The organism is Burkholderia sp. LFS061, assembly GCF_047978125.1.
Classification (GTDB): domain Bacteria; phylum Pseudomonadota; class Gammaproteobacteria; order Burkholderiales; family Burkholderiaceae; genus Burkholderia; species Burkholderia pyrrocinia_C.
Window position 1 is genome coordinate 1 of the sequence record NZ_JBFPFS010000018.1, and the last position, 55613, is coordinate 55613.

Annotated in this window: 55 protein-coding genes and 2 pseudogenes (1 of these 57 running past the window's edge); 22 read left to right on the top strand and 35 right to left on the bottom strand. The window is 64.9% G+C overall.

Annotation, left to right across the window (positions count from 1 at the left end; all coding sequences use genetic code 11):
* The first annotated feature begins 134 nt into the window (after window positions 1–134).
* Window positions 135–2981 carry an ATP-dependent Clp protease ATP-binding subunit gene (locus tag ACNQQL_RS17545; protein WP_347064893.1) on the top strand — a complete coding sequence of 949 codons (2847 nt, stop codon included), beginning with the start codon at window positions 135–137 and terminating at the stop codon, window positions 2979–2981.
* Window positions 2982–3108: 127 nt separating this feature from the next.
* Window positions 3109–5388: an FdhF/YdeP family oxidoreductase gene (locus ACNQQL_RS17550; RefSeq protein ID WP_347064894.1), complete on the top strand. Its 2280-nt coding sequence runs from the start codon at window positions 3109–3111 to the stop codon at window positions 5386–5388.
* Window positions 5389–5520: 132 nt separating this feature from the next.
* Here the strand turns inward: ACNQQL_RS17550 and ACNQQL_RS17555 are convergent, their stop codons facing one another.
* Window positions 5521–6942 (bottom strand): cytosine permease, encoded by a 1422-nt coding sequence (locus tag ACNQQL_RS17555; protein ID WP_347064895.1) that lies wholly within the window; start codon window positions 6940–6942, stop codon window positions 5521–5523.
* 388 nt (window positions 6943–7330) lie between these two features.
* Here ACNQQL_RS17555 and ACNQQL_RS17560 point away from each other — a divergent pair, with 388 nt between their 5' ends.
* Window positions 7331–8254, top strand: a complete 924-nt coding sequence (locus ACNQQL_RS17560) for a LysR substrate-binding domain-containing protein (RefSeq protein ID WP_347064896.1) — start codon at window positions 7331–7333, stop codon at window positions 8252–8254.
* Between the two features lie 56 nt (window positions 8255–8310).
* On the opposite strand, the gene argE is transcribed toward ACNQQL_RS17560, so the two are convergent.
* The 8 genes from argE to ACNQQL_RS17600 form a co-directional block, all read right to left on the bottom strand.
* Window positions 8311–9474 (bottom strand): acetylornithine deacetylase, encoded by a 1164-nt coding sequence (argE, locus tag ACNQQL_RS17565; RefSeq protein WP_347064897.1) that lies wholly within the window; start codon window positions 9472–9474, stop codon window positions 8311–8313.
* Entirely contained in the window at window positions 9467–10144 is a 678-nt protein-coding gene (locus tag ACNQQL_RS17570; RefSeq protein WP_347064898.1) for a DUF1028 domain-containing protein, read from the bottom strand. Before ACNQQL_RS17570 ends, argE begins: the two co-directional genes overlap by 8 nt.
* Window positions 10141–10590, bottom strand: a complete 450-nt coding sequence (locus ACNQQL_RS17575) for a RidA family protein (protein ID WP_204420793.1) — start codon at window positions 10588–10590, stop codon at window positions 10141–10143. The genes ACNQQL_RS17570 and ACNQQL_RS17575 overlap by 4 nt, the downstream gene beginning before the upstream one ends.
* Window positions 10591–10665: 75 nt before the next feature.
* Window positions 10666–11988 (bottom strand): NAD(P)/FAD-dependent oxidoreductase, encoded by a 1323-nt coding sequence (locus tag ACNQQL_RS17580; protein WP_347064899.1) that lies wholly within the window; start codon window positions 11986–11988, stop codon window positions 10666–10668.
* A 183-nt stretch (window positions 11989–12171) separates the two neighbouring features.
* On the bottom strand, window positions 12172–12618 hold the full coding sequence (locus ACNQQL_RS17585) for a hypothetical protein (RefSeq protein WP_034184499.1): 447 nt from the start codon (window positions 12616–12618) through the stop codon (window positions 12172–12174).
* Between the two features lie 159 nt (window positions 12619–12777).
* The gene (locus ACNQQL_RS17590; protein WP_347064900.1) at window positions 12778–13392 is read right to left on the bottom strand and encodes a hypothetical protein; all 615 of its coding nucleotides are present in this window, start codon (window positions 13390–13392) and stop codon (window positions 12778–12780) included.
* 35 nt (window positions 13393–13427) lie between these two features.
* Window positions 13428–13721, bottom strand: a complete 294-nt coding sequence (locus ACNQQL_RS17595) for a RebB family R body protein (RefSeq protein WP_072437812.1) — start codon at window positions 13719–13721, stop codon at window positions 13428–13430.
* A gap of 113 nt (window positions 13722–13834) precedes the next feature.
* Window positions 13835–14392 (bottom strand): sigma-70 family RNA polymerase sigma factor, encoded by a 558-nt coding sequence (locus tag ACNQQL_RS17600; RefSeq protein ID WP_347064901.1) that lies wholly within the window; start codon window positions 14390–14392, stop codon window positions 13835–13837.
* A gap of 191 nt (window positions 14393–14583) precedes the next feature.
* On the opposite strand from ACNQQL_RS17600, the gene ACNQQL_RS17605 reads away from it, so the two are divergent.
* Window positions 14584–15474, top strand: a complete 891-nt coding sequence (locus ACNQQL_RS17605) for a Crp/Fnr family transcriptional regulator (protein WP_347064902.1) — start codon at window positions 14584–14586, stop codon at window positions 15472–15474.
* A 76-nt stretch (window positions 15475–15550) separates the two neighbouring features.
* On the opposite strand, the gene ACNQQL_RS17610 is transcribed toward ACNQQL_RS17605, so the two are convergent.
* The 4 genes from ACNQQL_RS17610 to ACNQQL_RS17625 form a co-directional block, all read right to left on the bottom strand.
* Window positions 15551–15874, bottom strand: a complete 324-nt coding sequence (locus ACNQQL_RS17610; RefSeq protein WP_072437809.1) for a RebB family R body protein — start codon at window positions 15872–15874, stop codon at window positions 15551–15553.
* A gap of 196 nt (window positions 15875–16070) precedes the next feature.
* Window positions 16071–16466, bottom strand: a complete 396-nt coding sequence (locus ACNQQL_RS17615; RefSeq protein WP_347064903.1) for a RebB family R body protein — start codon at window positions 16464–16466, stop codon at window positions 16071–16073.
* A 185-nt stretch (window positions 16467–16651) separates the two neighbouring features.
* The gene (locus tag ACNQQL_RS17620) at window positions 16652–16984 is read right to left on the bottom strand and encodes a RebB family R body protein (RefSeq protein WP_174380819.1); all 333 of its coding nucleotides are present in this window, start codon (window positions 16982–16984) and stop codon (window positions 16652–16654) included.
* Window positions 16985–17064: 80 nt separating this feature from the next.
* A complete protein-coding gene (locus ACNQQL_RS17625) occupies window positions 17065–17715 on the bottom strand; it encodes a hypothetical protein (protein WP_347064904.1) in 651 nt (216 codons plus the stop codon).
* A gap of 233 nt (window positions 17716–17948) precedes the next feature.
* On the opposite strand from ACNQQL_RS17625, the pseudogene ACNQQL_RS17630 reads away from it, so the two are divergent.
* The 3 genes and pseudogenes from ACNQQL_RS17630 to trpS all read left to right on the top strand — a co-directional run.
* Window positions 17949–18360, top strand: a pseudogene (locus ACNQQL_RS17630) (HipA N-terminal domain-containing protein); the annotation flags it as partial.
* Window positions 18361–18622: 262 nt separating this feature from the next.
* Window positions 18623–18778 carry a hypothetical protein gene (locus ACNQQL_RS17635; protein ID WP_175961797.1) on the top strand — a complete coding sequence of 52 codons (156 nt, stop codon included), beginning with the start codon at window positions 18623–18625 and terminating at the stop codon, window positions 18776–18778.
* Between the two features lie 209 nt (window positions 18779–18987).
* Window positions 18988–20001 (top strand): tryptophan--tRNA ligase, encoded by a 1014-nt coding sequence (gene trpS / locus ACNQQL_RS17640; RefSeq protein ID WP_347064905.1) that lies wholly within the window; start codon window positions 18988–18990, stop codon window positions 19999–20001.
* 223 nt (window positions 20002–20224) lie between these two features.
* Here the strand turns inward: trpS and ACNQQL_RS17645 are convergent, their stop codons facing one another.
* From ACNQQL_RS17645 to ACNQQL_RS17660, 4 genes are all read right to left on the bottom strand, one after another.
* Window positions 20225–20611, bottom strand: a complete 387-nt coding sequence (locus ACNQQL_RS17645) for a VOC family protein (protein ID WP_204420800.1) — start codon at window positions 20609–20611, stop codon at window positions 20225–20227.
* 191 nt (window positions 20612–20802) lie between these two features.
* Window positions 20803–21723, bottom strand: a complete 921-nt coding sequence (locus ACNQQL_RS17650) for a bestrophin family protein (protein ID WP_347064906.1) — start codon at window positions 21721–21723, stop codon at window positions 20803–20805.
* 163 nt (window positions 21724–21886) lie between these two features.
* A complete protein-coding gene (cydB, locus tag ACNQQL_RS17655) occupies window positions 21887–22894 on the bottom strand; it encodes a cytochrome d ubiquinol oxidase subunit II (RefSeq protein ID WP_347064907.1) in 1008 nt (335 codons plus the stop codon).
* Window positions 22895–22896: 2 nt separating this feature from the next.
* Window positions 22897–24297: a cytochrome ubiquinol oxidase subunit I gene (locus ACNQQL_RS17660; RefSeq protein ID WP_347064908.1), complete on the bottom strand. Its 1401-nt coding sequence runs from the start codon at window positions 24295–24297 to the stop codon at window positions 22897–22899.
* A 422-nt stretch (window positions 24298–24719) separates the two neighbouring features.
* Between ACNQQL_RS17660 and fdhD the strand changes: the two genes are divergently transcribed.
* The 5 genes from fdhD (at window position 24720) to moaD (ending at window position 29047) form a co-directional block, all read left to right on the top strand.
* A complete protein-coding gene (gene fdhD, locus ACNQQL_RS17665; RefSeq protein WP_347064909.1) occupies window positions 24720–25592 on the top strand; it encodes a formate dehydrogenase accessory sulfurtransferase FdhD in 873 nt (290 codons plus the stop codon).
* Window positions 25589–26803 (top strand): gephyrin-like molybdotransferase Glp, encoded by a 1215-nt coding sequence (gene glp / locus ACNQQL_RS17670; protein WP_347064910.1) that lies wholly within the window; start codon window positions 25589–25591, stop codon window positions 26801–26803. The genes fdhD and glp overlap by 4 nt, the downstream gene beginning before the upstream one ends.
* A gap of 199 nt (window positions 26804–27002) precedes the next feature.
* Entirely contained in the window at window positions 27003–28127 is a 1125-nt protein-coding gene (gene moaA / locus ACNQQL_RS17675) for a GTP 3',8-cyclase MoaA (protein WP_347064911.1), read from the top strand.
* A 46-nt stretch (window positions 28128–28173) separates the two neighbouring features.
* Window positions 28174–28746: a molybdenum cofactor biosynthesis protein MoaE gene (locus ACNQQL_RS17680; protein ID WP_347064912.1), complete on the top strand. Its 573-nt coding sequence runs from the start codon at window positions 28174–28176 to the stop codon at window positions 28744–28746.
* Window positions 28747–28789: 43 nt separating this feature from the next.
* Complete coding sequence (gene moaD / locus ACNQQL_RS17685; protein ID WP_047904135.1) at window positions 28790–29047, top strand: molybdopterin converting factor subunit 1; 258 nt, start codon at window positions 28790–28792, stop codon at window positions 29045–29047.
* Between the two features lie 248 nt (window positions 29048–29295).
* Here moaD and ACNQQL_RS17690 read toward each other — a convergent pair whose 3' ends face one another.
* Genes ACNQQL_RS17690 through ACNQQL_RS17700 form a run of 3 tightly spaced genes read right to left on the bottom strand, consistent with a single transcriptional unit; the run spans window position 29296 to window position 31439 of the window.
* Entirely contained in the window at window positions 29296–29895 is a 600-nt protein-coding gene (locus tag ACNQQL_RS17690) for an NADPH-dependent F420 reductase (protein ID WP_347064913.1), read from the bottom strand.
* A 29-nt stretch (window positions 29896–29924) separates the two neighbouring features.
* On the bottom strand, window positions 29925–30692 hold the full coding sequence (locus tag ACNQQL_RS17695; protein ID WP_072437794.1) for an SDR family NAD(P)-dependent oxidoreductase: 768 nt from the start codon (window positions 30690–30692) through the stop codon (window positions 29925–29927).
* Window positions 30693–30704: 12 nt separating this feature from the next.
* Window positions 30705–31439 (bottom strand): SDR family NAD(P)-dependent oxidoreductase, encoded by a 735-nt coding sequence (locus tag ACNQQL_RS17700; RefSeq protein ID WP_347064914.1) that lies wholly within the window; start codon window positions 31437–31439, stop codon window positions 30705–30707.
* A gap of 105 nt (window positions 31440–31544) precedes the next feature.
* Between ACNQQL_RS17700 and ACNQQL_RS17705 the strand changes: the two genes are divergently transcribed.
* Window positions 31545–32558 (top strand): LysR family transcriptional regulator, encoded by a 1014-nt coding sequence (locus ACNQQL_RS17705; RefSeq protein WP_347064915.1) that lies wholly within the window; start codon window positions 31545–31547, stop codon window positions 32556–32558.
* Between the two features lie 277 nt (window positions 32559–32835).
* On the opposite strand, the gene ACNQQL_RS17710 is transcribed toward ACNQQL_RS17705, so the two are convergent.
* Together ACNQQL_RS17710 and ACNQQL_RS17715 are read right to left on the bottom strand one after the other, a co-directional pair.
* Window positions 32836–33063: a hypothetical protein gene (locus ACNQQL_RS17710; RefSeq protein WP_175961811.1), complete on the bottom strand. Its 228-nt coding sequence runs from the start codon at window positions 33061–33063 to the stop codon at window positions 32836–32838.
* Window positions 33060–33458, bottom strand: coding sequence for a hypothetical protein (locus ACNQQL_RS17715; RefSeq protein WP_143155705.1), 399 nt, complete (start codon window positions 33456–33458; stop codon window positions 33060–33062). Before ACNQQL_RS17715 ends, ACNQQL_RS17710 begins: the two co-directional genes overlap by 4 nt.
* 693 nt (window positions 33459–34151) lie before the next feature.
* Between ACNQQL_RS17715 and ACNQQL_RS17720 the strand changes: the two genes are divergently transcribed.
* Window positions 34152–35174, top strand: coding sequence for a PHB depolymerase family esterase (locus ACNQQL_RS17720; RefSeq protein ID WP_347064916.1), 1023 nt, complete (start codon window positions 34152–34154; stop codon window positions 35172–35174).
* Window positions 35175–35517: 343 nt separating this feature from the next.
* Here the strand turns inward: ACNQQL_RS17720 and ACNQQL_RS17725 are convergent, their stop codons facing one another.
* Window positions 35518–36969, bottom strand: coding sequence for an IS1182 family transposase (locus ACNQQL_RS17725; protein WP_347064917.1), 1452 nt, complete (start codon window positions 36967–36969; stop codon window positions 35518–35520).
* Between the two features lie 106 nt (window positions 36970–37075).
* Here ACNQQL_RS17725 and ACNQQL_RS17730 point away from each other — a divergent pair, with 106 nt between their 5' ends.
* On the top strand, window positions 37076–37330 hold the full coding sequence (locus tag ACNQQL_RS17730) for a hypothetical protein (RefSeq protein WP_347064918.1): 255 nt from the start codon (window positions 37076–37078) through the stop codon (window positions 37328–37330).
* 243 nt (window positions 37331–37573) lie between these two features.
* Here the strand turns inward: ACNQQL_RS17730 and ACNQQL_RS17735 are convergent, their stop codons facing one another.
* The 3 genes from ACNQQL_RS17735 to ACNQQL_RS17745 form a co-directional block, all read right to left on the bottom strand.
* Window positions 37574–38431, bottom strand: a complete 858-nt coding sequence (locus ACNQQL_RS17735; RefSeq protein ID WP_347064919.1) for an SDR family NAD(P)-dependent oxidoreductase — start codon at window positions 38429–38431, stop codon at window positions 37574–37576.
* A gap of 117 nt (window positions 38432–38548) precedes the next feature.
* Window positions 38549–39418 (bottom strand): SDR family NAD(P)-dependent oxidoreductase, encoded by an 870-nt coding sequence (locus ACNQQL_RS17740; RefSeq protein WP_347064920.1) that lies wholly within the window; start codon window positions 39416–39418, stop codon window positions 38549–38551.
* Complete coding sequence (locus ACNQQL_RS17745) at window positions 39405–40325, bottom strand: alpha/beta hydrolase (RefSeq protein ID WP_347064921.1); 921 nt, start codon at window positions 40323–40325, stop codon at window positions 39405–39407. Before ACNQQL_RS17745 ends, ACNQQL_RS17740 begins: the two co-directional genes overlap by 14 nt.
* 95 nt (window positions 40326–40420) lie before the next feature.
* Between ACNQQL_RS17745 and ACNQQL_RS17750 the strand changes: the two genes are divergently transcribed.
* The gene (locus ACNQQL_RS17750; protein WP_072437787.1) at window positions 40421–41032 is read left to right on the top strand and encodes a TetR/AcrR family transcriptional regulator; all 612 of its coding nucleotides are present in this window, start codon (window positions 40421–40423) and stop codon (window positions 41030–41032) included.
* 310 nt (window positions 41033–41342) lie between these two features.
* Here ACNQQL_RS17750 and ACNQQL_RS17755 read toward each other — a convergent pair whose 3' ends face one another.
* The gene (locus ACNQQL_RS17755) at window positions 41343–41720 is read right to left on the bottom strand and encodes a winged helix-turn-helix transcriptional regulator (RefSeq protein WP_226114348.1); all 378 of its coding nucleotides are present in this window, start codon (window positions 41718–41720) and stop codon (window positions 41343–41345) included.
* A 111-nt stretch (window positions 41721–41831) separates the two neighbouring features.
* Between ACNQQL_RS17755 and ACNQQL_RS17760 the strand changes: the two genes are divergently transcribed.
* Window positions 41832–42593 (top strand): NADPH-dependent F420 reductase, encoded by a 762-nt coding sequence (locus ACNQQL_RS17760; RefSeq protein WP_347064922.1) that lies wholly within the window; start codon window positions 41832–41834, stop codon window positions 42591–42593.
* A 691-nt stretch (window positions 42594–43284) separates the two neighbouring features.
* Here the strand turns inward: ACNQQL_RS17760 and ACNQQL_RS17765 are convergent.
* The 3 genes from ACNQQL_RS17765 to ACNQQL_RS17775 form a co-directional block, all read right to left on the bottom strand.
* Window positions 43285–43764: an isoprenylcysteine carboxylmethyltransferase family protein gene (locus ACNQQL_RS17765; RefSeq protein ID WP_347064923.1), complete on the bottom strand. Its 480-nt coding sequence runs from the start codon at window positions 43762–43764 to the stop codon at window positions 43285–43287.
* Between the two features lie 77 nt (window positions 43765–43841).
* On the bottom strand, window positions 43842–44219 hold the full coding sequence (locus ACNQQL_RS17770; protein ID WP_175961815.1) for an antibiotic biosynthesis monooxygenase family protein: 378 nt from the start codon (window positions 44217–44219) through the stop codon (window positions 43842–43844).
* Between the two features lie 50 nt (window positions 44220–44269).
* Window positions 44270–45163 carry an NAD(P)/FAD-dependent oxidoreductase gene (locus tag ACNQQL_RS17775; RefSeq protein ID WP_347064924.1) on the bottom strand — a complete coding sequence of 298 codons (894 nt, stop codon included), beginning with the start codon at window positions 45161–45163 and terminating at the stop codon, window positions 44270–44272.
* A 284-nt stretch (window positions 45164–45447) separates the two neighbouring features.
* Between ACNQQL_RS17775 and ACNQQL_RS17780 the strand changes: the two genes are divergently transcribed.
* Window positions 45448–46080 carry a TetR/AcrR family transcriptional regulator gene (locus ACNQQL_RS17780; protein WP_347064925.1) on the top strand — a complete coding sequence of 211 codons (633 nt, stop codon included), beginning with the start codon at window positions 45448–45450 and terminating at the stop codon, window positions 46078–46080.
* Window positions 46074–46189: pseudogene (locus ACNQQL_RS17785) on the top strand (IS5/IS1182 family transposase); the annotation flags it as partial. The gene ACNQQL_RS17780 and the pseudogene ACNQQL_RS17785, both read left to right, overlap by 7 nt.
* A 393-nt stretch (window positions 46190–46582) precedes the next feature.
* Here the strand turns inward: ACNQQL_RS17785 and ACNQQL_RS17790 are convergent.
* A complete protein-coding gene (locus ACNQQL_RS17790; RefSeq protein WP_034184677.1) occupies window positions 46583–48007 on the bottom strand; it encodes a PLP-dependent aminotransferase family protein in 1425 nt (474 codons plus the stop codon).
* Window positions 48008–48609: 602 nt separating this feature from the next.
* On the opposite strand from ACNQQL_RS17790, the gene ACNQQL_RS17795 reads away from it, so the two are divergent.
* On the top strand, window positions 48610–48807 hold the full coding sequence (locus ACNQQL_RS17795) for a hypothetical protein (protein ID WP_347064926.1): 198 nt from the start codon (window positions 48610–48612) through the stop codon (window positions 48805–48807).
* Window positions 48808–48880: 73 nt separating this feature from the next.
* Here the strand turns inward: ACNQQL_RS17795 and ACNQQL_RS17800 are convergent, their stop codons facing one another.
* Window positions 48881–50293 (bottom strand): PLP-dependent aminotransferase family protein, encoded by a 1413-nt coding sequence (locus tag ACNQQL_RS17800; RefSeq protein WP_347064927.1) that lies wholly within the window; start codon window positions 50291–50293, stop codon window positions 48881–48883.
* 231 nt (window positions 50294–50524) lie between these two features.
* Here ACNQQL_RS17800 and ACNQQL_RS17805 point away from each other — a divergent pair, with 231 nt between their 5' ends.
* The gene (locus ACNQQL_RS17805; RefSeq protein WP_204420814.1) at window positions 50525–51754 is read left to right on the top strand and encodes an NAD(P)/FAD-dependent oxidoreductase; all 1230 of its coding nucleotides are present in this window, start codon (window positions 50525–50527) and stop codon (window positions 51752–51754) included.
* A gap of 40 nt (window positions 51755–51794) precedes the next feature.
* Window positions 51795–52946, top strand: coding sequence for a branched-chain amino acid ABC transporter substrate-binding protein (locus ACNQQL_RS17810; RefSeq protein ID WP_204420815.1), 1152 nt, complete (start codon window positions 51795–51797; stop codon window positions 52944–52946).
* 25 nt (window positions 52947–52971) lie between these two features.
* Here the strand turns inward: ACNQQL_RS17810 and ACNQQL_RS17815 are convergent, their stop codons facing one another.
* The 3 genes from ACNQQL_RS17815 to ACNQQL_RS17825 all read right to left on the bottom strand — a co-directional run.
* On the bottom strand, window positions 52972–53892 hold the full coding sequence (locus ACNQQL_RS17815; RefSeq protein WP_347064928.1) for a hypothetical protein: 921 nt from the start codon (window positions 53890–53892) through the stop codon (window positions 52972–52974).
* A gap of 94 nt (window positions 53893–53986) precedes the next feature.
* Window positions 53987–54310, bottom strand: coding sequence for a TfoX/Sxy family protein (locus ACNQQL_RS17820; protein ID WP_072437778.1), 324 nt, complete (start codon window positions 54308–54310; stop codon window positions 53987–53989).
* A gap of 168 nt (window positions 54311–54478) precedes the next feature.
* Window positions 54479–55613: the 3' portion of a site-specific integrase gene (locus ACNQQL_RS17825; protein ID WP_347064929.1), read on the bottom strand. 587 nt of this gene lie beyond the right edge of the window; only the last 1135 of its 1722 coding nucleotides appear in the window; its start codon lies beyond the right edge, outside the window; its stop codon occupies window positions 54479–54481.

The window sequence follows — 55613 nt, forward strand, 5'->3', positions numbered from 1 at the left end:
CGGCGCGACAGCGTGGGCGCGGCCCGCGCGCCGCCGCGCCGCGCGTCGCGTGTTCGCGGTCGGGACGCGCCAGCGCTGCACCGCATCGTGACTTCACCGTTCGACCCACCTTCACAGACAGGAGCCAAACCACCATGCCCGCACTTTGCGATATCTGCCACGCCCGGCCGGCCGTTGCGCGCGCAACCGTGATGCAGGATGGCGAGCGCAAGACGATCTCGATCTGCGACTACCATTTCCGTCAGTTGATGCGGCATCAGAGCATGCTGAACCCGTTCGATTCGCTGCTGGGCGGCGGTGGCTCGTCGTCGCTGTTCGGTGAGCTCGGCGACGAATCGCCGCTCGCCGCCGAGGTGCCGCGCGAATCGGTCGACCCGACCGACGCGTTCAGCGAACAGACGCTCGAACTGCTGCAGCGCGCGGCCGAGAAGGCGCACGAACTGCGTCGCAGCGAGCTCGACTCCGAACACCTGCTCTACGCGCTCGCGGACACCGACGTATGCGCCGCGCTGCTGAAGGAACTGAAGCTGTCGCCGCAGGACATCAAGTCGTATATCGACGAGCATGCGCACACCGGCACGGCCGCCCCCGATGCGCCGCTCGACAAGCTGTCGATCTCGCCGCGCGTGAAGAAGGCCGTGCAATACGCGTTCCAGGCGTCGCGCGATCTGGGCCACTCGTATATCGGCCCCGAGCACCTGCTGATCGGGCTCGCATCGGTGCCGGACAGCATCGCCGGCACGCTGCTGAAGAAATACGGCGTGACACCCGAGGCGCTGCGCCAGAAAGTCGTGAAGGTGGTCGGCAAGGGCGCCGAGGACGGCCGCGTCGACGCGCCGACCGGCACGCCGAACCTCGACAAGTTCGGCCGCGACCTCACCGCGATCGCGCGCCAGGGCAAGCTCGACCCCGTGCTCGGCCGCGCGCAGGAAATCGAAAGCACGATCGAGGTGCTCGCGCGCCGAAAGAAGAACAACCCGGTGCTGATCGGCGAGCCGGGCGTCGGCAAGACGGCGATCGTCGAAGGGCTCGCGCAGCGGATCGTCAACGGCGACGTGCCCGAGGTGCTGCGCAACAAGCGGCTCGTCGAGGTCAACATCAATTCGATGGTCGCCGGTGCCAAGTATCGCGGCGAGTTCGAGGAGCGCGCGAAGCAGCTGATCGACGAAGTGACTGCGAAGCAGGACGAACTGATCCTGTTCATCGACGAACTGCATACGATCGTCGGCGCGGGCCAGGGCGGCGGCGAAGGCGGCCTCGACATCGCGAACGTGCTGAAGCCCGCGCTCGCGCGCGGCGAGCTGAGCCTGATCGGCGCGACGACGCTCAACGAATACCAGAAGTACATCGAGAAGGACGCGGCGCTCGAACGGCGCTTCCAGCCGGTGTTCGTGCCGGAGCCGAGCGTCGAGCAGACGATCGTGATCCTGCGCGGGCTGCGCGACAGTCTCGAGGCGCACCACCAGGTGACGTTCGCCGACGACGCGTTCGTCGCGGCCGCCGAGTTCGCCGACCGCTATATCACGTCGCGCTTCCTGCCCGACAAGGCGATCGACCTGATCGACCAGGCCGCCGCGCGCGTGCGGATCGGCGCGACGTCGCGCCCCGTCGACATCCAGGAAGGCGAAGCGCAGATCGCGCAACTGAAGCGCGAACAGGACTACGCGACGTCGCGCAAGCGCTTCGACGAAGCGAAGCAGTTCGAGGAGCAGATCAACGCGAAGCAGAAGACGCTCGATGAAAAAATGGAGGCGTGGCAGCGTAAGACCGGCTCGGAAACGCTGGAGGTGACGGTCGAATCGGTCGCCGAGGTCGTGTCGCGGCTGACCGGCATCCCCGTGTCGGAACTCACGCAGGAAGAGCGCCAGAAGCTGCTGAAGATGGAAGAGCAGCTGCGCGAGCGCGTGGTCGGCCAGAGCGACGCGGTGGTGGCCGTCAGCGACGCGGTGCGGCTGTCGCGCGCGGGGCTCGGCCAGACCCACCGGCCGATCGCGACGTTCCTGTTCCTCGGGCCGACGGGCGTCGGCAAGACCGAGCTCGCGAAGGCGCTGGCCGAGACCGTGTTCGGCGACGAGCAGGCGATCATCCGCATCGACATGTCCGAGTACATGGAACGGCATGCGGTCGCGCGGCTGATCGGCGCGCCGCCCGGCTACGTCGGCTACGACGAAGGCGGCCAGCTCACCGAGCGCGTGCGGCGGCGCCCGTACAGCGTGATCCTGCTCGACGAGATCGAGAAGGCGCACCCGGACGTCTACAACGTACTGCTGCAGGTGTTCGACGACGGCCGCCTGACCGACGGCAAGGGCCGCGTGGTCGACTTCAGCAACACGATCATCATCGCGACGAGCAACCTCGGCGCCGCGATCATCATGGACAACCTCACGCAGCCGGAAGCCGCGCGCAAGACCGACAAGGCGATCCGCGACGAACTGATGCAGGTGCTGAAGGGCCATTTCCGCCCCGAGTTCCTGAACCGGATCGACGAGGTGATCGTCTTCCACGCGCTGTCGAAGGAGAACATCCGCGCGATCGTGCAGATCCAGCTCGACCGCGTGGTGCGCACGGCCGCCGCGCAGGACATCACGCTCGTGATGGGCGACTCGCTCGTCGAGCACCTGACCGAAGCCGGCTACCAGCCGGAGTTCGGCGCACGCGAACTGAAGCGCCAGATCCGCCAGACCATCGAGACCAAGCTCGCGAAGGAGATCCTCGCCGACCGGCTGAAGTCGGGCGACCGCGTCGAGGTCGACTACGACAAGGACAGCGACGAAGTGATGTTCAACAAGCTCGCCGCGCCGGAAGCGAAGGATACGAAGGACGCGAAGAAGGACGCCGGCGGCAAGGCGAAACCGAACGGCAAGGCGGCCGCCAACGCATCCGGCGACGCGAGCGCCGGCGATGCGCGTGCCGACGTACCGCCGCCCACCGCAAAGCAGTCCGGCAAGAAGTCGTCCGGCGCGAAGAAGGACGCGCACTGAAACCCCCGCCTGCCCTGCATGCCCGGGGCACGCATGACCGACTCCGTCCGACGGACGGAGCCGCACCACGCCGCGACACGGCGCAACCCGAGCCGCCCGCACCGGGCCCGGCTCATGGAGATTCACAATGACAAATCGACGCGAAGTGCCAGGCATCAGGAAGTACGACGGGCCCGCCGGCGGTTGGGGCGCGCTTCGCGCGACAGCCGAGGCCGTGCGCACGCAGATGGAAACCATCGAGGCGCCGATCGTGCTGATGCGGACCAACCAGCCCGACGGTTTCGACTGCCCCGGCTGCGCATGGCCCGACAAGGAACACAAGTCGACGTTCCAGTTCTGCGAGAACGGCGCGAAGGCCGTCACGTGGGAAGCGACGACCAAGCGCGTGACGCCCGAGTTCTTCGCGGCGAACACCGTATCGTCGCTGCTGCGCATGTCGGACTACGAACTGGAGAACATGGGCCGGCTCACGCATCCGCTCGTCTACGATCGCGCGACCGACACGTTCCGCGCGATCGAATGGGACGACGCGTTCGCGCGCATCGGCGAAGTGCTGCGCGCGCTGCCGCCCGAGCAGGTCGAGTTCTACACGTCGGGCCGCGCGTCGAACGAAGCCGCGTACCTGTACCAGCTGTTCGCGCGCGAGCTCGGCACCAACAACTTCCCCGACTGCTCGAACATGTGCCACGAGCCGACCAGCGTCGGCCTGCCGCAGTCGATCGGCATCGGCAAGGGCACCGTGTCGCTGGAGGATTTCGACCACTGCGAGCTGATCATCTCGATCGGCCACAACCCCGGCACGAACCACCCGCGGATGATGGGCACGCTGCATGAGTGCTCGCGGCGCAACGTGCCGATCATCGTGTTCAATCCGCTGCGCGAGCGCGCGCTCGAACGCTTCGCGGATCCGCAGGACATGATCGAGATGGCGTCGTTCGGCTCGACGCGCATCGCATCGACGTACTACCAGCTCGACGCGGGCGGCGACGCGGCCGCGCTGAAGGGCATCATGAAGGCGCTGCTGCAGCTCGAAGCCGAGCGCGGCGACGTGCTCGACCGCGACTTCATCGCTCAGCACACCAACGGCTTCGACGCGTTCTCGGCCGATCTGCAGGTCACGTCGTGGGACGACATCGAGCGCGCGAGCGGCCTCAGCCAGGCGCAGCTCGAACAGGTCGCACTCGCCTACGCGAAATCGAACGCGACGATCGTCACGTACGGGATGGGCGTCACGCAGCACAACAAGGGCACGGCAACCGTGCGCCTGATCGCCGACCTGCTGCTGATGCGCGGCAACATCGGCAAGCCCGGCGCCGGCATCTGCCCGCTGCGCGGCCATTCGAACGTGCAGGGCAACCGCACGGTCGGCATCACCGAGAAACCGTCGGCCGAGTTCCTGAAGAAGATCGAGGACGTATGCGGCTTCACGCCGCCCGCGCATCACGGGCACGACGCCGTGCAGGCGATGCAGGCGATGGTCGACGGCAGCGCGAAGGCGCTGCTGTGCCTCGGCGGCAACTTCGCGGTCGCGCTGCCCGATCCCGAGCTGTCGTTCCCGGCGATGGCGAAGCTCGACCTGAGCGTGCATCTCGGCACCAAGCTGAACCGCACGCACCTGCTGGTCGGGAAGGAAACCTTCATCCTGCCCGTGCTCGGCCGTACCGAGCTCGACATGCAGGCGAGCGGCCGGCAATCGATCACCGTCGAGGATTCGATGTCGATGGTCCACGCGTCGGCCGGCAAGCTCAAGCCGGCGTCCGACCAGTTGCGCTCGGAGCCCGCGATCGTCGCGGGCATCGCGCATGCGACGCTGCCGAACAGCAAGGTCGCGTGGCTCGACCTGATCGCCGACTACGACCGCATCCGCGACCTGATCGACCGCACGGTGTCCGGCTTCGAGGCATTCAACGAACGCATCCGCACGCCGGGCGGCTTCCGGCTGCCGCTGCCGCCCACCGAGCGCGTATGGCCCACGGCGACCGGCAAGGCGATGTTCTCGGTCTACAAGGGCGTCGCGGAAGACGCGGCGGTGCTCGGCGGAGAGCAGGTGCTGCGGCTGATCACGCTGCGCAGCCACGATCAGTACAACACGACGATCTACGGGCTCGACGATCGCTATCGCGGCGTGTTCGGGCGGCGCGACGTGCTGTTCATGAACCCGGCGGATCTCGCGAAGTACGGGCTCGAACACGGCGACCTCGTCGACATCGAGACGATCACCGCGTCGGGCCGCACGCTGCGTCTCGAGAAGATCACCGCGATCGAGTACGACATCGCGCCGGGCTCGGTCGGCGCGTACTACCCGGAAGCGAACGTGCTCGTGCCGCTCGACTACATCGACAAGGAAAGCGGCACGCCGTCGTACAAGTCGGTGCCGGTGCGCGTCGCGCGCTCCGCGGCCGTCTGATGCACGCGCAGGCTTGCGGCGCGTCACCCGCCGCGGGCCTGCCTTCGTCATGTCGAAACGCTTCCACGGGCCGCCGCATCTCGACCGATGCGGTGGTCCCCTCTTCCTGCTCCGCTGCGAAAGGCGCCCCGCTTACTGCACTGCAGTCGGCGGCAGATGCGCACCGCCCTGCCGGCGCCGGTACGCGCTGTCGCGCGTCGCGAGCCAGTAGTACAGCGGCGACGTCAGCACCAGCCCCACGAGCCACGACAGGTCCGCGCCGCCGAGATGCGCGGGAATCGGGCCCGCATACATCGGCGTGTTCATGAACGGAATCTGCACGAGGATGCCGATCGCATACGCGAGCAGCGCCTGCGGATTGAAGCGGCCGTAGATCCCGCCGTCCGCCATGAAGATCGACTGGATGTCGTACTTGCCCTTGTGGATCACGTAGAAGTCGATCAGGTTGATCGCCGTCCACGGCACGAGCACGACCAGCAGCGCGAGCACGAGATCGACGAGGTTGCCGACGAAGTTCGTCGACGCGCCGATCGCCGCGTAGCAGCATGCAACGAAGATCACGACCGACACGGCCGCGCGGGTTTTTGCGGTCGGAATCCACTTGTACGCGAACGTCTGCACCGACGTGATCACCGCGAGCACCGCGCCGTACAGGTTCAGCGCGTTGTGGCTGATCACGCTCAGCAAGAACAGCACGAGCATCAGCGGGCCGAGCGGGCCGGTCGCCTGCTTGACTGCATCCATCGTGTCCGCGCCGGCCGGCACCGCGAGCACCGCGACCGCGCCGAAGATGAACGCGAGCGTCGAACCGATCGTGCAGCCGAGATAGGTCGCCCAGAACGTCGACGCGACGCCGACATCCTCCGGCAGATAACGCGAATAGTCCGATACGTACGGCGCGAACGCGATCTGCCACAACGCCGACAGCGATACCGTCGCGAGCCAGCCCGCGAAGTCGAAACCGCCGCGCGTCAGGAAATCGTCGGTCGTCACGTGCGTGAGGATCATCCAGAAGCCGACCAGGATCCCGATGCCGAGCACCCACGTGCCGATGCGGTTCAGGATATGGATGAAGCGGTAGCCGACGATGCCGATCAGCCCCGAGCCCACCGCGCCGATCACGATGCCGACGGGCACCGGCACCGACGCCGCGATGCCGTGCACCGACTTGCCGGCAAGCACGATGTTCGATGCGAAGAAGCCGACGTACATGACGGCCGCGATCACCGTGACGAGCAGCGCGCCCCACGAACCGAACTGCGCACGGCTCTGGATCATCTGCGGGATGCCCATCTGCGGCCCCTGCGCGGAATGCAGCGCCATCAGCACGCCGCCGACCGCCTGGCCGACGACGATCGCGACGATGCCCCACATCAGGTTCAGGTGAAAGAGCTGCACGCCGAGCGCGCCGGTCACGATCGGCAGCGGCGCGATGTTGCCGCCGAACCAGAGCGTGAACAGGTCGCGCACCTTGCCGTGGCGCTCCGCGGGCGGCACGTAGCCGATCGTGTGTTTCTCTATCATCGGGGACGCGTTGCGGTCCACGTTCGTCATGGTGAAGTCTCCTGTCCTGCGCGGCGATGCGCGCGTGCCGTTTCAGCCTGCCCACGACGGTGCGCGAGCCTGCAATCGGGTCCGGATACGCGAGCGACGACGCGCCGCGTGCACGCGCGGCGATGTCGGCCGAAGCGGACAATGCGCGGCATGCGGGGACGGACGACATGTCCCGCCGGCACGTGTGCGGCCTCGTTGCGATCCGGATTGGAGACGATGGTGCGCCCCCGATGCCGCGACGGAGAAATACTAAAAATATTTCCGGGACATACGAAAAAGCTCTGTAGCGGAAATTTCGGCTTCAGGCTTCTTCAGGTAAGGTGCTACGCGAAACCATGGACAGAATTCGCCCTCGGCGGCATGCCGGGGCCGGGCATCAGAGGTGCATGTGGCTCACTACACTTTGCGGCAACTGAAATACTTCGTGACGACGGTGGAATCCGGCAGCGTCGCCGAGGCGTCGCGCCAGCTTTTCATCGCGCAGCCGTCGATCTCCAGCGCGATCAAGGGGCTCGAGGAAAGCTTCGGCGTGAAGCTGTTCATCCGCCATCACGCGCAGGGCGTATCGCTGACGCCGAGCGGCACGCGCTTCTACCGGAAAGCGCAGGAGCTGCTGCGCATCGCGCACGAATTCGAACAGAACGCGCTCGCCGACAACGACGTGATTACCGGGCAGATCGACATCGGCTGCTTCGAGACGGTCGCGCCGCTCTATCTTCCTCAGCTCATCGCGGGGTTTCGCGAGCGCTACCCGGGCGTCAACATCCGGCTGCGCGACGGCGACCAGCAGGAACTCGTGCAGGGCCTGACGTCCGGCACGTTCGATCTCGCGCTGATGTACGACCATGATCTCGACGGCACGATCGAAACCGAGCCGTTGATGCCGCCGCAGCAGCCGTACGTGCTGCTGCCGGAGAACCACCGGTTCGCGGGCCAGCCGCACGTGTCGTTGCGCGACCTCTGTGTCGAGCCGATGATCCTGCTCGACGTGCAGCCGAGCCGCACGTATTTCGTCAGCCTGTTTCATGAGCTCGGGCTGACGCCGAACATCGTGTTCGGCTCGCCGTCGATCGAGATGGTGCGCGGGATGGTCGGCCAGGGGTTCGGCTTCTCGCTGCTCGTCACGCGCCCGTATTCGGAATATACGTACGACGGCCGGCGCGTCGTGACGATCGGCCTCAGCGAAACGGTGAGCCCGTCCGGGCTCGTGAGCGCACGACTGAAACGCGGGCAGCTCACCAAGCAGGCGCAGTCGTTCGTCGATTTCTGTCGCGAGCGGCTCGCGCGGATCGTCGCGGAATCGTCGCGATAACGAAGGAGAAAAGACGCATGCGCCGCCGGACGGGCGCGTGCGTGTCGGCTATGGGTTCAGGCGGCCGAAGCAAGATGCGCGGCCAGACGGCTCAGCATCGCGTCGCATCCGTGCAGTTGTTCGAGTGTGACGAACTCGTCGGGCTTGTGCCCCTGGTCCATACTGCCGGGCCCGCACACCACGGTCGGAATGCCCGCCTGCCCGAACAGCCCGCCCTCGGTGCCGAACGCAACCGTGCCGAACGCATCGGACCCGCTCAGCATCGCGAGCAGGCGCGCGGCTTCGCTGTCGGGCGCGGTCGCGAGCCCCGGGTACGCGCCGAGCGGCTGCAGTTGGATATCGGTATCAGGCTGCACCGCGCGCATCTTCGGCAACAGTTCGGATTCCGCATAGTCCTGCAGCTTTCTCGGCACGTCGTGCGCATCGAAATCCGGCAGCGCACGCACCTCGAAATCGAACGCGCATTCGGCCGGCACGATGTTCAGCGCGCGGCCGCCCTTGATCAACCCGGTCTGCACGGTCGAGAACGGCGGATCGAAGCGGCTGTCGTGCCGTTCGGGCCGCGCGAGCGCCGCGCCGATCTCGCCGAGCCGGCCGATCAGCTTCGCCGCATAGTCGATCGCGTTGACGCCCGACGGCACATACGCCGAGTGGCACGCGGCGCCCTTCACGTGGCAGCGCATCGCGAGCTTGCCCTTGTGACCGAGCACCGGCTTCAGTTCGGTCGGCTCGCCGATCACGCACAGGCGCGGCCGGTACTCGCGCGCGGCCAGTGCCTCGAGCATCGGCCGCACGCCGACACAACCGACTTCCTCGTCGTACGAGAACGCGAGATGCACGGGCACGCTCAGCGGCCTCGCGACGAACGCGGGCACCGCCGCGAGCACCGAAGCGATGAAGCCCTTCATGTCGGCCGTGCCGCGACCGTACAAGCGGCCGTCGCGCTCGGTCAGCCGGAACGGCTCGACCGTCCACGCCTGCCCGTCTACCGGCACCACGTCGGTGTGGCCCGACAGCGCGATGCCGCCGCGATCGCTTGGCCCGATCGTCGCATACAGGCTCGCCTTCGTGCGCTCCGCGTTGTAGAACAGTTCGCTCGACACGCCGAAGCCCGCGAGATAGTCGCGGATAAACTCGATCATCTCAAGATTCGAATCGCGGCTGACCGTCGCGAACGCGATCAGCCGTTCGAGCAGCGCGCGGCTCGATGCGTCACTCATCGCCCGGCACTCCGTAGCTCGGCGCGGCGGTCGGGTTCAGCGCGCGGGTCTGGTAATCCTGCATCTGCGGTCGATACGCGCGCCACAGCGCGTCGAGCTGCCCGATCGGGTCGGCATCGGCCCAGTCGACGCGCAGGTCGACGATCGGCCAGGTCACGTCGCCGGCCACCTTCAGCGCGGCCGAATGCACCGGCCCCGCCTCGCCGCCGGCTGCGATCGCCGCATGCATCGCGGCCAGCAGGCGATCGGCGAGCAGGCCGGGCGCCTGTTCGAATGCACTCACCATCGCATCGATCACGGCCGGCGCGGCCAGCAGGTTGCCTGCCGCCACGCATTGCTCGCCCTTCACCGCGTGATGCGTGCCGAGCGCTTCCTTGCCGGTGAAACACGCCGTCTGCCCTTGCCCGTCGATCACCGTGACCTGCCGGTACTGGCTCCAGCCGTTCGCGCTGAGCGCGCGGTCGAGCGCCGCGGCGCTCGCGAGCTGTTCGTGCTCGATCAGGTCGAGAATCTGCGGGCCGAGCGCCGGCAGCGTGATGTTCTGCGTCGCGACCGCGCCCACGCCCGCACGCACCCACGGGCAGCGCGCACCCACCGCGATGCTCGACGAGCTGATCGCGATCCCGAGCTGCCCCGTCTCCGGGCAGCGCCCGACGATGGAGAAAGTCATGTCGCCTCCTGTGCGCGGTTCGGCTGCCAGTTGTCCGGGATCACCGCGATCACGTCGATTTCCATCAGCCACTGCGGCTGGCCGAGCGCGGACACGACGAGCCCCGTCGAGATCGGATAGACGCCCTTCAGCCACTTGCCGACTTCCTGGTACACCGGCTCGCGATAACGCGGGTCGATCAGGTAGGTCGTCGTCTTCACGATATGCGTGATGTCGCTGCCGGCTTCCTCCAGCAACTGCTTGACGTTCTTCATCGCCTGCCCGGCCTGCGCGCGCGCGTCGCCGAGGCCGATCAGGTTGCCGTCGAAATCGGTGCCGACCTGGCCGCGCACGTAGACGGTATTGCCGGCCCGCACGGCCTGGCACAGGTCGTTGTCGAGCGTCTGGTTCGGATAGGTATCCTTCGTGTTGAACATGCGGATACGCATATGGGTAGGTTGGCTCATCGAGGTCCTTCGATCGTCGGTGGAAACACCCGCGCGCCGGCAGCGGACGCAGCGCGGCGGGTTCGTGTCTGCTCGTCAGTTCGTCGCTTCGGCGAGCGGGCGCGCGTCGGCCTGCGCCGCTTGCGCGGCCGCGCGATGTTGCGACGCATCGTGGTAGTCGAGGTACTTGCGCTGCGTCACGATGTGATCGGCGATGTGCTTCGCGTCGTGCCACACGCCCCAGATGAAGCTGGAACCGCGCCGCGACAGCCACGGCAGCCCGAGGAAATAGATGCCCGGCTCCTTCGACACGCCGCGCTGATGCTGCGGCTTGCCGTTCGCCGCGAACGCGTCGACGTTCAGCCAGCCGTAGTCGACCGCATAGCCGGTCGCCCAGACGATCGACGTGACGCCGGCACCGGCGAGGTCGAGGGAAAGGATCGGATGCGCGACGCATTCGGGGTCCGGCAGGATGCGGCGCGCGTCCGGCTCTTCCGGCAGGTCGAGGCCGTTGCGCGCCGCATACGCGTCGGCCGCGTCGAGCAGCGACAGGTAGTTCTCATCGCCGCGTGCGAGATTGATCGCGAGGTCGCGTTCGAATGTGACCACGCCGCCGTCGAACGACTTCGTCAGCCCGACCAGCGTCACGCCCTGGTTCGCAAGCGCGCGGAAATCGACCGTATGGCCGCCGCGTGCGCCGCTCACCGCGATCGTCACGTGTTCGCGACCGGGCGTCGCGACTTCCTTGTCCCATTCGCCGAGCACGCCGAGCCACCAGCAGAAGTCGCGGCCGCGATACGCGCGCGGCGGGCGATCGTGCGGGCCGACCGACAGGTAGACCTGCCGGCCCGAGCGTTGCAGCTCGTCGGCGATCTGCACGCCCGACGAACCCGCGCCGACCACCAGCACCGCGCCTTCCGGAAGCTGGCCCGGGTTGCGATAGTCGGCGGAATGGATCTGCACGAGACGTGCGTCGTCCGGCGCGATCGGCGGAATCACCGGGCGCTGGAACGGCCCCGTCGCGACGACCACGCGGTTCGCCTCGATCGTGCCGTCGGACGTCACGACGACGAAGCCCGGCTTGCCTGCGTTGCGCACGACGTTCTTCACTTCGACGCCGGTGCGGATCGGCGCGTTGAATTTCCGCGCATACGCTTCGAAGTAATCCGCGACCTGGTCTTTCGATGCGAACGCATCGGGATCGAGGCCGTCGAATTCGAGCCCCGGGAAGCGGTCGTGCCACGCGGGGCCGTTCGCGACCAGCGAATCCCAGCGCCCGGTGCGCCAGCGTTCGGCGATGCGGCTGCGCTCCAGCACGAGATGGGGCACGCCCAGCTTGCCCAGGTGTTCGCTCATGGCCACGCCGGCCTGCCCTGCGCCGACGACGAGCGTATCGATTGAGGTTGTTTCGACTGCCACGGCTGTCTCCTTCTGAAGTGCGGCTCGATGCGACGTTCTTGCTGTCGCACGAGCTGGAATGGAGACATTCTGCTGACACACCGCCGGAGGCGAAATGATGATTTTTGTTGGTGTTGACGAGCAAAAAGCTGGGTGTCGCGCGGGCGGCGAGCGGCGCAGGACGACGCGCCCGTACTGCGCCGGCTACGCGTTGGTCCATGGACCGGTGCCCTTCTGATACTGGATCACGCCGCCGTTGATCCGCACCCGCAGGTTGCCGTCCGGCACCTGCACCCAGTTTTGCATGTCGAGGCTCAGCATCAGCGCGGCGAAGAAATCCTGCAGCTGTTGCTGCTGGCTGGCCTGCCAGAGATCGATGCGCCCGAGGCAGGTACGCAGGTCGCCGCTCTGCTGCATGATCGTCTCGACCTGCCCGGCCACGTTCGCCGACGGATCGTAAACCTTCGTGCCGTCGCCGCTGACGATCGACAGATGGATTGCGCGCACCGACGTCGGCTGGCCCGGCGTCTGCTCGACGAGCGCGATGCAGCTCGTCATCGCGCCGAAATCGATTTCCGCCGCATCGCCCCAGATGCGCTCGCCAACCGCCAGCGGCGCGGGACCTTGTACGTTGTGAATGTCGTAGGGCATGGGTTCCTCATTTGACTCGATGGGACTGCCGGTGGCGGGGCCGCGACGTGTCCGGGAAAACGGACGCGCGTCGGTCCCGCCGCTCACATCCCGCATCCGGCCTGATGGCCCGGCGGGTCGTGTCGGTTGATTCCTTGCCACTGCGCGCGCGGTCGCGCTCTACGTGCCCTTCTTGTCCAGCAGCGCCTGATACTTCTGCAGGCTCTCGTCGATCTTGTCGAGCGCGACGCTCGCGGCCTCCCCTTCGATCGCCTCCGCGGCACCCGCGACGATCGCCGCGGTCGCGACAAACAGGTCCGTCAACAGCAGGCCCATCGCATCCATCGCCATCCCGGGCACGTTCTCGTCGATGGTCTTCTGCGCCAGATCCTTCATCAGCACGCTCTTGCCCGCGATCGCCAGCGACGTCGACGCCTCGAAGTAGTTGGCCGCCGCCTGCGCGACCATGCCGCCCGCCTGCGTGATCATCATGTTCGGGCCGACGGCGATCTGCGTCGTCGCGTAGGACGCGGCTTCCGCGTTGATCGCCTGCACGGTCTGCAGCGCCGAACCGCCTGACCCGGCCGTATCGGCGATCTGGTTCGGCGCCTTCAGCGCATCGGTGAGCCTGCGCAGCCGGTTGATCGGCCACGTACGCGCGCCGGCCTTCGACGCCGCGGTGTTCGGCGCGACATCGGCCGGCGTCGTTGCTTCGGCTGCGGCGTCTGCGACATCGCGCGGTGTCTGCGGTGTCTGCGGCGCGCCGTCGCCGCGCCCGCCCAAAATGCCTTTCATGTTCATGGTTCAGGTATCCCGAGAGTCAGCGCGTCCTAATGCGTGGAACCCGTCTGCGGCCCGGCCGTCGGGGCATGCGCCGCGCCGCCCGAGGCCCCCTTCGGCGACGCTTCGACGGACAGGATCATGGCCACCGCCTTCGACACGACGGCGTTCGAAATCTGGTTCAGCGCCGCCTGCTGCTGCGTCATGTTCTGCGCCGAGATGCCGACGGCCTGGCTGAACATCTGGTAAAGCGTGCCCAGCGCCTGGGCCGGCGATCCCGCGACGACGCTGACATTGGTCTGCGTCAGCGCGTCGGTAACCTGCTCATTGACTTTGTCTGCCACGAGGCCTCCTCGGATCTCGGCTCCGGCATGCGATTGAAGGAACGGCGGGCCGGCAGGCCATCGACGCCGCGCATGCCGTTAGGAACGCTGCGTGCCCGCGTTCGTGAACGTGCTCAGGCGAGTTCCTCGCGCAACTTCTTGCGCAGCAGCTCGACACGCTTTCTGGCAAGCGGCTCGTTGATCCCGAGCGTCGCCGCGATGTGCAGATAGGGGCGGTCCTCCTCGAACTTCAGCGTAAACAGCATCTGCTGCTGCGGCGGGAGCGTGGACAGCGCCTGCTCGAGACGCAGCAGCTGCTGCCGGAGCAGCAGTTGCTGCTCCATCGACGGCGCGTGGCCAGCCAGCTCGACGGTGTGATCGTCGTCCCAGTCCGGGTCGAATTCGAGCCTGCCGCTTTCGCGGAGACGGCGGCGCGCGCCATCGAGGAACGCATGGTTCAGCGCCAGAAAGAGAAAGCCGGCCAGGTTCTGAACGCGCTCGGGCGAACGCTGCAGGTAAATGTGGACCTTGAGTGCGGTATCGGAGAGCAGTTCGTCGGCACGGTAGATATCGCCCTTGCACAACAGGCGCGCGCGGCGCCGCAATTTCCCCTGCATTTCCCGCCATGTGCGATCGAGCTGCTGCGCCGGTGACTCAGGCGTCGGAGCAGCGTGCTGGTTCGAGGTTGTCATCCCGTGCCTTCCTTTTTTATGGAAAACACAGAATCGATTCGATGCCGCGAATGGCGCTGTTACCCGCGTAACACCGTTATCAAGATAATCGGTTTCGGTAAATTTTCTTGATTATTATGAACGGAAATTTTAATCCCCCGGCATAGCCCCATCCGTCGTTTCAGGCGCGCCGCCGGGCGTGAATAACGGCATTGCGATGGAAAAGAACGACTGCCGCCGCGACGCGTTCGCGAGCCGGCACGCTGCTATCCGCGTCGATCGACCAAGCGTCCTTGCCGCCGAAGTGCCGCCATATCCGGACTGCTTGCCGATTATCTGGCTATCTTCATTGTTCATTTTTCACGCAGTGCCAAAGGCAGCGTTTTTCGCTAGGTGGCCGCATCGTCAAACAACCTCGCACGGAAAACATGCCTGCCCTTGCTAACGTTCAAACGCTGCGCAATATACCGATACTCACCGATCTACCGGAAAGCCTGCTGGCTCATATCGAGCGGCATGTCACGCCCTGGCCCGAACACGGCAATCGCCTGTTGTTCTTCAAGGGCGATCCGGGAGATTTCGTCGCCTTCGTGCACCGCGGCCGCGTCTACATGACGCTGCACGAACCCGGCGGACGCGAAATCATTCTCGGCCACTCGGTGCCGGGCGAACTCATCGGCGAAAGCACGCTGATTCGCGCACACCGGCGCAGCTTCACAGCGCAGTTGAGCCCCGACTGCCGCATTTCGCTGCTGCATCGCCAGTACTTCGCGCCGCTGCTGGCCAACGCGGATTTCATGGAGCGCATCCACGAGCAGCTGTGCCGGCACATCCATCAGCTGAGCGACTTCGTCGAGTCGGCGTGCCTGTACCGGCTCGAAGCAAGGCTCGCGCGCCATCTGCTGAACCGCATGCAAGGGAACGATCTCGAGGTGCCGCTGCCGGAGAACCAGAGCATCCTGGCAGCGATGCTCAACGTCAGCCGGCCGCGACTGAACAGCAGCCTGCAGAGGATGCAGCGCGACGGCCTGATCCGGCTTCACGAGCACGGTGTGACGATCGAAAAACCGGAGCAGCTCCGCTACATCGCCGACGCCAATTGATGCCCCGGCAAGCTCATGCGTCGTGCCGCGGCGCGGGGAGGTTGCGCGCGCCGGGTTGCACGGCGCGCGGTGAAGGTCAGCCGCGCCAGTGGCTGATGGCGTTCATCAACTGTGCGATGGCGGCCAGCTGCGACGCAAAGTTGTCGTTCGCCGAGCGCGCCGCGGCGGCGGCCGCCACCGGCGAGCCGGCATAGAGCTGCATGATGCCGACGGTCGTGGCGGCGAGGTTGGACGCCGCCTGGTTCGCCTGCATCTGCACCGCGTTGTGAAGCAGGATCGCGGACGCATGGCTGTTCGACTGCATGAGCGTGCCCAAGGCCACGGCCGGGGCTTCGCCCACCACCTTGACGTTGGCTTGCGTGACTGCATCGGTAATCGCGGCGGAAACCTGTTCCGTCATGTCGTTACTCCTGGTTTGCTCGCCGCTACGGCGCAGTCACGGCGAAAGCATGAGTGGGTCGGTCGGCGACGCCGCGCCGCACGGTGCCGTCGATGCGGCGCGCTCGCTCGCCGTCGCGGGCGTCGACACGTCGCCGGGCGCCGGGCGGCAGCCACCTGGATCGAGGCCGCCGCCCGGCGTCGACGCCGGTTACGCGTCAGACAAGCGCCTTGCCGAGCGCGAGCACGTCAGCCAGCACGGAAATCACGCCGTTCGAGCCGATTTCCGTCGCGGCGGCGCCGGCGCTCGCCGGCCCGAGCGTGTAGAGCTGCATCGTGCCCACGTTCGTCGAGGTCGGCAGCTGGACCGCGGCCTGCGACTGCTGCTGCACGGCGTTCTCGAACAGCACGCTGAGCGAATGGCTCTGGGCCTGGTACAGCGAGCCCGTCGCCATCGCGGGCGCTTCGCCCACCACCTTGACGTTGGTCTGCGTGACCGCGTCGGTGATCGCGGCATTGACCGCGCACGTCTTGCAGTTACAGGGGTCCTTCGGATCCTTCAGGTCATTCGGGACCGTCGGGTCGTCGGCGTTCGCGTTTGCGTCATTTGCCATCGTGTTTCTCCTGGTTTGCGAACGGGCGCCGCATCGAATCGGCTCGGCCCGTTCTGTCGGTTGCTCCGGAACACCGCGCGGCACCGCTGTTCAGGCGCCGGCGGCCGTGCTGCGGATCCGCGGCACGGCGGCGGCATGGGCGGCTCGTGCCGCTTGCGCCGCCGCTCGACCACGGCGTTGCCCCCTTAGTGGGTCACCGCCTTGCCGATCGCGATCACGTCGGCCAGCAGGGAGATGATCCCGTTCGAGCCGATTTCCGTGGCGGCCGCACCCGCGCTTTCCGGCCCGATCGTGTAGAGCTGCATCGTCCCCACGTTCGTCGACGTCTGCGACTGGATCGCGGCCTGCGACTGCTGCTGCACCGCGTTCTCGAACAGGATGCTGAGCGAATGGCTCTGGGCCTGGTACAGCGAGCCCATCGCCATTGCCGGCGCCTCGGCGACCACCTTGACGTTGACCTGCGTGACGGCATCGGTAATCGCAGGATTGACCTGGCACACTTGACACTTATCACCCATTTTCTGCTCCTTGATTCACGTAGTTGAGAGATCGCACATCGGGGCCGGCCGGTTTCTCGTTCAGCCACATGACCCGCGTGCTACTCCATGGACGCTGGGCCGGCGGTATCGTGAACGGCGGCGGTGGCGGCAGCACCCGGCGCGGTCGGTTCGGACCGTTCGGTCGGACCGGCGCCGACGCTTTGCAGCCGGCCGTCTATCGCGTCGAGCCGTACGGCGAGCCGGTCGGCGAGCGAATCGACGTATTGCCGGAAGCAGGCGTCGATTTCCTGCCGGATGAGGCCCGTCAGCTGTTCGCCGATCATCGCCAGCGCCTGGCGGGTGCTGTCCTGGATGTCCGCCGCGCCGGATGCCTGCGCGTCGCCCGGCGGCTCGTGCGCGTCGAGTACGCCGGACACTTTCTGTTGCTCTGACGCCAGCATGCCGAGGGTCGTCTCGTTCTGCGCGTCGATCGTCTGCAGGATGCCGCGCATCTTCTCGTACGCTTTCTGCTGGTTGAGCTGCAGAAAATGCTTGACCTGCTCGCGCGCCTCCTGCCGGGTTTTCAACCGCGGCAATGGCGGGTTCGCGGCGCTCGCCTGCTTGGCCGTGCCGGCGGCCGGCGCCGGCTGGTTCCCGTGCCTGCCCGGCAGCCGCTCCAGCAGCGCCTGTTCTTCGCCCGGCTCGAGGGGCCGTCCCAAGCGCTTCTCTGCGAACTGCCTCAGCAGGGGGTCGAGTGCTTCGCTGCTCATGGCTCACACCTCCTCGATGTCCGCCCGCGGCGCCGGTGCGTGCGGTTCGGGTTCGGATGGACGCAGCGCCGACGCGCCTTGGTCGACGTGCTGCAATGGATATCGCATGGTGTTCTCCGGGAAATGGATGCGCGACGGCCTTGCCGGAAATTTCGGCAGGACTGCTGCAGGGACGAACCGTGCGACGGGTCTGTGAAGTCGGTCGCCGGCTCGCGCCGGCTGCGTGTGTCGGGTACCGGATGTCGCCGACGTTCGGGCTGCGCGTGGAAGCGTGCATCGATACGTCGACCGATCGCCCGGTCCAGCGGGTCTTCGACAATCTGCTGCCCGAGGAAGGGGATGCGCCTGTCGCTCGCGCGCGAGGCGAAAGGCGACGCAGGCGACGCCTGGGGCGTGCTCGCATACTTCGGACGCGAATCGGCCGGCGCGCTCACGCTGCTCGCCGAAGGCGAGCGGAAAGCGGCGGCGGCACGCAGCCACTTTCGCTCGACGAGCTTGAACGCCGCATCCAGGCGATGCCCGAGTGCGCGCTGAAGACCGCGCCGAAGAGTGTGTCACTGGCCGACGCACGGCAGAAGCTGCTGTTGATGTTGCGCGGCGACGCCGGGCTACGCGCTTTTCGAGCAAATGGACAGCGAGCCGACGGCCGCGCCCATCCCCGACAATTCTTGACTGTGGCCGGACTGCCGAACTGGTAGGATGCCCGTCGCCTCGGCATGGACGGCAGCCACAGGACGTTCAACCGTCCCTTTTTTAATGCCCCGCGACCGGTCAACCCCGCAGTCGCGCCCAGGCGACTCGGTGCGCCAACCGCGCCCCAGCCCCGTTGAACCCCGCAACACCCCGGCGTCGCCCCGCTCGACCCGTTGCAGTAACCGTTGGAGTGGCGCATCGCGCGCCTGCAAGCATGAAGAAACCGAATCCGCCCATCCCCTCCCCGCGCGACAAAGACCGCACGCCGCTGGTGCGCGCGGGCGCGCTGCTGCTGATGGCCGGCCTGCTGTACCTGCTGTGGCCGTCCGCCGAAACCGCGTACCTCGCGATGGAATCGGTGTTGCGCTGACGCGCATGGCAGTCCCCGCGCTGCGTTATACTTTCGCGATGGAAACCAAACCTGCCCTGCCGAACCTGCATTGCTGGTGGCGCGCCTGACCCAGGCGGCCCGTTTCCTTTTGCATGTCCCAAACGTGATGCCGCCAGCCATGGCGGCATTTGCGTTTCAGCGCCGACATCATGGCTGGCTGCTTCGACAATCCGGAGCCAACGACCACCATGACCCACCCGAACCGCCCGACCATCCTCACCGGCGACCGCACCACCGGCCCGCTGCACCTCGGCCACTACATCGGCTCGCTGCGCGCGCGCGTGCAGATGCAGCACGAAGCGCGGCAATTCCTGCTGCTCGCCGATACGCAGGCGCTGACCGACAACATGGGCCGCCGCCAGCGCGTCACCGAGAACGTGATCGAGGTCGCGCTCGACTATCTCGCCGTCGGCATCGATCCGGCGATCTCGACGATCGTCGTGCAGTCGCAGGTACCCGAGCTCGCCGAGCTGTCGCAATACCTGCTCAACCTCGTCACGGTCGCGCGCCTCGAACGCAATCCGACCATCAAGGAAGAGATCCGCCTGCGCGGCTTCGAGCGCGACATCCCGGCCGGCTTCCTGACCTACCCGGTGAGCCAGGCCGCCGACATCACTGCGTTCAAGGCGACGCACGTACCTGTCGGCGACGATCAGTTGCCGATGATCGAACAGACCAACGAACTCGTGCGCCGCTTCAACGCGACCGTCGAGCAGCCGGTGCTGGTCGAATGCGAGGCCGTACTGTCGTCGGTCACGCGGCTTCCGGGCATCGACGGCAAGGCGAAGATGAGCAAGTCGCTCGGCAATGCGATCACGCTCGGCGCGACGCCGGACGAGATCGCGCAGGCCGTGAAGGACATGTATACAGATCCGAACCACCTGCGCGTGAGCGACCCCGGCCAGGTCGAGGGCAACGTCGTGTTCACGTTCCTCGACGCGTTCGAGCCGGATGTGCAGAAGGTCGACGAGCTGAAGGCGCACTATCGCCGCGGCGGGCTCGGCGACAGCGTCGTCAAGCGCGTGCTGAACGAACGGCTGCAGGCACTGATCGAGCCGATCCGCACGCGCCGCCGCGAGTTCGAGGCCGACAAGGCCGAGGTGATGGCGATCCTGAAGCGCGGCACGTTGCACGCGCGGGAAGTCGCGGGTGCGACGCTCGCGGAAGTGAAGGGCGCGCTGGGGCTCACGTATTTCGATTGAGCGGCGCAGGCGGCAAACGCGGTGCGAGGACGATGCGCGGCGGAAAGCCGGAGCGGCTTGTCAGGCTCCGGACGGCGCAAGGCCGCCCCGCAGGCGGTCAGCCACCGATCGGCGCCGTCATGCCCGTTCGCACCCGCTATCGTTTCCCCGTCAGCCACGCCCGCCCGCGACACCATGAGGCCAGCGGAAACGATCGGCCGGCTGATCAGGCCCGCGCAACGCGTTACTTCATCTGCATCAGTTGAATGAGGTTCCCGCACGTATCGTCGATCACGGCGACGCGCACGGGCCCTGCGTCCATCGGCTCCAGCGTGAACCGCACGCCGTGCGCGGTAAGCCGCGCGAATTCGCCATCGAGATCGTCGACCTGGAACGACGCCGCCGGAATGCCGTCTTCATACAGCGCCTGTTTGTAAGGTCCGACCGCACGATGGTTGCTCGGCTCGAGCAACAACTCGGTGCCGTCCGGCTGGTCCTTCGACACGACGGTCAGCCAGCGGTAGTCGCCCACCGGGATGTTGTTCTTCAGCCTGAAGCCGAGCTTGTCGGTATAGAACGTCAACGCCTTGTCCTGATCGTCGACAAAAATACTCGTCACGTAGATTCGCATTTCAATCCCTCCTGAAGCGGCAACCGCCGTTCGTACGGTCACGCTGCATCATCGATAACAGGCAACGCCCGTGCCGCTATTCTTCGTCGAAATCGATGACAAACGCATAACCACCGTCGATTCGCTTGCGCAGGCAGCCGTCGAAGTCGTCGCCGATCACCGCGAATAACCGACGCGTTGCGCGTGCCCGCTTACGTGATCTGATACGTCGACGCCGGCACGAACTCCTCCGGCATCGGCCGATCGCCCAGCTCGAGCACCGACCGCTCGATCGTGCGCGTCATCGCATCGAGCGCGAGCGCATTCGGCGCGAGGCCGAACGGTTCGGCGACCTCGTTCGCGATCGCTTCGAGTGCGATCAGCGTGTACGAGATGAACACGCAGATCAACGGCGTGAAGAACTCCGTCGAATCGACGAGGCCGAACGGCAGCAGCACGCAGTACGCATACACGGTGCGGTGCAGCAGCACGCTGTACGAGAACGGAATCGGCGTCGACAGGATGCGCTCGCAACCACCCACCGACTTGCCCAGTTCGTCGAGCTGCGTCTCGAACATCCAGCACGTCGCGTCGCTGCCGGGCGCGCGGCCCAGCGCGCGGACAATGCCGCCGCGCAGCTCGTCGAGGATCGCGACCGGCTTGAAGCATTTGCGTGCGAGCGCGCCGGCACGCTCCGCGCCGAGGATGCGCTGCAGGTCTTCGGTCGGATCGGTATGGCGCAGCTGATGCTTCAGCGCATACGTGAACGCGATCAGCAGATCGGCGAGCCCGTTGCGCTCGGCATCGCCGACGCTGTCGGGCAGGTAGCGATTCAGTTGCGACGTCACGTTGCGCGCCGCGATCAGCAGGTTGCCCCACAGATGCCGCGCCTCCTTGAAGCGCTCGAAGCTCGCGTTGTTGCGAAACGCGAGGAAGATCGCGAGCGCGAGCCCGAACAGCGTGAACGGCGCGGTGTTGAGCGGAATCTTCTCGCCGAAGATGCGCCCGTTCGTGAAGACCGCCAGCGTGCTGACGATCGCCATGAACACCAGTTGCGGAATGATCGATTGCAGCACGGAGCCGTTCCAGACGAACAGCATCCTGAGCCAGTTTTGTCGTGGTCTGACGATCATGATTGTTTCTCGACTGACAAAGGAATACGCAACACGGAACGCCCGCACCCGATGTGCAACGGCCCGCGCGTGGCGGGCCGCTTTCGGGCAGGGGACGTGCCGGGGCCGCGTTGCGCGCGATGATACGCCCACGCCCGTCGCGCCCCGTCACATCGCGCGCCGCTCAGTGATAGCCGATGTCGCCCTCGCGCACCTTGCCGCGAAACACGCGGTACTGCATCGCGTTGTACACGAGGATGATCGGCAGCACGATCACCGTGCCGACGAGCGCGAACAGCTGGCTCGAATGGCTCGACGACGCGTCCCAGATCGTCAGCGACGGCGGCACGATGTTCGGCCAGATGCTGATCACGAGCCCCGTATAGCCGAGGAACACGAGTGCGAGCGTCAGCAGGAACGGCGTGGCCTCGTGCTGGCGCTTCACCGTGTGGAAGATGCCCCACACGCACGCGACGACGAGGACCGGCACCGGCAGGAACCAGCCGAGGTTGCCGCTGCCGAACCAGCGGTGCGCGACGGCCGGCAAGCCGATCACGGTCCACAGGCTGACGACGGCCATCACGCCGAGCAGCACGCCCGCGAGCGGCTTCATCAGCAGCCGCATCTTGCGCTGCAGTTCGCCGTCGACCTTCAGGATCAGCCAGCCGCAGCCGAGCGTCGCATACGTGACGAGCACGCCGATCCCGCAGAGCAGGCTGAACGGCGACAGCCAGTCGAACGGCCCACCCGCGAACTGGTTGTTCTCGATCTTGATGCCCTGCAGCAGCGAACCGAGCACGATCCCCTGGCAGAACGCCGCGAGCGCGGAGCCGCCGATGAACGCGAGATCCCACATGTGTTGCGTGCGGGTTGCCTTCGCACGCAGTTCGAACGCCGCGCCGCGGAAGATCAGCCCGACCAGCATCAGCACCAGCGGCAGGTAATTCGCGGGCAGCAGCGTCGAATACACGACCGGGAACGCGCCGTAGAGCCCCGCGCCGCCGAGCACCAGGAACGTCTCGTTGCCGTCCCACACCGGCGCGACGGTGTCGAGCATCACTTGCCGCTCGGACTTCGCATCGAAGAACGGGAACAGCAGGCCGATGCCGAGATCGAAGCCGTCCAGCATCACGTAGATGAACACGCCGAGGCCGATGATCGCGGCCCAGACGACAGGAAGATCGATTTGCATGGTTACTCCGCTTCGGTGACGTTCAGCGGCGTGGACAGCGCGCTCTTGCGCAGCCCCGGATGCCGGTGCAGCTCGATGTACCCGGCCTGGGCGGCCGGCCCGCGCTTCATCAGTTTCATCATGTAATAGATACCCGTTCCGAACACCAGGAAATACACGACCACGAAGATCAGCAGCGACACGCCGACCTGGTGCGCGCTGAGCGGCGCGACCGAATCGACGGTGCGCAGCACGCCGTACACGGTCCACGGCTGCCGCCCGACCTCGGTCGTGATCCAGCCGGCCAGCAGCGCGACGATGCCCGACGGCCCCATGCCCACCACGAACCACTGGAACCAGCGCGTTTCATACAGGCGCCCGCCCTTTCTCAGCAGCAGCCCGAGCAGCGCGGTCAGCAGCATCAGCATCCCGAGGCCCGCCATGATCCGGAACGTCCAGAACACGATCGGCGAATACGGGCGGTCCTGCGGCGGGAACTCCTTCAGCCCGCGGATTTCGCCATCCCAGCTGTGCGTGAGGATCAGGCTGCCGAGGTGCGGCACCTGGATCGCATAGCGTGTGGTTTCGGCCTGCATGTCGGGCAGCCCGACGAGGTTCAGCGCGGTGCCGCCCTTCTCGGTTTCCCACAGCCCCTCGATCGCCGCGATCTTCGCCGGCTGATATTCGCGCGTGTTCAGCCCGTGCGCGTCGCCGACGACGATCTGGATCGGCGCGAGCAGCAGCAGCATCCACAGCGCCATCGAGAAGCTGCGCTTCACCGGCTCGTCGCGGCGCCCCTTCAGCAGGTGCCACGCGCCGCACGCGGCGACGATGAAGCCCGCGACGATGAACGCCGCGATCGTCATGTGCACGAGACGGTACGGGAACGACGGATTGAAGATGATCTTGAACCAGTCGACCGGCACGACGAGGCCGTTCTCGATTTTGTAGCCCTGCGGCGTCTGCATGAAGCTGTTCGACGCGAGAATCCAGAACGTCGAGATCAGCGTGCCGACCGCGACCATCAGCGTCGCGAAGAAGTGTGCGCGCGGGCTCACGCGCTGCCAGCCGAACAGCATCACGCCGAGGAAGCCGGCCTCGAGGAAGAACGCCGTCAGCACTTCATACGTGAGCAGCGGCCCCGTGATGTTGCCCGCGACGCGCGAGAAGCCGGCCCAGTTCGTGCCGAACTCGTATGCCATCACGACGCCTGAGACCACCCCCATCCCGAAGCCGATCGCAAAGATCTTCGACCAGAACTGGAACATGGATTTGTAGGCGGCGTCGCCGGTGACGAGATAACGCCATTCCAGCACCGCCAGGAAGCTCGCCATGCCGATGCTGATCGCGGGAAACACGATGTGGAACGACACCGTGAACGCGAATTGCAATCGTGCGAGATGGAACGCATCGAAGATTTCCATGACCGTAATTTGCTCGTGATTGTGAGAACGTCCGCCCGAAGCAGGAAATCGCGCGACGGCTTGGCGACAACACATGCGAACACAAACGATCGCTCGCATGGCATCGAAGCGTGAACGACGATATCGCGTTTGCCACGATACTCGCAATCGCGCGAACGCGTCCTGAAACTGTGCTTTCCGTCCCGGCAAAGATGTGTGTCCGGAAAAGACACAACCGGCGCCGGGCGTCGCAAGCTGTACTGCTTTCCGCGTTGCGACGCTGTGCCTGCGGCGCGCTGTTCGCCGCCCTTACCATGTGATGCAACGCCTGCCCGCGGCGACGGTGCGCCCCTCGGCGCCCGCCCGGCGGCATCGATTTCCGTCGCTCGGCGTACGCGCCGAGCCCGGCCGGCACGCCGGCCGATCCGCCTGGAGAAAAACGCATGGAGTCCTGCACCCGCCGCGACGATCCGACCGGCAGCACCGCGTGTCATGTGACGCGCCATCGTGCCGGCGAAACGCGCGACACCGTCGATCGCGTCGTCGACGAAACGCCGGTTGCACTCGTGTTCAACGGCATCTCGCACACGGTCATGATGGCGACGCCGATCGACCTCGACGCGTTCGGGCTCGGCTTCGCGTTGAGCGAAGGCATCGTCGAGCGCGCGTCCGACGTGTTCGACATCGAGAGCGAATGCCGGCCCGGCAGCGCCGAAGTGCGGCTCACCGTGTCGCAGCAGGCGTTCATGGCACTGAAGGCGCACCGCCGCGCGCTGGCCGGCCGCACGGGCTGCGGCGTATGCGGGATCGAAAGCATCGCGCAGCTCGATCTGCACCCGCCGCGCATCGATGCCGCCGGCGCGGCCGCAGGCATCGGCGCCGACGCGATCGCACGCGCCGCGCGCGCGTTGCCGGCCCACCAGACGCTGATGCGCGAGACGGGCGGCATCCACGCGGCCGCATGGTGCGACCGCGGCGGCGCCGTGCTCGACGTGTTCGAGGACGTCGGCCGCCACAACGCGCTCGACAAGCTGATCGGCCGGCTCGCGCGGCGCCGCGCCGACCTGCACGCGGGTTTCGTGTTCCTGTCGAGCCGCGCGAGCTACGAACTGGTGCGCAAGGCCGCGCGGGTCGGCATCCCGATGATCGCGACGATCTCGGCGCCGACGTCGCTGGCGATCGACGTCGCCCGCGAAGCCGGCGTGCGGCTGCTCGGCTTCTGCCGCAACGACGGCTTCGTCGAATACGTGTCGCCCGACGCCGCCCATCCCGACCAACCGGCGCTTTCGCAAGCGCATCCGGCTCTCTCGTCATGAAACAACTGATCGATTTCGACACCGCCCAGCAGCATTTCGCCGGCGCGTTCGCGCCGCTGGACGCGGTCGTTTCCGTGCCCGTCGCCGACGCTGCCGGCCACGTGCTGGCCGCACCGCTAACCGCCGTGCTCGACCAGCCGCCGGCCGACCAGAGTGCGATGGACGGCTACGCCGTGCGTCACGCGGATCTCGCGCACGGCGAGCCGCTGCGCGTCGCGCAGCGCTGCTATGCGGGCGACACGCCCGCGCCGCTGGCCGCGCGCACGGCCGCACGCATCTTCACCGGCAGCCTGATTCCGCCCGGCGCCGACACCGTCGTGATGCAGGAGCATGCGCACGAACAGGACGGCTGGGTCGCGTTCGACGCGCCGCAGCGCAGCGGCTCGCACATCCGCCGCCGGGGCGAGGAAGTGCGTGCCGGCGACCTGCTCGTGCCGGCCGGCGTGCGGATGGGCGCGATGCACGTCGGCGTGGCCGCCGCGCAAGGTTTCGCGCGCATCGGCGTGCGCCCGGCGCTGCGCGTCGGCATCCTGACGACCGGCGACGAACTTGTCGCGTACGGCCAGCCGCGTGCGCCGCAGCAGATCTACAACAGCAATGCGCCGATGCTCGCCGCGCTGGTATCGGGAACCGGTGCCGGCGTTGCGATGAGCCTGCATGCGGCCGATACGGCGCCCGCCGTCGATCGTGCGCTGCGCGACCTGCACGCGTGTTGCGACCTGGTGATCTGCGTCGGCGGCGCGTCGGTCGGCGACAAGGACCTGCTGCGCCCCGCGCTGGCCGCGCTCGGCGCATCGTTCGTCGTCGGTGGCGTGCGCATGAAACCCGGCAAACCGGTCGCGCTCGCGCGGCTCGACGCGCGGCCCGTCGTGCTGCTGCCCGGCAATCCGGGCGCCGCGATGACGGCGTTCGCGCTGTTCGTCGCGCCGCTGATCCGCTGCCTGCAGGGGCGCGACGCGTGCGTGCCGATCGTGCCGTCGCTGCCGGTCGATATCGACTTCGAGCCGGATGCGCAGCGCGAGCGCTTCGTGCGCGTGCGCCGCACCATCGGCGCCGACGGCTCGGCCGTGCTCGACACGCTGCGGCAGCAAGGCGCCGGCACGCTGCAATCGCTCGTGCAGGCGAGCGGGCTCGCGCGGCTGCCGGCCGGGAAGCGCATCGCGCGCGGCGACGCGGTGCCGTATTACGAATTCGCGCATTGGCTCGCATGATCGCGACGCCGGATAGCCGCCCGATGCCGCGCATTCGCCGCGCACCCCGTACGGCGAACTGTATTCCTGCAATTCGGGCGCGATTGTGTCCCTGCCGCAAAAGTCCGGCGGACTATGCTCACGATGAGGCTCGCCACGACCTGTGCACCGATACGTCGGCACGCGCGCGGTCGATCGGCGACGCCCCTCCGCTTACTTCATGCAGGCCGACGACCCGATCGTGAATGCCATCGTTTCCGCCGCGCCGGCCGCCGCCGCGTCCTCCGGCGGCGCATCGCCCGGCGCCTTTCCCCGCACGACCGACACGCTCGGCCGCCCGCTGCGCGACCTGCGTCTGTCCGTCATCGACCAATGCAATTTCCGCTGCGGCTACTGCATGCCGCGCGAAAGCTTCGGCGCCGGCTACGCATTCATGCCGTCGTCCGAGCGGCTGTCGTTCGCGCAACTGGAAAAGATCGCACGCGCGTTCACGTCGCTCGGCGTCGAAAAAATCCGCATCACCGGCGGCGAGCCGCTGTTGCGCCGCAATCTCGAGGCGCTGATCGAACGGCTCGCGGCATTGACGACCGTCGACGGCAAGCCCGTCGAAATCGCGCTGACGACCAACGGTTCGCTGCTCGCCGCGAAAGCACGCGCGCTGCGCGACGCCGGGCTGTCGCGCGTGACCGTCAGCCTCGATGCGCTCGACGACGCGGTGTTCCGCCGGATGAGCGACGCCGACGTGCCCGTGTCGCGCGTGCTGGCCGGCATCGAAGCCGCGCATGCGGCCGGGCTCGCGCCGGTCAAGGTCAACGCGGTGATCGAACGCGGCGCGAACGACGACCAGATCCTGCCGCTCGTGCGTCACTTCCGGCATAGCGGCGTGGCCGTGCGCTTCATCGAATACATGGACGTCGGCGGCGCGAGCTTCTGGTCCGGCGACAAGGTCGTGCCGGCCGCGCGAATGCGCGAGCTGATCGACGAGCACTATCCGCTCGTGCTGGTCGGCGAACCGGGGCACGACGCGACCGCGATCCGTTGCGCGCACATCGACGGCGCCGGCGAGGTCGGCTTCATCGCGAGCGTGTCGCATCCGTTCTGCGGCACCTGCTCGCGCGCACGCGTGTCGGCCGACGGCAAGCTTTTTACGTGCCTGTTCGCAACCCAGGGCACCGACCTGCGGCCCTGGCTCGACGACGCGGCGCCGGTCGACACGCTCGCCGCCGCCGTGCGCGATCGCTGGACGCGGCGCGACGACCGCTATTCCGAGCGCCGGGCCGCACGGCCGGCTCGTGCGCCGGGCAAGACCTATCCGACCGTGCGCATGTCGCTCGTCGGCGGCTGACGGGCCGCCGCGCGATACAGGGCGCACCGCCTACAGGAGAACCGTGATGACGAGCTTCACCGAATCCCGCGCCGGGCTGCCCGACGATCCGCTGCGCGCCGCCAGCCATTCCCATTCCGCCGACGCCACCGAGCCGAACACCGAGCCGCCGCCGGCGATTGCCGCCGGCTTCGAAGTGCGCGTGCAGTACGCTGCGATCGACGCGGGTGCCGAGCTAGCACCGATCGTTCGCAATCCGAATGTCGGCGCGGTCGTGAATTTCCTCGGTGTCGTGCGTAACGAAGGCGACGTCGACGACGTCGTCGCGCTCGAGGTCGAGCACTATCCGACGATGACCGAACAGGCCCTGTGGGGCATCGTCGAGGAAGCCAGCGCGCGCTGGCGGCTCGAAGCGGTCAGGATCGTGCACCGCGTCGGGCGCATTCCGCTCGGCCAGGCGGTCGTGCTGGTCGTGGTGGCTGCCGCGCATCGCGGGTCCGCGTTCGATGCATGCGAATTCCTGATGGACTTCCTGAAGACCCACGCACCGTTCTGGAAGAAGGAAATCCGGCATGACGGCGAATCCGGCTGGGTCGAGGCGAAGGCGCACGACGACCAAGCAATGCGGCGCTGGGGCTGACCGCGCCCGCTTCGCGTTTTCCGATTCCATTCAAGACATCGCGATGAAACTGACAATCAAATACTTTGCAAGCATTCGCGAGCAACTCGATACCGACGAGGAAATCGTCGAGATCGATGCGCGCGAACTTACCGTCGATGCGCTGCGCAGCACGTTGGCCGCGCGCGACGCGCGCAGCGCGGAAGCGCTGCGGATGGACCGGCCCGTGCGGGCGGCAGTCAATCTCGAGATGGTGACGGGCGGCTTCGTCGTGCGGGAAGATAGCGAAGTGGCGTTTTTTCCGCCGGTGACGGGCGGGTGACATGATGATGGGCCGCAATTCGTCACGACGTCGACGGCTCCATGCAGCACACGCCCGCGGGTTTCGAGAATTACCGCCGGGCGGTCGGCGTCGCGGCGCGGCCGAAGGATTTCGGCGTGCCCGGCGTGTTCACCGGGATCACGGTGTTCATGCTCCTGGTGGCCGTGATCACGGAGCCGCTGCATCGACGGGTTGAGTCCGCGCCGATAATCGACCATTCGACTCAGCGAAATGGCCGGAAGCCGTTGTCATCGGTCGAACTTGATCAAGTCCTTGAAGATCAGCCGACCCCAGCTTTTCCCGCGCGCATGCACAAGCAGTCCACCTTCCGAAAGCCCGCCAAGTTCGATTGGCGCGAAACCGAGATTTTCCGCAAGCTCGCCAATCTTCGCTGCGGCGCCGTCATCGTCGCTCGCGAGGAACACGACTCTCCTGCCACCGTGGACGGCCGGATCCTGACCAAGGACGGCCGCGACCAGATGGTTGAAGCCTTTCACCAGCCTGGCTCCTGTGAACACCTTCGCGATGAAAGCAGAGGACGGGAGACCGCTCAGTTCCTCAAGCGGGGCCTGCGTGTTCATCGCGTCGACGATGGTCTTCCCCGTCCAGTCGGGCAGTGCTTTTGCGACCTCCGGGTGCGACTCGAAACGAACTGCCAGAAAGATGATGTCCGCCTTGACGGCTTCAGTCAGGGTTTTGGGAACAATCGTGGGTCCGATCGCGGCTGCCTCGGCTGCAAAGCTTTTCGGGTCGCGCGTGGTTGCAACGGCTACTTCGATACCGTTACGGGCGAACGCCCTGGCCAGCGCCTGGCCGATCTTGCCGAAGCCGACGATTGCGTAGCTCATGAGTTTCTCCTTCGGTTTTTTCGGTGCGATCAGAGCTTGTAGCCGCCGCTCGCTTCGATCGTCTGGCCAGTCACCCAATGGCCATCATCGGAAGCCAGGAACGCCACGACGGCGGCGATTTCCGAAGGCTCGCCACAGCGCCCCAGCGCGATTTGGGCCTCGAGCGCCTTGACGAGTTCGGGGTTCTCCCGCAAGGCTGCGTTCGCATCCGTTCGCGTGTAGCCCGGCGCCACGGCGTTCGCGGTGATGCCACGCGGCCCCAGCTCGATTGCGAGCGTATGGGTCAGGGTGTTGATGGCCGCTTTCGCCATCGAGTAGACGGGCGCAGCCGTCACGGGCTTCGTTGCGGCAGCGGAAGAAATGTTGATGATGCGTCCACCATCGGCGAGACGATCGAGAGCGGCCTGAATGATGAAGAAGGGCGCGCGGGCGTAGACCGCCATCAGGGTGTCCCAACTCTCCGGCGTCGCGTCCTTGAAGCCAACCCAGCCGGAATTGCCCGCGTTGTTGACCAGAATGTCGAGGGCCTTGCTTCCGTTCCGCCTGGTGAACTCGTCGTCAAGTCTCTCGAACAAAGCCGGGACGGTCGCCGGGTCGACGAGATCCGCATGGATCGCGAACGCGGTGCCTCCCGCTTTCTCGATGGCCGCGACCGCCTCGTCTGCGCCGGATTTGCTGGCATTGTAGGTCAGCGCGACCATCGCGCCGTCCTTTGCAAGACGTTCGGCGATGGCGCGGCCAATGCCCCGCGATGCCCCGGTAACGAGCGCTGTTTTGCCCTTCAGAGATTGTGTCATTCGTTTATTTCCTCAGAGTTGTGCGAGGCCACCGTCAACGGCGATCTCGCTGGCGGTCATGAAGCTGCTGTCCGACGACGCAAGAAAGGCGGCCACCGCCCCGATCTCCGCCGGATCGGCCATACGCTGGAGCGGATTGAGCGAAGCGAAGACCTTCATGCCTTCCTCGCCTAGCGCTTCCTTCGCGAGTTCGGTCGCGGTCGGCCCAGGGGACAGCACGTTCACCCGGATACCGGTGCCCTTCAGGTCCTCTGCCCAGGTCCGTGCGAGGTTGCGCACGGCCGCCTTGCTCGCGCTGTAGGCGCTGAATGCCGGGGCGCCCGTGGTGCCGGCGCTCGATCCGGTCAGGATGATCGAACCGCCCTGGCCCATCAGAGGCAGCGCCTTCTGGACCGTGAAGATCGAACCCTTCACGTTGGTGTCGAAGATTTCGTCGATGTGCTCGGCGGTGATCTTGCCGAGCGGAAGCTGGCTTCCCGCCCCGGCATTGGCGAAGACGACGTCAAGGGTTCCGCGCTCGGCCTTCACCGCCGCATAGAGCCGGTCGAGGTCGGCCAGATCGGAGACCGAGCCATTCACTGCGCGGGCATTGGGCCCGAGGTCGGCCACGGCGGCGTCGAGCGCTTCCTGCCGGCGGCCGAAGATGAAGACGAAGGCGCCCTCCTCTATGAAGCGCTTTGCCGCGGCGCGGCCGATGCCGGTAGCGCCACCGGTGATCACCGCGGTCTTTCCATTCAGTCTGTTCATGCCCTGCATCCTTCGAAACAAAAGCGACAAACCGATTCTGAGGCCCTTGATTCATAAAGCCAATTGACTGAATATCTATAAATACGATCTACTTTCTAGATAAATATGTTGGACAACGTCACCATCAATCAACTTCGGGCATTCGTCGCCGTGTGTGACCAGGGGAGCTTTTCCGGAGCGGCACGGCAGCTAAGGCGTGCACAGTCCGCGATCAGTCATGCGATCAGCTCACTCGAGAGCGCCTTCGATGTGGTGCTGTTCGAGCGCAACACTCGCAAAGCGACGCTGACGGCTGCGGGCCGCAGCCTTCTGCCTGACGCGCGTGGGGTGATCTCACGCACCGAGGAAATGAAGATGCGTGCGGTTGCGATTGCCGAAGCCGGGGTCCCACAGGTCTCGATTGCCGTGGACACCTATTTCCCGCGTGCGCACCTGATCGAATGCCTGCGCGCCTTGCAGGCGGACTTTCCAACGGTTGCAATCAATCTGCGCATGACAACCATGCAGGGCGGCGAGCGTTTGGTTCTCGAAGGCACGTGCGCATTGGCGGTGACGATCACGGACGTGCCGGAGCTGAGCCCCGGCACCATCGAAAGGCTGCATCTATGTGACTCGCAAATGGTGACCGTCTGTGCACCATCGCATCCGCTGGCCTCGATCGCGGGGCCAATCCCGCGCGAGGAATTTGGCCGGCACATCCAGCTTGTTGTAACGGACAATCAGCCCGATGCGGAAAAGACACAACAGGGGGTCGCCAGTGAACGCCAGTGGTGGGTGAATGACCTCGGCGCGAAGCACGATCTGCTCAGGGGAGGCTTGTGCTGGGGCCACATGCCGCGCCATATGGTCGATGAAGACCTCGCGAAGGGAACACTTGTCGAACTCCAACGGCGCGCATGGCACATGCGTCCTCTCACCTTCATGATCTCGCTGCGGCGCGGGTACTCGATTTCCGAATGCGAGGCACGACTCGTTGAGCGTCTAGGCGATCGCCAGAACTGCCCGAAAGATGCTACCCGGAGCCCGGTCTTGCACAAAACTAAAACAGCCAGAAAGCCCGCCAAGCCTGAGGAGCAACCGGTACGGCCTGTCGCTCCTCGGCGGACGTCCGCAAAGTAGATGGCCGGAAGTCCGCTTTCTGGAAGCTTCGATGGCAGCAATGCTCAGAATCGAGCCAGTCGGCTCCTTGAGAATCAACCGGCGGAAACGGGTGGCGGATTCGGCCGGCTGCATCGGGCAGCGCTCGGCTCCGGATTCAACCCGTCGATTCCGCAGAGCTGTCATTCAGACGGCTGGTTCGCTCTGGAACCTGCCAGATGGGGACGCTTGAATGTCGAAAGGCGCACCGCACAGCTTGACTGTAACGGGTACGCCTTCTCAAGTTGGTCGATAGCAATCACTCAGAACGCTGAGCCAGTTGTTTTTTTGCTTCGAGCTGTTGCCTCGATAGAAGGTCAGCTTTCTGCCCCAACTGCTTCTTCGATTCCAACTGCTGTCTCGATACCAAGTCGGCTTTTTGCGCTAATTGTTTCTTTGCTTCGAGCTGTTGCTTTGATTGGAGGTCAGCTTTCTGCGCCAATTGCTTCTTTGCTTCCAATTGCAACGCAACGATATTTTGGCTCATAATGGCTCCGATTGTTTAAACGTCGGGATCTTCGAAATAACAAACGCTTTCTGCTCGTGCGTAAGGTTTTCGAGTAGTGCCTGTGGCGTCAAGGCTTTGGGGTCAAACGCACAACCTTCGGTAAGGCTTGGGTTCTCTCCTTTTTGCAAGCGCCGGACCTGTTCATCGAATCCCGCCTGACAAAGGTTGGAAAGTGGACATGAAAGGCATGGTGTGCGGTCCCTCGTTGCCGGTAGGTACTTTTGTTCGCTAATGCAATACTCTTCGAACTCGGGCCCGGCATACAGACTGGATGCAGGAAAGCTGAACGTATGTTGTTCTTTCAAAATTTCCTCCAGAGTGGGGCGTCGGCATCCGTCTGCGATAGTCAAACCGATGTACCATTCCCGCAGCATAGATTTCCGTCCGGGAAAGTAATTTCGACTCGGATTACCTTTGCAACAATAGACATTTTTAGCAAGTTCGCACTAAGGAATACCCTAGCAAAATTCGTGAATTTTCCGTGCGTTATTGCACAAACTTAAAATTCACTCATTCTGTCGGATTTTGTTACTGCGATGTATAGCGAAAATTTAACGACTGATTGCGGTATGAAGACGGTCATCGCGATATCGCGAGTTCGACTGTCTGTTCAGGGTCGGGTTGAGCCAGTCGCGGTTTGTCGGAGCGGGCACCGACCGGGTTGAATCCGCAGCCAACAAGAGCCGGTCGAGTTTGCATGCAAAACGGTACAAAACCGTCGATTGCGTTGCGCCGCAATCGAAGACGCCTGGATGCCCCGGATGACAGCAATACGACGACGTTGCAAATCTCACACACAAAAAAGAATACGGGGTTGACGGTTTTTTACGTCGATGATGCTTCATCATACGAATTCGCACCCCACTCAAGCCCTCAAACGCGCCAGATCGGGCGGCGGCTGTTGTCGGTCCGATCGAGGTTGCAGCCCTTCGTGCGGGATGCGTGACCGCGTACGCAACGTACCGGGCCGAGCGCATTGCACAGCCGCGACGAACGGCAAGGTTTCTCGGCAAGTCGTCCTTTCGCTCGACGTCCGTTTCATTCGCTATGCCACAGGAGGTATCACGATGAAATTGCATCCTCGCGTCGCCATTACCGCTCTCGCGCTCGCTGCTGCCCTGACCCATGCCGCGCTGGCCGCTGATGCGCTGCCGTCGTACCACGGTGACCCGTCGCAGACGTCGGTGTCCGGCCTGTCGTCGGGCGCCTTCATGGCGGTCCAGTACCAGGTCGCGTACTCCGGTTCCGTAGTCGGGGCTGGCGTGGTCGCCGGCGGTCCGTACTACTGCGCGGCAGGGAGCTTGTTTAACGCCTCGATCTGCATGGGGCAGGTACCGTTCGTTCCGCCGAACTCGACGCTGATGGTAACCGCCGCCGCAGGCTTTGCTTCGCTGAATCAGATCGACCCACTATCGAACCTTCAGAAGGCGCGGATCTACGTGTTCAGCGGAACGAAAGACACAGTTGTCTACCAACAGGCAGTCGACTCGACAGTGTCGTTCTTCAAGGAGGCCGGCGTCCCTGCGTCGAACCTGAAGTACGTGAATAACGTGCCGGCTGGTCACGCATTCATTACACCGTCGTTCGGCAACGTGTGTGCTGACAATGCGCCTCCATACATCAGCCACTGCGAGGTCGGCAAGCAGAGGTACGACCAGGCCGGCGCGTTGCTGCAGTACATCTACGGTCCATTAAAGCCGCCAGCGAAGAGCCTGACCGGGAGAATCGTGCCGTTCAGTCAGCGCGAATTCGCAGCATCTGCGACCGGCATGGCGGACACGGGGTTCGTCTACGTGCCTAAGTCGTGCGATCAGGGAGCGGCGTGCAAGGTTCACGTCGCATTCCATGGATGCAAGCAGTCGGCAGCTGTGGTTGGCGACGATTTCTATGAGAAGACCAACTACAACTACTGGGCCGACACGAACAACATCCTCGTTCTGTATCCGCAGGTGAATGCGTCCACGATCCCGTTCAATCCGCAAGGTTGCTGGGACTGGTTCGGTTATACGGGTCCCGACTACGCGGTGAAATCGGGTTCCCAGCTTACTGCGGTTAACGCCATGGTCGGCCGACTGCTCTCCAAGCCGTAACGCGCGAGCCCGTGTGTGCACGAATGTGCTCACACGGGGAGTTCAATGCCATACGGAAGAATCCGGACACGGCGAGATTTATACGATTCTCACGAATCCTTCCGCGCCGCGACGACAGCCATCTGTACGACCGCATCGGAGCGGATTGACCGTCGCTTGTGGGTCGGGTTGAGCCAGTCGCGGTTTGTCGGGGCGGCCACCGACCGGGTTCGGCCGAGACCGTGTAAAAAACGCGCAGAACGGCCGGCCGGTGACGCCCAGTTGGGCGAGCAGTTGTTTTCGACCGAGGTGCAGGCAGATGAAGTGATCGTGTTTTGCGGGTAAACAGCGTCGGCTCGCGAGTTCACGCGCCTGCCAGCTTCATCGCTCGCATCGTCTTTGCGAATCCGAGTATCTTGATGACCCGCTTGAGGTTGTAGGCCAGTACATGCAAACTCATTTCGGCCGCAACATGGCCCAAACCGCGAGTCTGGAAGTGGGTTGAGCCCATCCAGTGTTTGAGTGTGCCGAACACGTGTTCGACTGTCCGGCGCCGTATCGTCATGGCGTCAAGCTGGCGGTCCAGTCTTGACTGCATTGCCTCAAGCACCGCCTCGTGTTCCCATCGTCGGATGCGTCTGTAGTCTGCCGGCGTGCAGTGGCTTTTCATCGGGCACTTCGGGCAAGCGCTACTCCAGTACGTTCGCAGCTCCAGCAGATTGGCGCCTTCGAAGGAGGTGTATCGGTATATCGCACGTTGACCTGCTGGGCACAGGTACTGATCATCCTTGGCGACATAGATGAATTCGGCCCGGTCGAACCGTCCATCCGCCTTTGCACCTGATGTCTGTGTTTTCGGTACCAGCGCCGCAATACCCGCGTCGTCGCAAGCCTTGACTTCCGTTGCATTGAAGTATCCACGATCGGCCAGTGCCTTGAGCGTCTTCTTGCCCATCGCTTCGCGCGCGGCTTTGGCCATTGGGCTTAGCTGCACGCGGTCACTACCGACGTTCGTCACTTCGTGTGTCACGATGAGGTGATGCTTCGTATCAACAGCCACCTGAACGTTGTAGCCCACCACGCCTGTGCCTTTTGCCTGCGACATCATCGAGCGCGAGTCGGAATCAATCAGCGAGACCTGTTTTTCCGGTAAATCATTCAACAGTTCTGCGGCTCGATCCAGTTCCCGCATCTGCTCGCGCAGCGTCTGGATCTTTTCTCTTAGCCGTTCGGTTTTGGCTTCCACCTCGACTGGCTGCGTGCGATCCGCCGTCTCCAGAGCATCCAAATAACGCTGAATGCTCTGTTCGATCTGCTCCTGACGCCTAGTGATCTTGTTGGGCGTGAAGTTGTTATCGCGGCTGTTGACGGCCTTGAACTTGCTGCCGTCGATGGCAACGACTGCTTGCGTGAAGAGCTTCAGATCGCGGCATATCACAACGAAGCGCCGACATACATTGCGAATGCCGACGCCGTTGTTGCGTCTGAACTCGGCGATTGTCTTGAAGTCCGGCGCGAGGCGCCCGGTCAACCACATCAGTTCGACATTACGCTGGCACTCGCGCTCCAGACGTCGGCTCGACTGCACGCGGTTGAGATAGCCGTAGATGTAGAGTTTGAGCAGAACGGCCGGATGGTAAGACGGTCGGCCCGTATTCGCAGGCGTGGTGCCCTCGAATCCCATCGAAGCCAGATCGAGCTCGTCGACGAATGCATCAACTATCCGCACGGGATTGTCTTCGGCGATAAAGTCTTCGAGACATTCCGGCAGCAGCGTTGCCTGATTGCGGTTTGCACCTTCGACAAATCGCCCCATCTCCGCCTCTCGTGCTAACAGGTTGATTCAGTCTAGGCGATTGATCTGGATTCCGGGCAATATATGCGTTCAATACTTGGCTAGTCGCGACGCAATGGAGACAGAGATGGTGTTTTTTGCATGCTCGAAGACCGGGGTCGCCGCATTCCAGAGTCTATGGCGCGATAACAACGACCATCAACTGTGGGTGGACGCGGGCGTGCTAACTGAGGAAGAAATTGCGGTGCTTCGCTCTACAGGAGCACTCGTCACGAATTTTGCGGGCCATGCTCGCGCGGGAGACATCAAGGAAATGGCGTGCGCAGTTGCCGTAATTCAAGAGCACCATCCCGCCGAACCGATTTGGATCGAGGCAGCGTGAATTGAACGGTAGTCTTCTCGTTCGAGGCGTTCTGCGTGCGTTTTTACACGGTCTCGGCCAGGAGGCGTCATTCTCCAGCACAGTCACATGGACGCGTGGACGTCCGCTCCGCGCTAGCAAACGGCCATTTGGAGGCAACCCGATCCTCTCAGTTGCCGGGAGTCTTACGCTAGCGCGCAGCAGCCGTCCTTTCAGACGGAAAGCCGCTCGCCGGCGCTGCCAACATACCGCTCAGAACTCGCGCTAGCTTTGTCGGTCTCGAGCGCGCTCAAGCTCGCGCATCAACTTATGCATTTCATGTTGTCGCCCGAGATGCCAGTCGGTCACAATGTTGAAGATTCCTCGCGTCCACGAAAACGGTGCCCACCGGAACGGGACGACGATGCGCGGTTGGCGGTCTCGCAGCCCTTTTTTGACGGCCTTGGCGACGTCTTCGGGTTGTATCGGTCGCCGCAACGGTGCAGGAAACCCTTTTTCAATCAATTTCGTCGCCAGCGCATTTCCGCCAAAGCCGACCTTGGCAATTGCTGTAGCCACCCATCCCGGATAGAGCACGCTTGCCGTGGACCCGGTGCCGCCAAGTTCGGCGCGCAGTGAACGCGCGAGCATCTCGACTGCGGCTTTGGACGCTGCGTAAGGCGCGTTGACCATGCCGTTCACGAACGCATAGACCGAAGCGGTGACCAGGACCTGGCCTCGATTGCGCACGATCTCCGGCAATGCGGCCTTGATCGTGCGCCAGACACCGAGCAGGTCGACCTCGACGATTCGCTCGAACTCCTGCTCATCGCAGCTGTACACGGTGGCGGGCACATCGTGCCATGAGATGCCGGCGTTGGCGAACGCAATGTCGAGGCGACCGAATCTATCGACGGCGCGTTGCACGACGGCCCTGGTGGCGGCAGCATCAGTGACATCGAGCGCCAAGGCGAGCGTGCGCTCGGCGTCAAACTCCGCGGCGAGGCGGTCCACTGAAGTCTGCGTCACATCTGTTAGAACGAGCCGTGCTCCACATGCATGCAACTCACGCGCGGTCGCGGCACCAATGCCGCCTGCAGCACCCGTGATAAGCACGACTTTTCCCTGAAGATCGTAAGCCACTTTGTACTGCTCCTCTGCTATTGAATTTCCATTGCTGCGCAAACGATGGGCGATGGATGCCGGGCCGCCCCGCTGATCACGCGAAGCCGATCGGTTCCTGCGGCCACCGGATGCCATTCATTTCGCCGGAGCGTGCGCGGCCGAATCGTTCCAGCCAGTTGCCGACGCCAGACTGATGGCACGTTCAATGTCCTCGCCGCGAAAGCCAGCGCGTTCGACGAAGCGCCTGAAGAAGCCGGGTGCCTTGGCCACTATCGTGTTCATCTTCGGTACGACGATCATGTCCGCGCGGCGCTCAATGCCTGCCACGATGTCTCGCACGACCTGCTCGCGCGGGATCATCTTCCAGAAGCCTTGATCGTTGCCTCCCCACAATGCCCGGCCGGCAGGATCGGCAACGACATCGTCCATCAGGGGCGTCGGGAAGAACGTCGGATGCGCGCTGCCGACCCCGATTCCCAGATGACGAAGCTCCAGACGGATGCTGTCGCACATCGCCCAGACGCCCGCCTTGCTGGCCGTATAGGACGCCTGTAGCGGTGAATGCACAAACGCGGCCATTGACGAAATCGCCAGCATGTACCCGCGCTGTTGCTGGACGAATGGCAAGCCGGCCCGGAACGTACGCCACACGCCGTTGAGGTTGATGTCGATGACACGATCAAAAGCGGCCGGATCGATGGTGGCCATCGGGGCCATGGTGTCAATGCCCGCGTTTGCGATGACCACATCGATTTGACCGAAGTGATACGCCGCATTGGCCATTGCGGCTTCGATGCTTTCGAAATCGCGGACGTCGGCGGTCCAGCCAAGAACGTCGGAAGGGCGGCCGAAGCTGCGAGTTTGCGCCGTGAGCCTGTCTGCCTCCAGGTCGAAAAGTGCGAGACGCGCGCCCCGTGCGTGCAGCGCTTCGGCCAAGGCCGATCCCAGGCCTCCGGTGGAACCGGTAATGGCCACCACCTTGTTCGCCAGCTTATAAGTCGACATGCGCGCCTCCTTGCTTCGTTGGAACGTGACGGTGGAGAAATGCCAGCTGGTCGGCGACCACCTGTTCGAAGTCCTTGCCCACATAGATGTCGAAGTGGCCTGCCCGATACGCGTGCACTTCCCCTTTGGGAGCGCGCCTGGCATACCGTTTCGTCGGCCCCGCCGGAGCGACGGAATCGGCTTCGCAAACGCAAAACAGAATCGGACAGGAAATGTCGCCTGCTTTGCGACCGGGGCGGTGCCGAACGATGTTCAGGCCGAAGCGTGCTGTGACCTGATTGCGAAATGCAGTGCCGTCAGGGACAAGCGCGAGATAGCCATCCAGGGCATCCGGTGCAGTCATCAACGCGGCAGAACCGGGCGGACCCGCCGTCGGCACCATCACCGGTGCCCTGCCGACGAGGGATAGCAGTACATCGCATAGAGCGAGCGCGGTAACCTTGAGCGCACTACGCCAGTTCAACGCGAACAACGACGCGACCCCGTCCGTGAACGGGCATTGCGCGATGGCAGCGGCAATGGTCCGGTCGCGTGCTGCGGAGAGAATCACATGACCGCCGCCGAAGGATGTTCCCCACAGGACCACCTGATCCGGCCGGAGATTGCTGTGCCCGCGTGCAAAAGCGATCGCACCCGACCAGTCCTCCAGTTGACGATCGATATCGAGCAATTGGCGAGGGGAGCCGTCGCTCGCACCGAAATGTCGATAGTCGAACACGAGGCACGCGTAGCCCTCCGCGCAAAAGCGTTGCGCATAGGCGTCGAGCCGCATTTCCTTGATTCCGCCCAGCCCGTGTGCCATCACGATGACAGGAAACGGGCCCGTCCCCGGAGGCTCGTACAGCCAACCACGGCAATGTTCACCGCGGCCGCCAGCCACGAACTCGACACTTCTTCGCCCGGCCATGTGTCCCTCCAAGGTGTAAAATCGTAGATTGAAATCCAATGTTGGAATGCATTCTATGTTTGTAGTTCGTTCCAATTAATGAGGGAAAACCCCGTATGGAATCCAGAACTCAGCGCCGGGCAGCCGCGACCCGCCTGGCGATCGTGCAAGCCGCCGAGACGTTGCTGACGGAGGGCGGATTGGACGCGGTCACGCCTGAAGCGGTTGCGACCCGGGCGGATGTCGCAGTGCAGACGCTCTATAACCGTGTAGGTGGCCGTTCCGCGTTGCTCATTGCCGTGGCGGAGCGCGCGTTGGAAGAAAACCGCGAGTACATGGACGCGGCCTATGCATCCGATGGCGATGTGGAGACGAAATTACGTTGTGTGGCAGCTGCTTACGCGCGGTTCGCCAAGGAGCGCCCGCACCAGTTCCGTATCCTTGTCGAGCCACCGAATGAGCCGGAGGCGCTCGCGCGCATTGCTGCCCTGATCAGACAGCAAAACGCTAAATTGGCCGCATTGATCAGCCGAGGTATCGACGAAGGGTGGGTGCATGCAGACGTCGAGCCGGAACACGCCTCGACGGCGCTGTGGGCAATGATGAATGGCGTTATCAGCCTGATGTGGCGCCCCGATAGCCTTCGACTGGATGTCGATCACATCGACGATCTACTGGGCACCGCGATCTCATTGTTGACCGGCGGTATCAAGAGGCGGGGCGATTGATGCTTTGGGCCCAGGGAACCCTGGCGATTGCAAAAGCGTCAAGCAGTTCTCAATTGGTCTGCCGTCAGGCGGCCTTCCAAGGTGCCCGCACGCCAAGGGCTTCGGCTCGGAAGTTGGGGAATTATCACGAACGCGTGAACCGCAGGTAAGGACCCAACTTCCGCCGGTGTGGACGATGGCGGAAATGGCCGTTGTACCTCACAAGCTGCCGTTGATTCAGGCGGTGTCGAAGGGCTGCAATGGGTCGATCTGCGACGGTCGCGCGCGCTGGGCTGCGGACATTGGCGTGGCGGTAGTCTTGAGCGCGTCGTTACCCTGCCTCAGGGCTCCCCAATCGTTGTCGCCTCAGTTCGGCCCAGTCAATGAGCGCCTCCATTGACGGTCCGAGCGCAACTCCCATCTCGCTCAGCACATATTCGACCTTCGGGGGCACCTGAGGATACACGGTACGTTCGACGATACCGTCTCTCTCAAGCTGGCGAAGCTGTTGAATTAGCATCTTTTGATTGACGCCCTCGATCAGTCGCTCCAACTCGGAAAAGCGGACCGGTCCTTTGGCGGCAAAAAGCTGGCAGATGATGATGATCTTCCATTTTCCATCGAGCACCCGTAACGCCTCGGTGGTCGCGTTAGCCCATACGACGCGCTGCTGCGGATCATCGCAGTTCCATTGTCTGATTTTTCCCATACATACCTTTTGGTGCGTTACCCACTTTTCTGTAGGTTCTTGTCACTGTGGGGTGTACTACTTAGTATAAAGCCCGACAGCAACGACAAGTTTGAGAACAAGGGCAACATCATGGCAATCGGCATCATCGGTATCGGCAATATCGGCGGCACTCTTGCACGCCGTCTGAAGGCCGCGGGTCACAACATCCGCGTCGCGAACTCGAAGGGGCCGGCGGCGGTTGTGCATTTCGCAAACGAAATCGGCGCGACGGCATGCGATGTCAAGGGGGCGATCGCACGAGCGGACGTGATTGTCCTGGCGATTCCACTACCCGCAATGACCAACCTGCCGGCCAACCTGTTCGACTCGGTTCCTTTACATGTTCCGGTGGTCGATACCAGCAACTACTATCCTGGCCTGCGCGACCCGAGGATCCCGGAAATCGACGCCGGGATGCCTGAGAGTGTATGGGTATCCCGACAGCTGCGCCGGCCAGTCATCAAGGCCTTCAACAACATTCTCGCGTATTCGCTGGCGCATCTCGGTCTGCCGGAAGGGTCGCCCGACCGTTTGGCGGTTGCTGTTGCGGGCGATGACGACGATGACAAGCAAACCATCATGGAATTGGTCAATCAAATCGGCTTCGATCCCGTCAATGCCGGTTCGCTGCAAGACTCGTGGCGCCAACAGCCGTCGACGCCTGCCTACTGCTGCGATTACGGTGCGCAGATGATGCGCAAAGGCCTAGCTGCTGCGATCAAGGAAGAAGCCGCTTTGAAGCGAGATCGGATGCCGGAGCTTTTCGCGAAGCTCGGCCCGACTCCCAGCCATGACGAAGTCGTTGCGATGAACCGAGCTGCGAACGCCGTAGCAGGCTTCTCGTCGCGGTAGGTGATTGGCAACACACCTGATTGTTCAGGAAGGCACCGCCGATCTCACTGTTTCTGCGCACAAGCGACTGGCATGTCAGGGCCATTGCCGCCTGCGCCGTATTGCAATCGATCGAGGACCGTGGCCGCGTAACGCGAAGGCTTGTCATCGCCAACCCGCCCATCGTTACGGACGGGCGTACGGCCGTTTGACTCGGCGCACGTGTGCGAAGCGGTCGGGCGAATGGAACGGCTCCTATGGGTCGATCGGCGCCGGTCGCGCGTTGCAGGGCGGCGGCCGGCCGGGTTCGGCCAGTTCCGGTCAGTCGACCGGCGAAAGAGTCGGACATTCGAACGTCCGCTGCACGCAGCTAAGCGACGTTCCGTCCATGATTTTGTTCGTCGGCAGCGTCGCTGGCACGTCTCGACAATTCCGGGTATGCGGTCAGTACCAGAACCTCGAACCTCTTATCCATTGAGTTCCGTTACACCGCTCGCAATATGTAATTCGCGAACGGTCTCGCAGCTACGGAGATTCTTATGGCTTCGGTATCTCTGGTCTTGGACAGGTGCCCGTCCTCCCGCTCGGGCTGTACTGAGAGGTCAGTCGGCCGGTCGGTTGGTCGTGACACAGGCCCGCAACCTTCAGGATGGCCCGCGGCCATGCCGGGCATGCTGTTTTCGCGGCCCCGCAGGCGGCAGCGGCGGAATAGTCAGAGCCAGCGGCGAACCTCGGCCTTGTAGCGGCGGTAGTCATCGCCGAACTTCGCTTCGAGATAGCGCTCCTCGCGGGCGACCACCTGCGTTTGGATCACGATGAGCACCAACGGGAGCAAGGCGAAGGCGATCGGCCCGTCAAAGCCGATCGCAAGGCCGGCATAGATGAGCGCCATGCCGAGATACATGGGATTGCGCGTCCACCGATAGGGACCGGTTGTTGCGATGTGGGTCGTTGGCTGCGACGGCGGAACGCTGGTGCCCAGCCGCCGGAACAGTCCCGCCGCCGCAAGCATCATCGCCGCGCCGACAACGAACAGCAGCGCGCCCGTCGCGGCCAGCAATCGCCAGTCGATGCCGAAAGAGCGCAGGGTAATGAACCGCTCCGCCGCCAGCCCCAACAGCAGCGCTCCCAGATAGACGAAGGGCGGAGGGAAGCGCACACCCGCGCTATCCGGTTCAACGGCCATGCTCATCCTCCAATCTGCGCTCTCAAACCAGCATCGACCGCTGGGCGGAGATACCCGCCAGCGCGCCTTGTCATATTTCGGAGTCAGGCCGTGCAGAAGCCGGGGACGGCGACCTTCTGGAACAGGTGCGGGCTGGCTACGACGGATGACGGATAGGCCGAAAGCTTCCCAACGAACTCGGGATGGGCGAAGGCGACGCGAACCGTTTCGGTGGATTCCCACACCACATAGTTCAGGTAAGTCGGGCTATCGCCGAGCGCTCGATGCAGTTGCATCGAAATGAAGCCCGGTTGCTTCGTTATGATCTCGGCAGCAGCCTTGAAAGCGTCCAGGAAGCCCGCTTCGTCGGCGGGATCGACCGTGAAGAGGTTGATGAGCACGACAGGCGCGGCCGCGATACCGAGTTGGCGGTCAAACGGAAACTTCTCGTCTAAAGGTTTGAATGGTTTTACGGCGGCCATGGTGGCGCTCCTTTCTATTGTGAAATTGGGGTGATCGATGCTGCTTGCTCTCAAGCCAGCATCGACTGCTGAGCGGAGATGCCGGCCGTTGCGCCCTGCCATGATGCCGTGGTGACCGAGGGCATTCCGGTGTTGGCGAGGTCGCCGGCGGCGTAGATGCCGGGCATGCTGGTTTCGCGGCGCTCGTCGACTTTGAGGGCGATGCCGGTTGGCGTATTGACCGTGGCGAGGCCGAGTAATTCATGCAGGCTTGCGGACGGCTTGGTGCGCGGATGCGCGAACAGAATGTCGACCGCGACATCGGGGGCGCTATCGAGTTTTACCGTGGCATTACGACCTCCGTGACGGGCGATTTCGGTGATCCGTCCATCAACGACAGGTATGCTGCGGTGCGCCAGATCGGCCCGGATATCGGGTGCAATGTCGTGACCATCCGCGAAGACCGTCAACGTGTCGGTCCAATCGTGGAACAGCCTGACCTGATTCATCGACTGCGGGCCAGACCAGACAAGGCCCCAATGCTGAGCGGCAACTTCGAAGCCATCGCAATAGGGGCAGGGCACGATGGATGTGCCCCAGCTTTCGGCAAAGCCGGGAACAGCAGGCATCTGGTCGACAACGCCATAGCTCAGGATCAAACGGCGCGCCCTTAGGCTTTCGTGATCGTCAGTGACGACGCAGAAATCGTCGATGGCGCCAGACACGCTCTCGGCCCGGGCATCGACCAGCCGGATCGTTGGATAGCGCACCAGCTGCTGCCGCGCCTCGACCAGGATGTCCAGCGGCGGTTTGTGATCGTGGCCGAGCAAGCCATGCGAGTGCCCGGCAAAGCGGTTGCGCGGCCGGCCGGTATCGAGAACGGTGACTTTGCGGCGGGCACGGCCGAGCTGCAGGGCGGCGGCGAGACCGGCAAAGCTGCCGCCGATGATGATGACGTCATTCATGGTGAGGGGCTCCGTGTTGTGAATGGAGGAAATTGGGTTGGGGGCCGGCACGGAATATCGCCCGACGATAGGCGCTCGAGACGGTCAGCGAGCAGGGCTTCGGCATTGGCGAGAAAGTTGCCCATGTTGTATTGACCGGCTCGACAATGCCGCTCGATATCGCCGGGCGGCCCGGGGAAACCTGATCTGGACAACCAGTTCAAACCTGCCCTTGACTTGCACATTACGATACCTAATGGTATCCTAATCCACGAATTTGAATACTGTCAAGTACTGGAATTGTCGTGACCGAAAACAGCCACGGCCGGCGCGGCCGGCCCGCCAACGAGGCGCTTCGCCAAACGATTGTCGACGCCGCCTGCGAACTCTTTGTGGAATTGGGGTTTCAAGCGACGACCATGGACAAGGTCGCCCAGCGGGCAAAGATATCCAAGCTCAGCATCTATCGGCACTTCGAGAACAAGGAAGCGCTGTTCAGCGCGGCCATGGCGGCCCACTGCCATCAGTTTGCACCACAGGCCCTGTTTGAAGGCGTCGACGGTTCGGCCGAAGATCAGCTCATGGCGGTGGGATCATCCCTGCTTCGTACGCTGTTGAGCTCCGATGTCCGCAGTGTGGAAGCCATGGTTTTGGCCGACAAGACGAATCAAAAGTCGTTAAGCAAGCTCCATTACGAAGCCGGGCCCGCCTATGTCATCGCCCAGATCGAGGCCCTGTTGCGCCAGTTGCACGCGAAGGCGGTTCTGAACGTGCCCGATCCTCTCCGGTCCGCCCGCTTGTTTGCCGCGCTTTTCAAAGGATCCGATCTACTGCTTATCGCACGCTTCGATGAGGCGAGAGCAGAGGACAGCAACGAAATCGAATCCTACTGCCGGTCGGCCGTCGCCATGTTCATCGCCGCGCACGGTGACATCTAAACGTGCGCTATCGCAGCTTGATGAAGAACCCGCAGAGTTGCACACGCTGTTCGCTCTGAGCAATCTGTGGATGACGCACGAACGACTGATGCGCGAGGCCACTGCATGAGCGCAAAAGCCGCCCGAGCGGGCAGGCAATCGGCGCCTTCCTTATGCCGAACGTCGCGCTACATTCGAGCCAGGTGCCGCGTCGCCTGCAACGCATCGGCTCTATGTTGATGGCTCAGTGCGGCAAAACGAGTTCTGAACAGCATCCCCAAGGATCACTCGAAGTAAGACTGACAACTGTGGTGGTCGAAGCACGATCGGCAAAGGCCGACATCCGCCCGCCCCGGCGCGAATGAATGGCGGTTTGACTTTGAGACCGGCCGTTGCTGTCGCGGGCAACCGACTGGCGGCTCCGGGTCGACAAGCGACATCCACGGGAATCCACGAAGAACCAAGAAAAAGCCGGCACCAGGCCGGCTTCGTCGTAGAAGCACAAGACACCACACACGCCCCTTCACCGCATGCACGCCGCGGCCAGCTTCCCGACCGCGATCACCGCCTGCTCGATCTCCGGCGACCACGGGCTGCTGTAGTTCAGCCGGATGAAGTTCCGGTAGCTGTCCGTGATCGAGAACATGTAGCCCGGCCCGATCGTGATCCCCTGCTCCAGCGCGAGCTGATACAGCCGCATCGCGTCGACCTGCGCCGGCAGTTCGACCCACAGCACGTACCCGCCCGCCGGACTCGAAATGCGCGTGCCCTCCGGAAAGAACCGCGACACCATCGCGCGCATCAGGTTCGCCTGCTGCGCGTACGCCTTGCGAATCCGCCTCAGGTGATGCTCGTAACCGTCGCGCTCGAGAAACTCGGCGATCGCGAGCTGCGGCAACGACGGCGTCGCGAGCGTGTTCAGGAATTTCAGCTTCTCGACCTGATCGCGATAGCGGCCCGGCAACGCCCAGCCGATCCGGTACGCGGCCGTCAGGCTCTTCGAGAACGACGAGCAATGCAGCACGATCCCGCTGCGGTCATACGACTTCAGCGAACTCGGGTGCGTATCGCCGAAATACAGTTCGTTATACACACCGTTCTCGATGATCGGCATGCCGGACTTCGTTGCGAACTCAACCAGCTCGCGCTTGCGCTCGTCGGGCATCTGAAAGCCGAGCGGGTTCTGGAAGTTCGGCATCACCATGCATGCGGCGATCGGCTGCGACTTCGCAATCGCCGCCAGCGCGGCGATGTCGATCCCGTACTCGGGATGCGTCGCGACCTCGATCGCCTTCATCCCCATCCGCTCGATCGCGTGCAGCATCGCGTAGAACGTCGGCGACTCCACCGCGATCGTATCGCCCGGCTTCGCGACTGCCTGCAGACACAGGTTGATCGCCTCCGTCGCGCCGACCGTCACGATGATCTCGTTCGGGTCCACCGACATCCCGTTTTCCAGGTAGCGGCGCGCGATCTGCCGGATCAGCCGCGGATGGCCGGGCGGCAGCCCGTCCGTCACGCCCCACAACGACTTGTCGCGGCCGGCCGCATACGCATAGCGGTTCAGCTTCTCGAACGGGAACAGGCTCGGGTCCGGATACGGCGAGCCGAGCGGCACCGCGTCGTCGGTGCCGATCGAGCGCAGCGTCGACAGCACGAGCCGGCTCACGTCCACCGACGACGAGATCGCGATCGGCTTCGACGGCCGCAGCTCGCGCACCGGAGCATGACTGTCGTCGCGGCGCAGGTTCACGAAGTAACCCGACTGCGGGCGGCTTTCCAGCAGCCCACGGCTTTCGAGCAGCAGATACGCATGCAGCACGGTCGTGATGCTGATCCGGTGCTGCTGGCTCGCCTGCCGCACCGACGGAATCCGGTCGCCGTGCCGGTACACGCCCTGGCGGATCAGGCGCTCGATATCGTCCGCGAGTTTTTCATAGAGTTTCATCGCGCGCCTCCCGCCGGCATGCGCCACCGCGCCGCCATGCCTTGCGCGTCCGACACGCGCGTGTTCCGCCCGCCGACCGGGCCGCCGTGATTCCTGATCTTTCCCTCCGGTTTTGCCTTTTCCATCACACTGGCTCTCTCTTGAAGATGCGCCGGCAGAGGTCCGGTACGACCGGATCTGCGGCACTGTGCACTTGATGATGGAATCTTAAAAGCAGAACAGTCGGCGACGAGTACACACATCGATCGCGCGAACAAGAGTACAGTTCGGCGCGAATCGCGCATGGCGGGAGAACTGTACGTCTTATGAAATTCCCGGGCGGCCTGAAGCCTTGCGCGGCGCCGCCGATGCCAGCCCGAAGCGACGGCCGCACGGCCTTTCGCCCGACTATCGTAATTGGGGTGCAATACTCATGCAGCACACGGTCGAACTGGCATCCGACCTCGGTGGCGTGATCCGCGCGGCCCGGAAAATACAGAAATGGCGCCAGAACGACGCAGCCGGCCACCTCGGCGCTCGCGGTCGACCCGATCCGCCAGCACGAAATCGACGCGGATCGCTGGCAGCGCCTGAACCGGTTGTCGGATTTGCCGCGGGGCGTGATGGCGCGCCATCGCAAGCACGAGCTGTCGCTCGTGTTCGCCGACGCGATTGCGCAAGGAAGGATGACGATCGACGAGCGCCATGTGCGTGTCGGCTCGTGGTCGGTGCATTGCGCGACCGGCCGCGTGATGCGCGACGGCGAACCCGTCGAACCCGCGACCGAGCCGCCGCCGTCGCCGCTGCGCGCGGTGCCGTGACTGCCTTACGACGAAGCATTGCTGCAACGGATCGTCGACGTCGTCGCGGGCTTGCTCGACTGAGCGCCCGCCGTCAGATCGAACCGAACAGCGCGCGCGGCCGGTCCTTCAGCGTGCCGGACAGAATCCGCAGCCCGTTGACGAGCTCGTCGCGCGTGGCCGGGCACGCGAGGTTGATGCGCACGCCGTGCTCGATTTCCGCGCGGTCGACCGCGAACGTCGACGACGGCATCACGATCACGCCGCGCGCCTTCGCGTTCGCGGCGAAGTCGTCGGCGCGCCACGGCGGCGGCAGTCTCAGCCACACGAACATGCACGCGGGGTCGGACTTCAACTGCCCGGCCGGCAGCAGTTCCCGCGCGAGATCGACGCGCGCGCGGATCTCCGCGAGTTGCGAGGCCATGATCCGCTCGGCGGTGCCGTCCTCGATCCATACCGTCGCGATCAGCATCGACGTGGGCGCGGGCATCCATGCGGTCGTGCGCACCGCTTCCGCGCACAGCGCGACGCTGTCGCGCGGGCAGCTCAGGTAGCCGAGGCGCAGCCCAGGCGCGAGGACCTTCGACGTCGCGCCGATATGGAACGTCAGCTCGGGGCACAGCCCCGCGATCGCCGGCAACCGGTCGCGCACGAGCGGGCCGTATACGTCGTCCTCGATGATCGTCACGTGATGGCGCCGCGCGACGTCGACGAGCGCCATCCGGCGCGCGAGGCTCATCGTCGTCACGGTCGGGTTCTGCAGGTTCGGCACGACGAAGATCGCCTTGACCGGCATGCGCTGGCAGATCCGTTCGATCTCGTCGGGCAGCAGGCCGTCGTCGTCGGCCGGCGCGCTGACGATCTCGAACTGGAACACCGGCGCGAGCGCCTTGAGCCCGTAATACGTGAGGCGATCGGCAACGATCACGCCGTCGGTGCCGATCAGGCTGTTCAGCACCGCATATAGCCCGTGCTGCGCGCCGCTCGTGACGACCACCTGGTCGCGCGATGGCGCGAAGCCGGGCGCGGCAAGCCACTGCGCGCCGGCCGCGCGTGCCCAGTCGGGCCCCTGCGGCGGCTGGTATTCCTGCAGCGCGGCGAAACGCGGGTCGTTCGGCAGCGTGCCGAACGTCTGCGCGAGGCTCGCGAGAAACTCGCCGGTCGCCGGACGGTTCACGGTCAGGTCGATCACGCCGTTGCCCGCCGCGAGCGCCGCACGGGCCGGCGCGATGCTCGGCATCGCGCCGCCGGTGACGAGCGAGCCGCGCCGCTTGCTGCCGATCACGAGGCCGCGCAGTTGCAGTTCCTTGTACGCGCGGGACACGGTCGACACGTTGATGCCGAGCTCGGTCGCGAGCTGGCGCTGCGGCGGCAGGCGGCTGCCCGGCGGATACGTGCCGTTGCGGATTTCCTCCTCGATCGAGCTCGATACCTCGACATAAGTCGGCCGCTTCGCCTGCACCGGCGCACCGCCGTCGCGCTCGCCGGAAAGTTTGTCTGATGCCATTTATCGCCTGTGACCACACAAAAAGCGTTTGTCTGCCATTTTGGCCTGCCCAGCGATTGTATATGACATCCCCTCCCCGTCAACCGTCAGCGGAAAAGTCTGGTGAATCAGCTGGCTGAGATCGGGTAAACACTAGCGCCACACAATCTCATTTTGATTGCACACAAAAAATTACTGTGTGATTCTTTATCTCAACTTTGTGTGAACCATGTGTGCCGGAGGGAATGCGTCATGGCGAACGTCGCCATTGTGGGTGCAGGCTTCATCGGGCTCGGCGCCGCGGCATGGCTGCAGCGCGACGGGCATCGCGTGACGCTGTTCGATCCGGCTGGCATCGGCCACGGCGCGTCGTTCGGCAACGCCGCGACGTTCGCGCCGTACGGCTGCGTGCCGGTGAACGGCCCGTCCGTGTTCCGCAACATCCCGCACTTCCTGTTCGCCGCCGACAGCCCGCTGCGCATTCGCTGGCCGTACCTGCTGCGCGGCGCGCCGTGGCTCGCGCGGTTCCTGCTCGCATCGACGCCCGCGCGCCACGCACGCAGCGCGAGCGCGCTCGCCGCATTGCTGTCGCGCGCCGCCGACGGTTATGCGCCGCTGCTCTCCACCGCGCGGCTCGCGGCGTTCGTGCGGCCGCGCGAGTGCCTGTACCTGTACGCGCGGCAGGCGTCGTTCGATGCCGCCGAGCCGTCGCTCGCGCTGCGGCGCCGGCTCGGCGTGCCGTTCGAGCTGCTCGACGCGAACGCGATCCGCCGGCTCGAGCCCGCGCTCGCGCCGATCTTCGCGCGCGGCGTGCTGTTCACCGGAAGCTGGCACTTCTCCGATCCGCACGGGTTTCTCGGCGAACTGTTCGCGCATCTCGCAACCGGCGGCGCGACGCTCGAACGCGAGCGCGTCGAGCGGATCGAGCCCGTCGGCGACGGCGTGAACGTGCAGGCGGGCGGCTCGGTGCGCGCCTTCGATCACGTGGTCATTGCCGCAGGCGCACGCTCGCGTGAACTCGCGGCTGCGTGCGGCGACGCGGTACCGCTCGATACCGAGCGCGGTTATCACGTGCAGTTCGCCGCGCATGAGCAGATCGTCACGCGGCCGGTCGGCTGGGCCGAGCGCGGTTTCTACATGACACCGCTCGACGAAGGGCTGCGCGCGGCCGGCACCGTCGAGCTCGGCGGCTTCGACGCGCCGATGAACCGCTCGCTCGTCGCACTGCTCACGCGCTCGGCACGCGAGGCGCTGCCGTCGCTCGGCGCGCCGACGCGCAGTTGGCTCGGTTTCCGGCCGACGCTGCCGGACGGTGTGCCCGTGATCGGCTGCGCGCGGCGCAGCGCGCGCGTGATCCACGCATTCGGCCATCAGCATCTCGGCGTGACGCTCGCCGGCATCACCGGGCAGATCGTCGCCGACCTCGTCGCCCAGCGCGCACCGCCGCTGGACCTCTCGCCATACCGGGCCGCGCGATTCTGACGCGCGCCGCGATTTCCACCACTGCAAGGAGGCATCCATCATGAATCGTCGTAACTGGCTGGTTTGGCTAGCCGTCTGCTCGATCGGCGCGGTCGCCGCGTCCGCGCAGGCCGCGGACCCGGAAACCATCAAGATCGGCTTCGCCGGCCCGCTGACGGGGCCCGTCGCGCGCGTCGGCAAGGACCTGCAATACGGTGCGCAGCTCGCGCTCGACGAGGAAAACGCGAAACATCCGACCATCGGCGGCAAGCCGGTGCGCTTCGTGCTCGACGTGCAGGACGACCAGGCCGATCCGCGCATCGCGATCCAGGTCGCGCAGAAACTCGTCGACGACGGCGTGGCCGGCGTGATCGGCCACTACAACTCGGGCTGCAGCATCCCCGCATCGGCCGTCTACCGGCAGGCGAACGTCGCGATGATCACGCCCGGCTCGACCAATCCGCAACTGACGATGCAGGGTTTCAAGAACGTGTTCCGCACGATGGGGCACGACGGCATCGGCGGCGTGGTGGCCGGCCGCTTCGCGGTCGAGCAGTTGAAGGCGAAGCGGATCGGCATCATCGACGATCGCACAGCGTTCGGCCAGGGGCTTGCCGACGCGTTCGAGAAAGGCGTGAAGGACGCACACGGCAGCGTCGTCGGCCGCGAATACACGAACGACAAGGCTGTCGATTTCCGCGGCATCCTGACGACGATGAAGAGCAACAACGTCGACCTGCTGTTCTTCGGCGGGCTCGACGAACAGGGCGCGATGCTCGTCAAGCAGATGCGCTCGCTCGGCATCCGCGCGCAACTGTTCGGCGCCGGCGCGCTGAAAAGCAACGCATTCCTGAAGATCGCCGGCAGTTCGGGCGAAGGCACGCAGGATCTCGAACCGGGCCCCGCGCTCGACAAGCTGCCGTCCGCCGTCGCGTTCGCGCAGCGCTACAAGGCGCGCTTCAACCAGGACGTCGAGCTGTATGCGCCGTTCGCGTATGACGCGGCGCTCGCGATGATCGCGGCGATCCGCAAGGCCGATTCGGTCGATCGCGCCAGGATCGTCGCGAGCCTGCCGGGCGTGTCGGTCACCGGCGTGACCGGGAAGATCTCGTTCGACGAGCGCGGCGACCTGATCAAGCCGCCCTACACGCTGTTCCGCGTCGAACAGGGGCAGTGGCGCAGCATCCGCACGGTCGGCGGCGCGTCGAACTGAGCGGCAGGACAGCGGACGGCGCCGCCTACCGCGCCGCCTGCTGCCGCTGTATCTCCTGCGCTTTCATCTGCAGATACGCGCTCTTTTCCACTTCGTGCAGTTGCTGCGGATACTGCTCGGTCGCGTCGAACCAGCGCGCGAGGCGCTGGTCGAGCGGCTTGTCGAGCGTCGCGAGATAGGTGTCGATCGCGAGGTAGTAGCGCATCGTGTTGCGCTCCAGCAGCCCGCGCACGCCGCCGATGTACTGCGGCTGCGCGGCCGATGCGCCGCTGGCGGCCGTAAACCCGACCTTGTCGCTGCCGACCGTCGCGAGGTAGGTTTTCATCGCCATCCTGCCGACCGTGCCGAAGCCGTACGAATACGTGAGGTGCAGGAACGTGCGCGAAGCGCCGACCGGCACGGCCTCCAGCGCGATCCGGTAATCCTTCGTGCCCATCGGGCCGCTGTCGGCGGTCAGGTCGACCTGGAAGTAGTCGGGCGTCGCGGCCGCCACGCGATAGCGGAACTGCAGGCGATAGGTATCCGGCAGCTTCTGCTGGATCTTGCGGCCGACGTTCACGTCGAGCACCGGGCCGTTGCCGCCGCTCGACGCATGACAATACTTCGTGTTCAGATGCAGGATCAGCACCGCGCACCAGTTCGCGGGGCCCTGCGCGGGATCGTTGAGCTGGCCGTTCACGACCGCGAACGGATAGTCGACCACCGCATAGATGTCGCCCTTCAGTGACGACGACGCCTCCGAGGATTCGAGGTACAGCGGCCGGTGAAACGCGTTGTCCTTCAGTTGCGCGCCGAGGCTGTGGTAACGGTCGAGCAGCGCCGCCGCGCCGCCTACGCCTTCCGCGCCGAACGCCAGCGCGCTCCAGCCGACACAAAGGGCCGCGACGAGCGCGTGCCAGGCGCGACGCGCAAGCTGCGTGCCGCGCGGATGTCCGGATGTCTCCATTCTTGTGCTCCCTCCGGGCGCGCGCTGGACGCGCGCATGTGTCACAGAATACGCCTGCGCGACGTTACGCGACGTGGCGCGTCGCGCATGGCCGCTATCGGCTTCGCTTCACCGGCACCGGCAACTGCGCCGCGGTGATCCGGATCAGCGCCGACAGCCATTCGCGGTCGTCCCAGCGATCGCCGGCGATGACGAGGTGCGGCTTCGCGGACGGATACGGCGGGCCTTCGTCGCAGGTGCCGAGAAACGCGCGGCCTTCGGGCGTCGGCTTGACGAACAGACGGTCGTCGCAGACGAGCGCGACCATCCTGCCGTCGCAATAGATGCCGTATTCGCCGAACATCTTGCGGGCCGATACCGTGCCGGCCGCCGCCATCTGCTCGACGATGAAATCGACCGTGCCCTGGCTCGATGCCATCCGCTGCTCCTGGTGAAAGAGTTTATGACCGTCGTGTGCACCGGCCCGTTCCGTCTTGCCGGCGGATACGCTGCGGTGCGTCATTCATTCGCAGACGGGAAACGCGCCCAACCATCGACCGCTGTCGTCGCGTGCGCGTTGCCGGCCAGCAACTTCCGACTCGCCTCCTTACTTGTCTGCAGCAAACGCATTCGACATCTGCCGCGCCCGCTTCACATCGTCGCCATGCAGATAGATCGACGTCGTCGAAATCGACGCATGCCGCAAGTTGTCTCGCACGGTCGTCAACTCCGCGCCGCGCGCAAGCGCGTGCGTCGCATGCGTATGACGCATCCAGTGCGGGCTCGCCTGCCGCAGCTTCTGCGCAAGCGCCGGGTTATCGGCATCGACGACATCGGCCGTCTGCGCGAAAAAGCGCTGCATCACCTTCCACAGCCGCACGCTCGTGATCGCGGCCGCGCCGTCTTCCGCGAGGCTCGGGATCAGCGGCGTGTCGGGCCGCCAGCGCACCGGCGTGACCGGCAACCGGCGCGCGACCAAGTGACGATCGAGCGCCGTGCGCGCCAGCGGCGGCAGCGCGACGCGCGCGGCCTTGCGCCCCTTGCCGATCACCTTCAGCCATGCGTCGCCGTGCGCATCCGTCTCGATGTCGCCGAGCGTCGCGCCGACCAGCTCGCTCGCGCGCAGCCCGGTCGCATAACCGAAATCAAGGATGAAGCGCAGCCGCTGCGCGGCGGCGAGCGTCCAACCGGACGACGCTTCCTTGCGGAACTCGAGCCCGTCGGCGATCGTGCGGACCAGCAGCCACTCGCCTTCGGTGAACGCATGCGACGTGTCGAGTGCGTTCGGGCCGCGCGTGTCGCGCACCTTGACGCCCGCGAACGGATTGGCGAGCAGGTAGCGCTGCTCGATCAGCCAGCGGAACAGTGCGCCGAGCACCGACAGCGTGTACGCCGCCGAACGCGCAGAGAGCCCACCCGAGAACGGCCGCCAGTCGGGCGCGCCGCGCGGCCGCACGGGCCCGACCCAGCGCTCGTGCGGCGTCGGGCGCCGCACGAATGCGCGATACGCGACCGCATCCTCGGTCGTCAGCGACGACAGCGCGCGGCCGCGCTCGACGATCGCCCACAGGATCAGCCGCTCGGCCTCCTTCCGGTATGCGCGCCGCGTCGCAGCCGATTCGTGCAGAGACAGCCATGCGTGCACGGCCGCGTAATCGTTGTCCGCGTCGAGCGTGCTGGTCGCGCGCGGCGCGCGGAACGTGCCGGCCGAACCGTCGACCTCGTGCGGCAGCTTCAACTGC

Coding starts and splice junctions, on each gene's coding strand:
- ACNQQL_RS17545 (WP_347064893.1), top strand. CDS start 135: ATGCCCGCACTTTGCGATATCTGCCACGCCCGGCCGGCCGTTGCGCGC.
- ACNQQL_RS17550 (WP_347064894.1), top strand. CDS start 3,109: ATGACAAATCGACGCGAAGTGCCAGGCATCAGGAAGTACGACGGGCCC.
- ACNQQL_RS17555 (WP_347064895.1), bottom strand. CDS start 6,942: ATGACGAACGTGGACCGCAACGCGTCCCCGATGATAGAGAAACACACG.
- argE (WP_347064897.1), bottom strand. CDS start 9,474: ATGAGTGACGCATCGAGCCGCGCGCTGCTCGAACGGCTGATCGCGTTC.
- ACNQQL_RS17570 (WP_347064898.1), bottom strand. CDS start 10,144: ATGACTTTCTCCATCGTCGGGCGCTGCCCGGAGACGGGGCAGCTCGGG.
- ACNQQL_RS17575 (WP_204420793.1), bottom strand. CDS start 10,590: ATGAGCCAACCTACCCATATGCGTATCCGCATGTTCAACACGAAGGAT.
- ACNQQL_RS17585 (WP_034184499.1), bottom strand. CDS start 12,618: ATGCCCTACGACATTCACAACGTACAAGGTCCCGCGCCGCTGGCGGTT.
- ACNQQL_RS17590 (WP_347064900.1), bottom strand. CDS start 13,392: ATGAAAGGCATTTTGGGCGGGCGCGGCGACGGCGCGCCGCAGACACCG.
- ACNQQL_RS17600 (WP_347064901.1), bottom strand. CDS start 14,392: ATGACAACCTCGAACCAGCACGCTGCTCCGACGCCTGAGTCACCGGCG.
- ACNQQL_RS17610 (WP_072437809.1), bottom strand. CDS start 15,874: ATGACGGAACAGGTTTCCGCCGCGATTACCGATGCAGTCACGCAAGCC.
- ACNQQL_RS17615 (WP_347064903.1), bottom strand. CDS start 16,466: ATGGCAAATGACGCAAACGCGAACGCCGACGACCCGACGGTCCCGAAT.
- ACNQQL_RS17620 (WP_174380819.1), bottom strand. CDS start 16,984: ATGGGTGATAAGTGTCAAGTGTGCCAGGTCAATCCTGCGATTACCGAT.
- ACNQQL_RS17625 (WP_347064904.1), bottom strand. CDS start 17,715: ATGAGCAGCGAAGCACTCGACCCCCTGCTGAGGCAGTTCGCAGAGAAG.
- ACNQQL_RS17635 (WP_175961797.1), top strand. CDS start 18,623: ATGAAGAAACCGAATCCGCCCATCCCCTCCCCGCGCGACAAAGACCGC.
- trpS (WP_347064905.1), top strand. CDS start 18,988: ATGACCCACCCGAACCGCCCGACCATCCTCACCGGCGACCGCACCACC.
- ACNQQL_RS17645 (WP_204420800.1), bottom strand. CDS start 20,611: ATGCGAATCTACGTGACGAGTATTTTTGTCGACGATCAGGACAAGGCG.
- ACNQQL_RS17650 (WP_347064906.1), bottom strand. CDS start 21,723: ATGATCGTCAGACCACGACAAAACTGGCTCAGGATGCTGTTCGTCTGG.
- cydB (WP_347064907.1), bottom strand. CDS start 22,894: ATGCAAATCGATCTTCCTGTCGTCTGGGCCGCGATCATCGGCCTCGGC.
- ACNQQL_RS17660 (WP_347064908.1), bottom strand. CDS start 24,297: ATGGAAATCTTCGATGCGTTCCATCTCGCACGATTGCAATTCGCGTTC.
- fdhD (WP_347064909.1), top strand. CDS start 24,720: ATGGAGTCCTGCACCCGCCGCGACGATCCGACCGGCAGCACCGCGTGT.
- glp (WP_347064910.1), top strand. CDS start 25,589: ATGAAACAACTGATCGATTTCGACACCGCCCAGCAGCATTTCGCCGGC.
- moaA (WP_347064911.1), top strand. CDS start 27,003: ATGCAGGCCGACGACCCGATCGTGAATGCCATCGTTTCCGCCGCGCCG.
- ACNQQL_RS17680 (WP_347064912.1), top strand. CDS start 28,174: ATGACGAGCTTCACCGAATCCCGCGCCGGGCTGCCCGACGATCCGCTG.
- moaD (WP_047904135.1), top strand. CDS start 28,790: ATGAAACTGACAATCAAATACTTTGCAAGCATTCGCGAGCAACTCGAT.
- ACNQQL_RS17690 (WP_347064913.1), bottom strand. CDS start 29,895: ATGAGCTACGCAATCGTCGGCTTCGGCAAGATCGGCCAGGCGCTGGCC.
- ACNQQL_RS17695 (WP_072437794.1), bottom strand. CDS start 30,692: ATGACACAATCTCTGAAGGGCAAAACAGCGCTCGTTACCGGGGCATCG.
- ACNQQL_RS17700 (WP_347064914.1), bottom strand. CDS start 31,439: ATGAACAGACTGAATGGAAAGACCGCGGTGATCACCGGTGGCGCTACC.
- ACNQQL_RS17705 (WP_347064915.1), top strand. CDS start 31,545: ATGTTGGACAACGTCACCATCAATCAACTTCGGGCATTCGTCGCCGTG.
- ACNQQL_RS17710 (WP_175961811.1), bottom strand. CDS start 33,063: ATGAGCCAAAATATCGTTGCGTTGCAATTGGAAGCAAAGAAGCAATTG.
- ACNQQL_RS17715 (WP_143155705.1), bottom strand. CDS start 33,458: ATGCTGCGGGAATGGTACATCGGTTTGACTATCGCAGACGGATGCCGA.
- ACNQQL_RS17720 (WP_347064916.1), top strand. CDS start 34,152: ATGAAATTGCATCCTCGCGTCGCCATTACCGCTCTCGCGCTCGCTGCT.
- ACNQQL_RS17725 (WP_347064917.1), bottom strand. CDS start 36,969: ATGGGGCGATTTGTCGAAGGTGCAAACCGCAATCAGGCAACGCTGCTG.
- ACNQQL_RS17730 (WP_347064918.1), top strand. CDS start 37,076: ATGGTGTTTTTTGCATGCTCGAAGACCGGGGTCGCCGCATTCCAGAGT.
- ACNQQL_RS17740 (WP_347064920.1), bottom strand. CDS start 39,418: ATGTCGACTTATAAGCTGGCGAACAAGGTGGTGGCCATTACCGGTTCC.
- ACNQQL_RS17745 (WP_347064921.1), bottom strand. CDS start 40,325: ATGGCCGGGCGAAGAAGTGTCGAGTTCGTGGCTGGCGGCCGCGGTGAA.
- ACNQQL_RS17750 (WP_072437787.1), top strand. CDS start 40,421: ATGGAATCCAGAACTCAGCGCCGGGCAGCCGCGACCCGCCTGGCGATC.
- ACNQQL_RS17755 (WP_226114348.1), bottom strand. CDS start 41,720: ATGGGAAAAATCAGACAATGGAACTGCGATGATCCGCAGCAGCGCGTC.
- ACNQQL_RS17760 (WP_347064922.1), top strand. CDS start 41,832: ATGGCAATCGGCATCATCGGTATCGGCAATATCGGCGGCACTCTTGCA.
- ACNQQL_RS17765 (WP_347064923.1), bottom strand. CDS start 43,764: ATGAGCATGGCCGTTGAACCGGATAGCGCGGGTGTGCGCTTCCCTCCG.
- ACNQQL_RS17770 (WP_175961815.1), bottom strand. CDS start 44,219: ATGGCCGCCGTAAAACCATTCAAACCTTTAGACGAGAAGTTTCCGTTT.
- ACNQQL_RS17775 (WP_347064924.1), bottom strand. CDS start 45,163: ATGAATGACGTCATCATCATCGGCGGCAGCTTTGCCGGTCTCGCCGCC.
- ACNQQL_RS17790 (WP_034184677.1), bottom strand. CDS start 48,007: ATGAAACTCTATGAAAAACTCGCGGACGATATCGAGCGCCTGATCCGC.
- ACNQQL_RS17795 (WP_347064926.1), top strand. CDS start 48,610: ATGGCGCGCCATCGCAAGCACGAGCTGTCGCTCGTGTTCGCCGACGCG.
- ACNQQL_RS17800 (WP_347064927.1), bottom strand. CDS start 50,293: ATGGCATCAGACAAACTTTCCGGCGAGCGCGACGGCGGTGCGCCGGTG.
- ACNQQL_RS17805 (WP_204420814.1), top strand. CDS start 50,525: ATGGCGAACGTCGCCATTGTGGGTGCAGGCTTCATCGGGCTCGGCGCC.
- ACNQQL_RS17810 (WP_204420815.1), top strand. CDS start 51,795: ATGAATCGTCGTAACTGGCTGGTTTGGCTAGCCGTCTGCTCGATCGGC.
- ACNQQL_RS17815 (WP_347064928.1), bottom strand. CDS start 53,892: ATGGAGACATCCGGACATCCGCGCGGCACGCAGCTTGCGCGTCGCGCC.
- ACNQQL_RS17820 (WP_072437778.1), bottom strand. CDS start 54,310: ATGGCATCGAGCCAGGGCACGGTCGATTTCATCGTCGAGCAGATGGCG.